At 64.2% G+C, this 55,823-nt stretch carries 57 protein-coding genes and 1 tRNA gene (2 of these 58 only partly in view); 35 read left to right on the top strand and 23 right to left on the bottom strand.

Annotation, left to right across the window (positions count from 1 at the left end):
• Positions 1–788, bottom strand: the 5' portion of a protein-coding gene (metX, locus tag ACSU1L_RS04285; RefSeq protein ID WP_438253581.1) for a homoserine O-acetyltransferase MetX. Its footprint begins 421 nt before the window's first position; only the first 788 of its 1,209 coding nucleotides appear in the window; its start codon is at positions 786–788; its stop codon lies beyond the left edge, outside the window.
• A gap of 160 nt (positions 789–948) precedes the next feature.
• On the bottom strand, positions 949–2,271 hold the full coding sequence (locus ACSU1L_RS04280; RefSeq protein ID WP_438253582.1) for a bifunctional o-acetylhomoserine/o-acetylserine sulfhydrylase: 1,323 nt from the start codon (positions 2,269–2,271) through the stop codon (positions 949–951).
• 137 nt (positions 2,272–2,408) lie between these two features.
• Between ACSU1L_RS04280 and ACSU1L_RS04275 the strand changes: the two genes are divergently transcribed.
• The 3 genes from ACSU1L_RS04275 to ACSU1L_RS04265 are packed head-to-tail and all read left to right on the top strand — an operon-like array spanning position 2,409 to position 4,512.
• Positions 2,409–3,197, top strand: coding sequence for an SDR family oxidoreductase (locus tag ACSU1L_RS04275; protein WP_438253583.1), 789 nt, complete (start codon positions 2,409–2,411; stop codon positions 3,195–3,197).
• Between the two features lie 6 nt (positions 3,198–3,203).
• Positions 3,204–3,896, top strand: coding sequence for a uracil-DNA glycosylase (locus tag ACSU1L_RS04270; RefSeq protein WP_439254825.1), 693 nt, complete (start codon positions 3,204–3,206; stop codon positions 3,894–3,896).
• Positions 3,897–3,900: 4 nt separating this feature from the next.
• A complete protein-coding gene (locus ACSU1L_RS04265; RefSeq protein WP_439254824.1) occupies positions 3,901–4,512 on the top strand; it encodes a GNAT family N-acetyltransferase in 612 nt (203 codons plus the stop codon).
• On the opposite strand, the gene ACSU1L_RS04260 is transcribed toward ACSU1L_RS04265, so the two are convergent.
• From ACSU1L_RS04260 to ACSU1L_RS04235, 6 genes are read right to left on the bottom strand one after another with little or no spacing between them, the layout of a single operon-like run.
• Positions 4,472–5,227: an ABC transporter ATP-binding protein gene (locus tag ACSU1L_RS04260; protein ID WP_439255042.1), complete on the bottom strand. Its 756-nt coding sequence runs from the start codon at positions 5,225–5,227 to the stop codon at positions 4,472–4,474. The genes ACSU1L_RS04265 and ACSU1L_RS04260 overlap by 41 nt on opposite strands.
• 53 nt (positions 5,228–5,280) lie before the next feature.
• Positions 5,281–6,072 (bottom strand): ABC transporter ATP-binding protein, encoded by a 792-nt coding sequence (locus ACSU1L_RS04255; protein WP_439254823.1) that lies wholly within the window; start codon positions 6,070–6,072, stop codon positions 5,281–5,283.
• Positions 6,069–6,938, bottom strand: a complete 870-nt coding sequence (locus ACSU1L_RS04250; RefSeq protein WP_439254822.1) for an ABC transporter permease — start codon at positions 6,936–6,938, stop codon at positions 6,069–6,071. Before ACSU1L_RS04250 ends, ACSU1L_RS04255 begins: the two co-directional genes overlap by 4 nt.
• The gene (locus ACSU1L_RS04245; RefSeq protein WP_438253588.1) at positions 6,935–7,885 is read right to left on the bottom strand and encodes an ABC transporter permease; all 951 of its coding nucleotides are present in this window, start codon (positions 7,883–7,885) and stop codon (positions 6,935–6,937) included. Before ACSU1L_RS04245 ends, ACSU1L_RS04250 begins: the two co-directional genes overlap by 4 nt.
• A gap of 4 nt (positions 7,886–7,889) precedes the next feature.
• Positions 7,890–9,407: an ABC transporter substrate-binding protein gene (locus ACSU1L_RS04240; protein ID WP_439254821.1), complete on the bottom strand. Its 1,518-nt coding sequence runs from the start codon at positions 9,405–9,407 to the stop codon at positions 7,890–7,892.
• A gap of 54 nt (positions 9,408–9,461) precedes the next feature.
• Entirely contained in the window at positions 9,462–10,385 is a 924-nt protein-coding gene (locus ACSU1L_RS04235; protein ID WP_439254820.1) for an alpha/beta fold hydrolase, read from the bottom strand.
• Between the two features lie 159 nt (positions 10,386–10,544).
• On the opposite strand from ACSU1L_RS04235, the gene ACSU1L_RS04230 reads away from it, so the two are divergent.
• The 3 genes from ACSU1L_RS04230 to ACSU1L_RS04220 are packed head-to-tail and all read left to right on the top strand — an operon-like array spanning position 10,545 to position 12,245.
• Positions 10,545–11,021: a carboxymuconolactone decarboxylase family protein gene (locus ACSU1L_RS04230; protein WP_438253591.1), complete on the top strand. Its 477-nt coding sequence runs from the start codon at positions 10,545–10,547 to the stop codon at positions 11,019–11,021.
• On the top strand, positions 11,018–11,740 hold the full coding sequence (locus ACSU1L_RS04225; protein ID WP_439254819.1) for a tyrosine-protein phosphatase: 723 nt from the start codon (positions 11,018–11,020) through the stop codon (positions 11,738–11,740). Before ACSU1L_RS04230 ends, ACSU1L_RS04225 begins: the two co-directional genes overlap by 4 nt.
• A 34-nt stretch (positions 11,741–11,774) precedes the next feature.
• A complete protein-coding gene (locus ACSU1L_RS04220) occupies positions 11,775–12,245 on the top strand; it encodes an SIP domain-containing protein (protein WP_439254818.1) in 471 nt (156 codons plus the stop codon).
• Here the strand turns inward: ACSU1L_RS04220 and ACSU1L_RS04215 are convergent.
• Genes ACSU1L_RS04215 through ACSU1L_RS04200 form a run of 4 tightly spaced genes read right to left on the bottom strand, consistent with a single transcriptional unit; the run spans position 12,203 to position 16,381 of the window.
• Positions 12,203–12,676 (bottom strand): Fe-S oxidoreductase, encoded by a 474-nt coding sequence (locus ACSU1L_RS04215; protein WP_439254817.1) that lies wholly within the window; start codon positions 12,674–12,676, stop codon positions 12,203–12,205. The two genes, ACSU1L_RS04220 and ACSU1L_RS04215, sit on opposite strands and share 43 nt — an antisense overlap.
• Positions 12,673–13,470, bottom strand: a complete 798-nt coding sequence (locus ACSU1L_RS04210; RefSeq protein WP_438253595.1) for an arginase family protein — start codon at positions 13,468–13,470, stop codon at positions 12,673–12,675. Before ACSU1L_RS04210 ends, ACSU1L_RS04215 begins: the two co-directional genes overlap by 4 nt.
• Positions 13,471–13,530: 60 nt before the next feature.
• Positions 13,531–14,265 (bottom strand): PspA/IM30 family protein, encoded by a 735-nt coding sequence (locus ACSU1L_RS04205; RefSeq protein WP_439254816.1) that lies wholly within the window; start codon positions 14,263–14,265, stop codon positions 13,531–13,533.
• Between the two features lie 58 nt (positions 14,266–14,323).
• Positions 14,324–16,381, bottom strand: a complete 2,058-nt coding sequence (locus tag ACSU1L_RS04200) for a TPM domain-containing protein (RefSeq protein ID WP_439254815.1) — start codon at positions 16,379–16,381, stop codon at positions 14,324–14,326.
• A gap of 122 nt (positions 16,382–16,503) precedes the next feature.
• Here ACSU1L_RS04200 and ACSU1L_RS04195 point away from each other — a divergent pair, with 122 nt between their 5' ends.
• From ACSU1L_RS04195 to ACSU1L_RS04185, 3 genes are read left to right on the top strand one after another with little or no spacing between them, the layout of a single operon-like run.
• Positions 16,504–17,337, top strand: coding sequence for a DUF3097 domain-containing protein (locus ACSU1L_RS04195; RefSeq protein ID WP_439254814.1), 834 nt, complete (start codon positions 16,504–16,506; stop codon positions 17,335–17,337).
• 16 nt (positions 17,338–17,353) lie between these two features.
• Positions 17,354–18,079, top strand: coding sequence for a tRNA (guanosine(46)-N7)-methyltransferase TrmB (trmB, locus tag ACSU1L_RS04190; RefSeq protein WP_439254813.1), 726 nt, complete (start codon positions 17,354–17,356; stop codon positions 18,077–18,079).
• The gene (locus tag ACSU1L_RS04185) at positions 18,076–18,903 is read left to right on the top strand and encodes a CPBP family intramembrane glutamic endopeptidase (RefSeq protein WP_439254812.1); all 828 of its coding nucleotides are present in this window, start codon (positions 18,076–18,078) and stop codon (positions 18,901–18,903) included. The genes trmB and ACSU1L_RS04185 overlap by 4 nt, the downstream gene beginning before the upstream one ends.
• A 64-nt stretch (positions 18,904–18,967) precedes the next feature.
• On the opposite strand, the gene ACSU1L_RS04180 is transcribed toward ACSU1L_RS04185, so the two are convergent.
• The gene (locus ACSU1L_RS04180) at positions 18,968–19,594 is read right to left on the bottom strand and encodes a TetR/AcrR family transcriptional regulator (protein WP_439254811.1); all 627 of its coding nucleotides are present in this window, start codon (positions 19,592–19,594) and stop codon (positions 18,968–18,970) included.
• A 43-nt stretch (positions 19,595–19,637) separates the two neighbouring features.
• Here ACSU1L_RS04180 and ACSU1L_RS04175 point away from each other — a divergent pair, with 43 nt between their 5' ends.
• Together ACSU1L_RS04175 and ACSU1L_RS04170 are read left to right on the top strand one after the other, a co-directional pair.
• Complete coding sequence (locus ACSU1L_RS04175) at positions 19,638–20,510, top strand: oxygenase MpaB family protein (protein ID WP_439254810.1); 873 nt, start codon at positions 19,638–19,640, stop codon at positions 20,508–20,510.
• Positions 20,507–22,372 (top strand): glycerophosphoryl diester phosphodiesterase membrane domain-containing protein, encoded by a 1,866-nt coding sequence (locus ACSU1L_RS04170; protein ID WP_439254809.1) that lies wholly within the window; start codon positions 20,507–20,509, stop codon positions 22,370–22,372. Before ACSU1L_RS04175 ends, ACSU1L_RS04170 begins: the two co-directional genes overlap by 4 nt.
• On the opposite strand, the gene ACSU1L_RS04165 is transcribed toward ACSU1L_RS04170, so the two are convergent.
• The 7 genes from ACSU1L_RS04165 to ACSU1L_RS04135 all read right to left on the bottom strand — a co-directional run bounded on the left by ACSU1L_RS04165 (position 22,362) and on the right by ACSU1L_RS04135 (position 28,182).
• Positions 22,362–22,988: a GyrI-like domain-containing protein gene (locus tag ACSU1L_RS04165; protein WP_439254808.1), complete on the bottom strand. Its 627-nt coding sequence runs from the start codon at positions 22,986–22,988 to the stop codon at positions 22,362–22,364. The genes ACSU1L_RS04170 and ACSU1L_RS04165 overlap by 11 nt on opposite strands.
• A gap of 10 nt (positions 22,989–22,998) precedes the next feature.
• Entirely contained in the window at positions 22,999–24,423 is a 1,425-nt protein-coding gene (gene thrC, locus ACSU1L_RS04160; protein WP_439254807.1) for a threonine synthase, read from the bottom strand.
• A gap of 91 nt (positions 24,424–24,514) precedes the next feature.
• Positions 24,515–25,240, bottom strand: coding sequence for an amino acid ABC transporter ATP-binding protein (locus tag ACSU1L_RS04155; RefSeq protein ID WP_438253606.1), 726 nt, complete (start codon positions 25,238–25,240; stop codon positions 24,515–24,517).
• Between the two features lie 2 nt (positions 25,241–25,242).
• A complete protein-coding gene (locus ACSU1L_RS04150) occupies positions 25,243–25,908 on the bottom strand; it encodes an amino acid ABC transporter permease (protein WP_438253607.1) in 666 nt (221 codons plus the stop codon).
• Positions 25,909–25,977: 69 nt separating this feature from the next.
• Positions 25,978–26,829 (bottom strand): transporter substrate-binding domain-containing protein, encoded by an 852-nt coding sequence (locus tag ACSU1L_RS04145; RefSeq protein ID WP_439254806.1) that lies wholly within the window; start codon positions 26,827–26,829, stop codon positions 25,978–25,980.
• A gap of 463 nt (positions 26,830–27,292) precedes the next feature.
• Positions 27,293–27,365, bottom strand: a tRNA-Arg gene (locus ACSU1L_RS04140).
• A gap of 16 nt (positions 27,366–27,381) precedes the next feature.
• A complete protein-coding gene (locus tag ACSU1L_RS04135; RefSeq protein ID WP_439254805.1) occupies positions 27,382–28,182 on the bottom strand; it encodes an SGNH/GDSL hydrolase family protein in 801 nt (266 codons plus the stop codon).
• Between the two features lie 82 nt (positions 28,183–28,264).
• Between ACSU1L_RS04135 and argS the strand changes: the two genes are divergently transcribed.
• Together argS and ACSU1L_RS04125 are read left to right on the top strand one after the other, a co-directional pair.
• A complete protein-coding gene (gene argS, locus ACSU1L_RS04130; RefSeq protein WP_439254804.1) occupies positions 28,265–29,929 on the top strand; it encodes an arginine--tRNA ligase in 1,665 nt (554 codons plus the stop codon).
• Entirely contained in the window at positions 29,929–30,684 is a 756-nt protein-coding gene (locus ACSU1L_RS04125) for a DUF2993 domain-containing protein (RefSeq protein ID WP_439254803.1), read from the top strand. Before argS ends, ACSU1L_RS04125 begins: the two co-directional genes overlap by 1 nt.
• On the opposite strand, the gene ACSU1L_RS04120 is transcribed toward ACSU1L_RS04125, so the two are convergent.
• A complete protein-coding gene (locus ACSU1L_RS04120) occupies positions 30,681–31,736 on the bottom strand; it encodes a YihY/virulence factor BrkB family protein (protein ID WP_439254802.1) in 1,056 nt (351 codons plus the stop codon). The genes ACSU1L_RS04125 and ACSU1L_RS04120 overlap by 4 nt on opposite strands.
• 137 nt (positions 31,737–31,873) lie before the next feature.
• Between ACSU1L_RS04120 and lysA the strand changes: the two genes are divergently transcribed.
• From lysA to ACSU1L_RS04090, 6 genes are all read left to right on the top strand, one after another.
• Complete coding sequence (gene lysA, locus ACSU1L_RS04115; RefSeq protein WP_439254801.1) at positions 31,874–33,280, top strand: diaminopimelate decarboxylase; 1,407 nt, start codon at positions 31,874–31,876, stop codon at positions 33,278–33,280.
• Entirely contained in the window at positions 33,277–34,623 is a 1,347-nt protein-coding gene (locus tag ACSU1L_RS04110; RefSeq protein ID WP_439254800.1) for a homoserine dehydrogenase, read from the top strand. Before lysA ends, ACSU1L_RS04110 begins: the two co-directional genes overlap by 4 nt.
• Positions 34,623–35,573 carry a homoserine kinase gene (gene thrB, locus ACSU1L_RS04105; RefSeq protein ID WP_438253615.1) on the top strand — a complete coding sequence of 317 codons (951 nt, stop codon included), beginning with the start codon at positions 34,623–34,625 and terminating at the stop codon, positions 35,571–35,573. The genes ACSU1L_RS04110 and thrB overlap by 1 nt, the downstream gene beginning before the upstream one ends.
• Before the next feature lie 166 nt (positions 35,574–35,739).
• A complete protein-coding gene (gene rho, locus ACSU1L_RS04100; RefSeq protein WP_439254799.1) occupies positions 35,740–37,926 on the top strand; it encodes a transcription termination factor Rho in 2,187 nt (728 codons plus the stop codon).
• A gap of 24 nt (positions 37,927–37,950) precedes the next feature.
• Positions 37,951–39,030, top strand: a complete 1,080-nt coding sequence (prfA, locus tag ACSU1L_RS04095) for a peptide chain release factor 1 (RefSeq protein ID WP_438253617.1) — start codon at positions 37,951–37,953, stop codon at positions 39,028–39,030.
• 33 nt (positions 39,031–39,063) lie between these two features.
• Positions 39,064–39,465: a hypothetical protein gene (locus ACSU1L_RS04090; protein WP_438253618.1), complete on the top strand. Its 402-nt coding sequence runs from the start codon at positions 39,064–39,066 to the stop codon at positions 39,463–39,465.
• A gap of 4 nt (positions 39,466–39,469) precedes the next feature.
• Here ACSU1L_RS04090 and epsC read toward each other — a convergent pair whose 3' ends face one another.
• Both epsC and cysK read right to left on the bottom strand, forming a co-directional pair.
• Positions 39,470–40,024 carry a serine O-acetyltransferase EpsC gene (epsC, locus tag ACSU1L_RS04085; RefSeq protein WP_438253712.1) on the bottom strand — a complete coding sequence of 185 codons (555 nt, stop codon included), beginning with the start codon at positions 40,022–40,024 and terminating at the stop codon, positions 39,470–39,472.
• A gap of 16 nt (positions 40,025–40,040) precedes the next feature.
• Positions 40,041–40,979, bottom strand: a complete 939-nt coding sequence (gene cysK, locus ACSU1L_RS04080) for a cysteine synthase A (protein WP_438253619.1) — start codon at positions 40,977–40,979, stop codon at positions 40,041–40,043.
• Between the two features lie 106 nt (positions 40,980–41,085).
• Between cysK and prmC the strand changes: the two genes are divergently transcribed.
• From prmC to ACSU1L_RS04000, 16 genes are all read left to right on the top strand, one after another.
• Positions 41,086–41,946 (top strand): peptide chain release factor N(5)-glutamine methyltransferase, encoded by an 861-nt coding sequence (gene prmC, locus ACSU1L_RS04075; protein ID WP_439254798.1) that lies wholly within the window; start codon positions 41,086–41,088, stop codon positions 41,944–41,946.
• Between the two features lie 46 nt (positions 41,947–41,992).
• The gene (locus ACSU1L_RS04070; RefSeq protein WP_439254797.1) at positions 41,993–42,694 is read left to right on the top strand and encodes an L-threonylcarbamoyladenylate synthase; all 702 of its coding nucleotides are present in this window, start codon (positions 41,993–41,995) and stop codon (positions 42,692–42,694) included.
• A complete protein-coding gene (locus tag ACSU1L_RS04065) occupies positions 42,691–43,842 on the top strand; it encodes an MraY family glycosyltransferase (protein WP_439254796.1) in 1,152 nt (383 codons plus the stop codon). The genes ACSU1L_RS04070 and ACSU1L_RS04065 overlap by 4 nt, the downstream gene beginning before the upstream one ends.
• Positions 43,842–44,300 (top strand): hypothetical protein, encoded by a 459-nt coding sequence (locus ACSU1L_RS04060; protein WP_438253623.1) that lies wholly within the window; start codon positions 43,842–43,844, stop codon positions 44,298–44,300. The genes ACSU1L_RS04065 and ACSU1L_RS04060 overlap by 1 nt, the downstream gene beginning before the upstream one ends.
• Positions 44,301–44,414: 114 nt before the next feature.
• Positions 44,415–45,260, top strand: a complete 846-nt coding sequence (gene atpB, locus ACSU1L_RS04055; protein WP_439254795.1) for a F0F1 ATP synthase subunit A — start codon at positions 44,415–44,417, stop codon at positions 45,258–45,260.
• A 43-nt stretch (positions 45,261–45,303) separates the two neighbouring features.
• Positions 45,304–45,543, top strand: a complete 240-nt coding sequence (gene atpE / locus ACSU1L_RS04050; protein ID WP_438253625.1) for an ATP synthase F0 subunit C — start codon at positions 45,304–45,306, stop codon at positions 45,541–45,543.
• 35 nt (positions 45,544–45,578) lie between these two features.
• Positions 45,579–46,130: a F0F1 ATP synthase subunit B gene (locus ACSU1L_RS04045; protein ID WP_438253626.1), complete on the top strand. Its 552-nt coding sequence runs from the start codon at positions 45,579–45,581 to the stop codon at positions 46,128–46,130.
• Entirely contained in the window at positions 46,130–46,918 is a 789-nt protein-coding gene (locus tag ACSU1L_RS04040; protein WP_439254794.1) for a F0F1 ATP synthase subunit delta, read from the top strand. The genes ACSU1L_RS04045 and ACSU1L_RS04040 overlap by 1 nt, the downstream gene beginning before the upstream one ends.
• A 52-nt stretch (positions 46,919–46,970) precedes the next feature.
• Positions 46,971–48,611 carry a F0F1 ATP synthase subunit alpha gene (gene atpA / locus ACSU1L_RS04035; RefSeq protein ID WP_438253628.1) on the top strand — a complete coding sequence of 547 codons (1,641 nt, stop codon included), beginning with the start codon at positions 46,971–46,973 and terminating at the stop codon, positions 48,609–48,611.
• A 20-nt stretch (positions 48,612–48,631) separates the two neighbouring features.
• Positions 48,632–49,534, top strand: a complete 903-nt coding sequence (locus tag ACSU1L_RS04030; protein ID WP_438253629.1) for a F0F1 ATP synthase subunit gamma — start codon at positions 48,632–48,634, stop codon at positions 49,532–49,534.
• A gap of 21 nt (positions 49,535–49,555) precedes the next feature.
• Positions 49,556–51,010 (top strand): F0F1 ATP synthase subunit beta, encoded by a 1,455-nt coding sequence (gene atpD / locus ACSU1L_RS04025; protein WP_438253630.1) that lies wholly within the window; start codon positions 49,556–49,558, stop codon positions 51,008–51,010.
• Positions 51,011–51,012: 2 nt separating this feature from the next.
• Positions 51,013–51,288 carry a F0F1 ATP synthase subunit epsilon gene (locus ACSU1L_RS04020; RefSeq protein ID WP_438253631.1) on the top strand — a complete coding sequence of 92 codons (276 nt, stop codon included), beginning with the start codon at positions 51,013–51,015 and terminating at the stop codon, positions 51,286–51,288.
• A gap of 93 nt (positions 51,289–51,381) precedes the next feature.
• Complete coding sequence (locus tag ACSU1L_RS04015) at positions 51,382–52,128, top strand: YaaA family protein (RefSeq protein ID WP_439254793.1); 747 nt, start codon at positions 51,382–51,384, stop codon at positions 52,126–52,128.
• A gap of 95 nt (positions 52,129–52,223) precedes the next feature.
• Positions 52,224–53,015 (top strand): DUF5684 domain-containing protein, encoded by a 792-nt coding sequence (locus ACSU1L_RS04010; protein ID WP_439254792.1) that lies wholly within the window; start codon positions 52,224–52,226, stop codon positions 53,013–53,015.
• A 195-nt stretch (positions 53,016–53,210) separates the two neighbouring features.
• Entirely contained in the window at positions 53,211–54,056 is an 846-nt protein-coding gene (locus ACSU1L_RS04005) for a PP2C family protein-serine/threonine phosphatase (protein WP_439254791.1), read from the top strand.
• Between the two features lie 69 nt (positions 54,057–54,125).
• Positions 54,126–55,823 carry the 5' portion of an FtsK/SpoIIIE domain-containing protein gene (locus tag ACSU1L_RS04000; protein ID WP_439254790.1) on the top strand. The gene runs 1,107 nt beyond the window's last position, so the window shows 1,698 of its 2,805 coding nt (coding positions 1–1,698); it begins with the start codon at positions 54,126–54,128; the stop codon falls past the right edge of the window.

The raw sequence follows: 55,823 nt of genomic DNA, 5'->3' as shown, positions 1-55,823 counted from the left end.
CGATAGTTCAGTAGCGCCATCCGGCGGGCCAACGCGAGACCGCGGTGCGGGCCGTCCCCGTCGCTGAGATCGTAGTACTCGCCGCCCTGGAATCGAGGATCGATGCGGATCGCCTCGATCTGCACAGAGTTCAGAGCGATCTGGTCGGCCGTGGTCGTCGGGGGAGAAGACAGCACCGCGAGACGCTCAACGCGCTCGGGATGTGTGACAGCCCATTCCAGTGCGTGCATGCCGCCCATCGAACCGCCGATCACGGCCGCCCAGCTGTCGATTCCCAGCTGATCCGCCAGCAGCACTTGAGCTTCGACCTGATCACGGATCGTGAGGTAGGGAAAGCGCGAGGCCCACTCATAACCGTTCGGGGCGACGCTTGCGGGGCCGGTGGAACCCTGGCATCCGCCGAGCATGTTCGGCGCGATGACGCACCAGCGATCGGTGTCTAGCGGCGCACCGGGTCCGACGATGTCTTCCCACCAGCCGGCCGTCGGATGCCCGGCGCCGGCTTCACCGCGCAGGTGGCTGTCACCGGTGAGCGCATGCAGCACAAGAATGGCGTTGGTGCGAGTGTCGTTCAGCTCGCCCCACGACTCATAGGCCACGCGGATGCTGGGCAACTCCTGCCCGCTCTCGGTGCGGAATGGTCCGAATGCCACGAACTTGCGGTCTCCGACCGGGTCGCCGTCGCGCCACGCTCCGGTGACAGGGGGTCGCGCTCGCAGCAGACGAGCATCCGCCGCCGTCACCCGTGCCGAGGGCACGGTGTCTTCGGAGGTGCTCTGCCAGTCCATGCCTCCATTGTCGCCTGCTCAGGGGGCATCCGGGCGCACGTTACGCGTCTGGTCCGCCCCGGCGTGTGCCATCTGCTCGGTGAAGAGGAAGAACCCGGGTCAGCGGTTGCACCGACCCGGGTTCTTCTTCCAGTACCGCTCAGCGCGGGCTGTGGACGCCTTAGGCGCGAGCAGCCTCCGACACACGACGCGCGGCAGCGAGTGCCTGGTCGAGGTCAGCCTTGAGGTCGTCGATGTTCTCGAGTCCTACCGACAGGCGCACCAGGCCCGGCGTGACGCCGGCAGTGAGCTGCTGCTCAGGCGAGAGCTGCGAGTGCGTGGTGGATGCCGGGTGGATGACGAGTGAGCGCACGTCGCCGATGTTAGCGAGGTGGCTGAACAGCGACAGGCTGTTGACGAACTCACGACCTGCCTCGACGCCGCCCTTGAGCTCGAACGACAGCACAGCGCCGACGCCCTTGGGGAGGTACTCGTTGGCCTTGGCGTACCACGGCGACGCGGGCAGGCCCGAGTAGTTCACCGAGGCGATGTCCTCGCGGCTGTCGAGCCACTCGGCGATCTCCTGCGCGTTCTGCACGTGGCGCTCGATGCGCAGTGAGAGAGTCTCGATGCCCTGGATGAGGTTCCACGCGCTCTGCGGGGAGATGGCCGATCCGAGGTCACGAAGCAGCTGCACGCGAGCCTTGATGATGTACGCGAGCGAGTCACCGACGGCGGTGGTGTAGCTGGCGCCGTGGTACGAGGGGTCTGGCTCGCTCAAGCCCGGGAACTTCTCAACGTTCTTAGACCATTCGAAGGTGCCGCCATCGATGATGGCGCCGCCGATGGTGGTGCCATGGCCGCCGAGGAACTTCGTCACCGAGTGGACGACGATGTCAGCGCCATGCTCGAACGGACGCAGCAGGTACGGCGTCGCGATCGTGTTGTCGACGATCAGCGGGACGCCGTCCGCGTGAGCGATATCTGCGATGGTGCGGATGTCGAGCACATTGATGCGCGGGTTTCCGATGGTCTCCGCGAACAGCAGCTTGGTGTTCGGGCGGATGGCCTGTCGCCACTCTTCGGCGTCGTCCTGGTTCTCGACGAACGTGACGTCGATGCCGAGCTTGGCGAGGGTGTACTTGAAAAGGTTGTACGTGCCGCCGTAGATCGAGCTGGAAGAGACGATGTGATCGCCGGCCTGCGCGATGTTCAGCACAGCGAACGTCGATGCCGCCTGGCCGCTGGAGAGGACGAGAGCACCGGTGCCGCCTTCGAGGGCGGCGAGGCGCTGCTCGAGCACGTCCTGGGTGGGGTTCTGAATGCGCGTGTAGATGTTGCCGAACTCAGCGAGCGCGAACAGATTCGCAGCGTGGTCCGCATTGTCGAAGACGTACGACGTGGTCTGGTAGATCGGTGTGGCACGTGCCTTCGTGACCGGGTCGGGTGCGGCGCCCGAGTGGATCTGCTTGGTCTCGAAACGCCAGGTTTCAGCTGCGGACATGAGGTTCTCCCTGGATCGGATAGAGGTCAGGACGGCGGATGCCGCTTCATGAAGAGTACGTAACGCCGTGCTGCGCAACAACGCGCCGGAAATGTTACGTAACATGCGCCGCGGCGGAAAAGCCGTACGGTTGATGCATGGTGATCAGGCGTGCAGTCGTGACAGGTGCAAGTTCAGGGATCGGCGAGGCGACCGTGCGAGAGCTCCGCTCCCGTGGTTGGGACGTCATTGGCGTCGCCAGACGCCAGGATCGCTTGCAGCAACTGGTCGAGGAGACCGGGGCTTCGGCGATCGCGTGCGATCTGACCGACGCGGATGCGGTGGCCGACCTCATCGCCGAGTTGGATGCTTCCGGGCCCGTGCACGCGCTCGTACAGGTTGCTGGCGGCGCCCGCGGAACCGATCGCGTCGAAGACGGCAACAGCGATGACTGGCAGTGGATGTTCGACGTCAACGTGCTCGCGACCCAGCGGCTGGTGGCCGGGATGCTGCCGCTGTTGCGGCGTGCTGCGGTATCCGACGGTCATGGCGACCTGATCTTCGTCACCTCCACAGCAGCACAGACGGCGTACCCCGGCGGATCCGGCTACAACGCAGCGAAAGCCGCGCAGTCGATGATCGTCAAGGTGCTGCGTCAGGAACTCAACGGCGAGCCGTTGCGCGTCGTCGAGGTTGCCCCGGGCATGGTGCACACCGAAGAGTTCACCCTCAACCGCCTGCGCGGAGATCGACTCGGCGCGGAGTCGGTGTACTCCGGTGTGGATGCTCCGCTCACTGCCCACGACGTCGCCGACGTCATCGGCTACGCCCTCGACGCTCCGGGCCACGTGAACCTCGATCTGATCACGATGCGTCCGGTCGCGCAGTCCGCACAGCACCTGCTCGCCCGTGGAACATTGCGCGTGCGCACCGAATCCGAGGACTGACCGCGGGTGTTGCACCGCTCGCTGATCGATCCCGGCTGGGCCGCGGCTCTCGCCCCGGAGGCGGATGCGATCGCCGCGATGGAGCAACGACTGCAGTCCGAGCCCTACCTTCCTGCGCCCGAGCACATTCTGCGAGCGTTCCAGCGGCCGCTGGACGATGTGCGCGTGCTCATCGTCGGGCAGGATCCATACCCGACCCCAGGGCATCCCATCGGGCTCTCCTTCGCCGCCGATCGCCATGTGCGTCCGCTGCCGCGGAGCCTGGTGAACATCTATCGTGAGCTGCACGATGATCTCGGCATCCAGCCGGCGGTGCATGGTGACCTGAGTGCCTGGAGCGACCAGGGTGTGCTGCTGCTGAACCGTGTGCTCACGGTTCGCCCGGGAGAGCCGGGCTCTCATCGCGGTTGGGGCTGGGAGGAGATCACCGAGCTGGCAATTCGGGCACTGGTGGCCCGCGGCCGGCCGCTGGTTGCGATCCTGTGGGGCAAAGATGCTGCGCGGCTCGAGCCGATGCTGGGTGAGACGCCGATCATCGAGTCCGCGCATCCTTCACCGCTGTCAGCGCGAAGAGGATTCTTCGGCTCGAGACCGTTCTCCCGCGCCAACGATCTTCTGCAGCAGCAGGGGGCGGCTCCGGTCGATTGGAATGTCGCGAGTGCCGATGATTCCGGTGACCTGCAACCAGCACTATTCTGACGGAATGCAGTTCGAACCCGGTGACCGGCGTCGACGTTTACCGCGGCATCTGCAGGCGATGCCACCCGAGGCGGAGACGTTCGCGTACACGATCCGCGCCGTCAGGATCAGCGATCTGCCGGACATTCGGGCCATCTACAACCACTACGTCGAAAACTCCGTGGTGACCTTCGATGAGAAGCCCACCACACACCGGTTCTGGCGTGAGAAGTTCTCGATGCTCCAGCGGCTCAAACTGCCGTTCATCGTTGCGGTCACGGCGACGAATCAGGTGATCGGCTACGCGCTTGTGCAGCCGTGGGCGGCGAAATCCGCGTATCGGTACACGGTGGAGAGTTCCATTTATCTGGGGCCGGCCGCGGGGGGAAAAGGGTTGGGCACGGCGCTGCTGGAACAGCTGATCGACGCGTGCGAGCAGATCCGACTGCGCGAGATCGTGGCGGTGATCAGCGACAGCGGAGCGGATGCATCGATCCGATTGCACAGGAAGCTCGGTTTTATCGAGTCGGGCCGCATGAGCGGCCTCGGGTTCAAATTCGGTCGCTCGTTGGGGACGGTCTACCTGCAGAAGTCGCTCACGCCGAAGCAGAGTCGCCGCGGGCGGCTGCGGGAATGACCGGGATCGCCGCGAGCAGTCTCTGGGTATAGGCCTGCTGCGGATTCAGCAGGACGTCGGTTGTCGTGCCGCGCTCCACGATGCGCCCGTCCTTCATCACGGCGACCGTGTCGCAGAGGTTCTGCACCATACCGATATCGTGCGAGACGACGATGAGGGTCAACTCCTCGGTGCGCAGGAGCTGCTCGAACAGCTCCAGCACCTGGGCGCGCACGGTGACGTCCAGGGCAGACATCGGCTCATCGCCGACGAGGATGCGGGGACGGTGGACGATGGCTCGTGCGATGGCGACCCGCTGTCGCTGACCACCGGAGAACTCGTGCGGGTAGCGGTCAGCCATCTCGGGCTCGAGTCCGACCTGCGTGAGAACTTCACGAACGCGGGAGCGTCGATCGCCGGCAATGCCCAGTGCCCACAGCGGCTCAGCGATGATCTGCCCGGCGTTCATCCGGGGATCCAACGATGCGTAGGGGTCTTGGAAGACGAGTCCGCTCTGACGACGCAGCCAGTGCAACGAACGGGCGGAGCCGCTGGCATCCACGCTCTTGCCGTCGATGGTGACCGAGCCGCTCGTCGGGCGATCGAGTCCCAGCAGAAGCCGCACCAGCGTCGACTTTCCAGAACCGGACTCGCCGATGAGGCCGATGGATTCACCCGCCTCGATGTTTAGATCTGTGGGATGCAACGCTGTCTGCGTCTGCGCGCGTTCGAACATCGCCTTCTTGGGCACGGGGAAGTCGCGACTGAGGCCTCGGGTTTCGATCAGGCTCACGCTTCACCACCGTTCGGGCGCCACAGCGTGGCGGTGGCATCGCGCAGCAGCCCCTGCGTAATCGGAGAGGTGGGGGCGGTCAGCAGCGTGGAAACCGGTGCGTGCTCGATCACCTTCCCGTCCTCCAGGACCACCCCGTGGGTGGCGACCTGCGCGAGCACGGCGAGGTCGTGAGTGATGAACATCAGCGACATGCCCTGCTCCTCGACCAGCGAGAGCAGCAATTGCAGGATCTCGGCCTGAATAGTGACATCCAGAGCGGTGGTCGGCTCATCGGCGATGAGCAGCTGCGGTCGGCATGCGAGCGACATGGCGATCGCGACGCGTTGCCGTTGGCCTCCGGAGAGCTGGTGCGGGTATTTGTCTATCGTGGATCGGGGGTCGGGCAGACGCACCCGCGTCGCCTCTTCGACAGCCCGCTCACGCGCTTCGCGCCTGCTGACCCGGGTGTGGATTCGGACCGATTCGGCGATCTGCCTGCCGACGGTGCGGATCGGGTTCAGCGCCGTCTGGGGCTCCTGGAACACGATGCCGATATCGTCACCGCGCAGACGGGCGAGGTGCTTGTCGGGCATCCCGATGAGCTCCGTGCCATTCCAGCGGATGCTGCCGCTGGCTGTTGCACCATCGGGGAGCAGACCCATGATCGCGAGAGCGGTGACGGACTTTCCGGAGCCGGACTCACCGATCAGACCGAGCCGCGCGCCATCGGGCACCTCGAATGAGATGCCGTCGATGACGCGTCTGCCGTCGATGACGACGACGAGATCCTCGACGATGAGACTCATGCGACCACCGCCGGAGTATGTAGTTCGGCCGACCGGTGCCGCAGCGTCGGATCGGTCGCCTCGCGCAGCGCATCGCCCAGAAGATTCAATGCCAGCACCGTGATCGTGATGGCCAGGCCCGGCCAGACCACCGAGAGCGGGTGGATGATGATGTACCGCTGCAGATCCGCCAGCAGAATGCCCCAGGACGGTTCGACGACGGACGCACCGAAACCGAGGTAGGACAGCCCCGCCTCAGCGAGCACGGCGACCGCCATAGACCAGGACAGCTGGACGATGAACACCGGTGCAACGTTGGGCAGCAGGTGACGGAGCAGATTCTGACCGGCCGACAGCCCCGATGCTCTTCCGGCCAGCACGAAATCGCTCTTCTGGACCCGTCGCAGCTCTGGACGGGTGACGCGTGCGATGTTGACGCCGAAGCCGATGCCCACCGCCCAGATCACCACCCACAGTGATCCGCCCCACACCGAGGAGATCATCATGGCGATGATCAGTACGGGAAAGGCGATGAGGATGTCGACGAGAACGGCGACGGTCTCTCTCATCCAGCGGAAGGTCAGAGCTCCCAGAGTCGCCAGCAGGATACCGATGAGGGTTGCGATGACTCCGGCGCCGATGCTCACGAAAACGGTTGTGCGGGCACCAACCATGATGAGGCTGAGGATGTCGCGGCCCGTGTTATCGGTGCCCAGCAGGTGCGGCCAACTGGGGGCAGCCCACCGGTTGCGGACGTTCGCGTCGAGGGGATTGAACGGCGTCCAAAATATCGATACCAGCGCGATCAGGGCGATCGCCCCTGCGGTGATGAGCCCGAAACGTCCCGTTGCGCTGCTCCACAGCGAGCGCAGCCAGCGCGGCATCATGCGGCCTCCCGCTGTCTGGGGTCGACGAAATGATGGATGAGATCGACGATGAAGCCGATGATGAGAACAAACCCGGTGAGTACCAGCAGCTCACTTTGCACTTTGACTAGATCACGTGTTCCGACATCGGCTACCAGCATCCGGCCGATTCCCGGCAGGGTGAAAAGCTGTTCGATCACAACCGAGCCGACGATGATCCCGGCAACCTGCAGTCCCAGGACGGTCACAATCGACAGGCCCACAGCAGGGATGCCGTGCCGGATCAGCGCCTGATTGCGCGTGAGTCCTTTGGCCGCGGCTGTACGGACGAAGTCCTGACCGCGCGCCTGCAGACTGGCGCTGCGCACGAAGCGCAGCAGCATCGCCCCCTCGACTATGCCGATCGTGAGCGCAGGCAGCAGCAGCGCCCGGATCGCCTGCCATGGCTCGGACCATCCGCTGCGGGGGAAGCCCTGCGCCGGCAGCACTCCGAGCCAGACGGCGAAGACCACGATGAGCATCATCCCCGCCCAGATGACCGGGACTGCTGCGAGGGATTGCGCGGCCACGCTGATGGCCGTGCCTCCCGCTCGTCCGCGCAGTACTGCCGAGAGGACGCCGAACGGAATCGCGATGAGTAATGCGATCACCAGCGACATGATGCCCAGCGGGACGGTCACCTGCGCCTTCTCGACGAGTTCCTCGCCGACGGAGGCCCCACTGAGCTGAGACGTGCCCAGATCACCGGTGAGTACTCCGCCGATCCAATCGCCGTACTGCACTGGCAGGGGGTGGTTGAGCCCCAGCGACTCCCGCAGCGCCTCCACAGTGGCAGGCGATGCCTGCGTGCCCGCGATCAACTGTGCGACGTCGCCGGGGAACACCCGCAGAGTCAGGAAGATGAGCACGCTCGACACGAGGAGTCCGGCGATGAGCAGGACCCCTCGTGTGAGCGTGTAGCGCAGCACCGGGCTATTCGGTGACGACGGTGACACCCGCGAGGTTGATTCGCGAGTTGATGGAGTCTTGCGGGAATCCGGATACGGTCGGGCGGACGGCAGTGATGGTCTCGCCGGTGTACAGCCAGTCTGCAGCGTGGTCCTCTGAGACGAGGCGTGCGGCTTCGGCCAGCAGCTCGGCCGAGGCATCCTCATCGATCTCGGCAAGGGCCTCGGCGTAGAGCCGCTGAACCTCGGGGTTGTCGTAACCGAAGTAGTACGTCGGGTCAGCGAAGTTGCCGAAGTCGCGGGGCTCGACGTGCAGCACGAAACTGAGGTCGTAGTCGTGGTTGGTGTAGACATCCTCGAGCCAGGTGGGGAATTCGACCGGGTCGACTTCGAGCGTGACTCCGACCTTGGAGAAGTCAGACACGAGCACCTGCGGAACAGTGGTGCCGTAGAAGGACGGAATGGTCAACGTCAGATCGAGCGTTTCATGTCCGGCCTCGGCGAGCAGCTCTTTTGCGCGCTCCGGGTCGTAGGGTGCGACGTCGGACAGGTCTTCGTAACCGGGATCGAGTTCGGGAATCGGCCCGTACTGGGCGGTGCCGGCGCCGACCGCCTCGATAAGGCCCTCGTGATCGACGGCAAGGCGCAGTGCTTCGCGAACACGGATGTCATCCAAGGGAGCCTTGGCGTTGTTGAAGGCGAGGGTGGCCTTGTCGGTGGTGCGTCCCCGCGTCAGCAGGAACTCACCGGAGGATTCGAGTTCGGGTGCGAGGTTGGGATCGACGGCGGTGAGAACATCCAAGCTGCCGTCGAGCGCGGCATTGACGCCTGCCGTGAAGTCCGGGATGTACTCGAAGACGACCTCGGCGACGCCTGCCGGCTCGCCCCAGTACTCGTCGTATCGGGCGAAGGTGATCGCACTGCCCTTACTCCACTTCTGCAGTGTGAAGGGGCCGGTGCCGTTCTCCGCAGTCTGCATATCGGTGGTGTCCCCGGACTGGAATACGAGCCCCGCGGGACCGGTGAGTGCGAACAGGAAGTTCTGGTTCGGTTGCGTCAGCGTGATGACGACCGTGCTCGCATCAGGTGCCGTGACCGAGGCAACACCAGCGAAATCAGCGAAGCCCTGCATCGTTTCGTCGGCACGAACGGCCTCGAAGGAGGCCACGACATCTGCCGATGTGAGCGCGGTTCCGCTGTGGAAGGTGAGCCCCTCATTGAGCGTGAAGGTGTAGGTGAGTCCGTCGGGGGAGACCTCGTAGTCGGAGGCCAGGCGCGGTTCGATCGTGTTGTCCTGCGTGCGCGTGACCAAGCCTTCATAGACGTTGTCGATGAGGACCTGTTCGATCGCCGCTCCGCTGGTGTGGCGGATATCGAGGTTCGTCGGCTCCAGGACGAGCCCGACGGTGAGCGTTGCGCTGGCATCCGGGACGCCGGTGGCGGTCTCGACCGGATCGGGTCCAGACCCGGCGCAGGCACTCAGGATGACGGTGGTGGCAGCGATGACCGAAATGACGGCTGCGCGTTTGGTGCGTCGGAACATGAAGGGCGAGATCCTCTCGGTGCGGCAGGTGCTGTGTGCCGATTCGGGTAGAGCCTAGAGCGTGGTGCGGTCAGCCAGTTCACGAATGGCATCGGCGAGTTCTGCCGGGGCGGTTTCTTGCACGTTGTGGGTGGCGTCCATGGCAATGACCCGCGCTGCCGGCACCCGGCGTGCGAACTCCTCACCGTCCGGCGCGGTGACGAAACCGGCGATCGCGCGCACGAGAGTGATGGGGGCTTGCACGGCGGCGAGGTCCTCCCACCCGGTCGGCGTGAGCACGGCGGGGGATACCGCGTCATCCGCAGAAGCGGCGATCGCCTGTGCGGCCAGATGAGCGAAGTGATGCTTCCACTCGATCCGGCCGTCCGGACGGACCCGGGTGTTCAGAAAGACACCGCGTTCGGTTTCGGCGCGTGTTCCGCCGAACCCCAGGGACATGGCGCGGTCAACAAGTTCGTCGCGGCTGGCGAAGTCGGTGGGTCCCTCGTAGAACTTGCGCAGTACGGTGGGGCCGGCCGAGGTATCGATTCCGGGGGTGATGTCGACGATCATCAGCTCGCGGACGAGATCCGGTCGGGCAGCGGCAACAGCCGCCGCGGTCAGACCGCCCAGCGACTGGCCCACGAGGACCTGGGGCTGGGTGGTCCATGCATCCAGGGCGGCGGCGATATCAGCGGCCAGTGTTCGGGCCGAGTAATCTGCATCGGTCCGCCAGCTGGAATCGCCGTGCCCGGTTAGATCAATGGCAAGCACCGGATGCTGGATGTGCAGTGTGGTCGTGTCCCAGGTATGAGCGTTGAGACCTGCGCCATGCAAGAGCGTGATGACGGGAGAACCTTCGCCGAACTTGAGGGCGCTGATCACGCGACCGTCGGCCAGAGCGAGGGTGAGCCGCGTCACTGACGGAGCCGTCACACCGAGAGCTTCGGCCTGGTGCGGAAGATAGCTGAACTCGTTGGTTTCTGTCGCCACGCCCATATTCTGACCCCCAAACCCGTGCAGTAAGAAATGCCGGAGCAGAATGCTCAGTAACAACGCAGGTCTACCGAGTGATATGCATTCTTCAAAAGAAGTTTGCTTGACATGATGCATTTCAACGCAGAACGGGATGCTGGTATCCCGTCCTATCATGGAGACATGAGTGAGACGCGCGTGCACCTGTCAAAAACCGAGCCGGCCGCTTATCGGGCACTGGACGCATTTTCGCAGACAGTCGGTGAGATCTGCGAGGCGAACGGAATCGATGACCGGCTGAAAGAGCTCGTGATGATCCACAGTTCGCAGCGCAACGGGTGCGCGTACTGCACGCGAGTGCATGTCGACCGCGCTGCCGAGGCGGGAATCGACCCGGACACCCTCGCGCAGCTGCCGGCGTGGCGCGAGAGCGGCGTGTTCTCCGATCGTGAGCGTGCAGCGCTCGAGCTGGCGGAAGCGTTCACCCACATTCATGACGGGGGCATCCCCGACGATGTCTACAACCGCGTCGGCAGTGTCTTCACCGAAAAGGAGTACGCGGCTCTGAGCTGGGCCTGCGTTTCCATTAACGCATTCAACCGGGTGGTGATCGCCGGCCGCTACCCGGTGCCGGCACGGGGGAAGCAGGCATCGGCGTGACGATCCTCGAAGTCGACGGCGTCTTCAACGTTCGCGATGTCGGCGGGATGCCCGCTGAGAGCGGACGCATCCGTACGGGCACGCTGCTGAGGTCGGGCAACCTCGTCCAAGCAACGGCGGTCGGTATCGCGGAGTTGGAGCGCCGGGTCACGCACATCGTCGACCTCCGTGATGGCCAAGAGGTCGCCACTGCGCCGTCGCCACCACTGTCGATGACCACAACCCACCTGCCGCTCTTTCTCGGGTCGGTGACGTCATTCTTCGAGGAGGACCTCAGCCTGGGGCAGATGTACCGCCAACTTGTCGAGGAGAGCGCTGCACGAATCGTGGATGCGATCCGGGTAATTGCGCAGAATGAATCGACCCTGGTGCACTGCACGGTCGGCAAGGATCGCACCGGTGTCACCGTCGCACTCGCTCTTGCGGCGGTCGGGGCGGACCGCGAAGCCGTTATCGCGGACTATGCGCTCACAGCGTCGCAACTGCCTGAGGAGCGCAACCGTCGAATCGTCACGTTCCTGCAGACGCAGCATCCGGAGGCACAGCATGCGCTCGCACTGGCGACGCTGTCCCCGGCTGAGGAGATGCGGGCGCTCTTGGATGAGGTGGATGCGCGGTGGGGATCGGCGGCCGAGTATCTGCTGGCGAATGGGATGGCGCAGACCGATCTCATCGCGTTGCAGAAGACGCTCGTCGAAGAAGTCGCGCTACCAAGGTAAGGCAACCCTTCATCCGGTGTATGATGGAGGAATCATGACGGCATCCTCCATCGTTCGCAGCGGGCGCGCCCAGCGCCGGGCCGCACGGCTGAGCTCGCACCACCTGGTGACCGCAGACGAAAACTCGCTGCTGGACCTCGAGGTCTTCCTCAGCACTCTGCCGCTGTGCGCCTCCGGACGCGTCTTCATCGAAGTTCCGCACGCCGACGATATTGGATTCATCGAGGCTCCGGCCCGCATGACGGTGACTTGGCTGGCCCGCTCGTCGCGAACAGGTGCCCCGGGGACCGGTCGCACGTGCGCACCCGGCGCAGCGGTTGCGCGTGCTGCTACGGCATGGGCAGACGAGATGCTCTGCGACGACGAGCGTCCCACTCAGGTGACGTTGCTCGGCGGGTACCTCGGCACCGCTGACATCGTGGACCACCTCACCGGCACTCTTGCTGTTTCGGCCGCGCAGATTCAGGCTCCGGAGCGCTTCGGGCTGCTACCCGCCGCCCGCTGAGCACGGCGCACGTAGTTGCCGTCTTCCAGTCCTGCCTCGATCTCGAAGCGGTTGCGCAACGGGTCACGGCCGGCTAGCAGGTACAGCAACGGCATCAAGAAGCCATAGCGAAGCCATTGCGCCTTGTGGACGGCTTCATGGCGCAGCACAGCGTCGCTGGGATTGGCATCTCCGGTCAGGAAACAACCACCGACGCATACGCCGCCACGGTTGAACGTCCACTGCGGCATGCCGCGGAAGACCCACAGGCCCGCTCGACGCTCGACGGGTCCCGTGCTCCACAGCGTTCCCCAGGTCCAGCCAACGGCCGTGCCCCAGGCGTAGCCGATCCGGCTGATCGGCGAACGCAGCAGGAAGGACGGGATGCGGCGATCAAAGCGTCGTCCACGCGCAAGCGCAGCTTCAGCCGCGGGGCGCCAATCAGCGCTCACGCGATCGCACCGATGAGCCGCAGAATAGTGCCGAGATCGTCGACGGCATCTACGGGCGATCGCGGCGCAAACCCTGCGATTGTCGCCCCGGCCAAATCAAAGCGTCCGCGTAGGGCGCGCAGCGCATCGGTGAGCGCCGCGGTGCCGGCGCCGAACGGTGTTGCCGTCGACACACCGGTGATTTCGGCAGGGTCGAGTACATCGACATCGATGTGCACCCAGACCCGCTTGGCTCCGGTGGCTGCCACGGCATCGGCCAGGGCATCCGCATTTTCGAGTTCTCGGACGCTCACCTGGGTGAGTCCGGCAAGCTGTGTCTCTTCTGCGTCGTCGAGTGCGCGGGCGCCGACGACGACGACGCGATCTTTCGCGATTGCGGGGGAGAGCGCGAGCTGCCCCTCGCCCTCACCGATGATGCTGCGCAGTGCCATGCCCGAGTACGCACCCGAGGGTGATGTGTCCGGGGCATGCAGGTCAGGATGTGCGTCGCACCAGACGACGGCGACGTCATCGTGATCGATCGCGCTCAGCGCGGCGGCAGTGACGCTGCAGTCTCCGCCGATGACGATCGTTTCCGGCGTCATCGCATCCGCGATGAGCGCACGAACGCGCAGCAGAGAGCTCAACCGATGCACTCCGGTTCCCAGCGAGTCACCAGCCTCGACCGGCACATCGAGAACCGTCGTGGCCGTGCGGGGCAGGTCACCGGCGATGGCTGATGCCCCGTCGATGAGGAGCATTGCCCGCGCAGACGGCGATCCCTGCCACTGCGGTACTACAAGAAAACGGGCCACGTCAATCTCCAAAGAATAAGACGGGTGCCCGGGATGCCGACATCCCAGGCACCCGGAGTCTCAGGACTCGAGCTGCGACTGCGAAGTGCCGGCCTTGAGCTCGGCCAGACGCGCCTCGACCTCGGTGAGCTCACCGAGGTCTTCCAGGCTCTCGAACTGGGCGTCGAGGCTGGACGCCGCCAGCTCGATCTTGCCCTGGGCGAGGGCCTCCTGGCGACGAACCTTGTCTTCGAAACGACCCAGTTCGCTGGTGGGGTCAAGCACGTTGATGGACGAGACGGCATCCTGCACCTTGGTCTGTGCTTCGGCGACCTTGGCCCGAGCCAGCAGTTCGCTGCGCTTGTTCTTCAGCTCGCCGAGCTTGTCCTTCATCCCGTTCAGGCCGCTCTTGAGCTTGTCGACGACCTCGGTCTGCGCGGAGATCGTCGGCTCGACACCGGTGGCCTCACGCTCGGCGCTGATCTGACGCTGCAGCGCGATCTTCGCCAGGCTGTCGAACTTGTCAGCATCCGCCGATTCGCCGGCACCGCGCAGCTCATCTGCCTTACGGCTCGCGGCGAGCGCCTTGTTTCCCCAGTTCCTCGCGGACTGCACATCTTCCTCGTGGTCGCGCTCGAGCAGACGCAGATTGCCGATGGTCTCGGCGATGGCGGCCTCAGCGTCGGCGACGTTGTTCGTGTAGTCGCGGACGAGCTGGTCGATCATCTTCTGCGGGTCTTCCGCGGAATCGATGAGCGAGTTGATGTTGGCCTTCATGAGGGTCGAGATGCGGCCGAAGATGGACTGCTTGGTCATGGTGTTTCCTTTCGGTTGGAATGTCGAAGTCAGGTCAAGTCAAGGACGAAGCACGTTATTAGAAGCGGCCCCCGCCGGAGCGCCCGCTGCGGCCGCCGCTGCTGCGACTGCCGCCGCCGCTCCGACTGCCACCGCCGAAGCCCGAGCTGCGGAATCCACTGCTGCTGCTGGAGCGCCAACTGCTCCGACCAGACGAGGATCGGCCGCCACCGCCGCCACCGGAGAGCAGACCACCGATGATGCCGCCGAGGATATCGCCGCCGATTCCTGAACTGGAAGAGTGGGATGATCCGCCGAAGAATCCACCGCCGAAGCCGCTGTCGTACTGACTATGGCTGTAACTGTTGATATCGGACTGAGCCGTGGACTGCGCCTGCCGAGCGAGGGAGAGCGCACGCTGTGCCTCGCTCAGCGCCGCCTGCGGGTCGCTGTGTTCGAGCGTGTGGGCATGCGTGAGGGAAGCCTCAGCCTGGGAGAGGCGAGTTCGGGCGGTGGATCCCACGGTGCCGCGACGCGTCTGGATGAAGTCCCGGGTGCCGCGCACCTGGGAATCGGCCTGGGTCAGCGTCTGCTGAAGCATCAACTGAGCACGGCGAGTGCGTTCAACGCTTTCACGGCCCTGGGCGATAGCGGCATCGATCTGCGCGTTCGCTGCGGTCAGAGCGTCAAGAACACGCTGGGGGTTGCGTGCGGGACCGGCAAGATCTGCCTCAGCCTGTTGCAACTGGGTAGTCGTCGCAGTCATGGCCGCAGAGATCGCGCCCGAAGCGTCGGGCAGCTGTTGAGCGGCAGCGAGGTCGCTCTTCAGCTCGATGATCAGCGCTGTGGACTGCCGCTCGCTTTCGGCGAGCTCTGTACCGAGTGCAGCTATAGCGTTCGCCAACTGCGCGGCCTGGGCCGCCGCCTGCTCTGCCGTGCGAATGGCAAAAGCGGCCTCGCCGTTGCTGCCCGCAGCAAGAGCCGATGTTGCGGCTTCGATCGAGTGGTCTGCCAGATCTGCGCGCTCTCGCGCCTCGGCCGGATTATCTGAGATCGCGCCGAGCGCTTCGGGGGCGTAGGCAGCGGCAAGCGCAGCCAGCGCAGCGGAGGCGCCGGTCACGAGCGGTTCAACCTGTGCTCGTTCGGCGCAAACTCGCTCGAGTTCTTGCGGCGCATTCTGCTCGAGCTTGCGCAGCGCGTCGAAAGCTTCGGTGTTGTCATCGAGGACGTCATCGATCTCATCGCACAGCTGGATGATGCGAATATGCCAGGCACGACGCTCGTGGATGGTGTCTTCGATCTCGTCATCGAGCTTCTGTTTGAGATCGAACGCCTGAGACATCTTCTGCTGGGCGGATTCGATCGCGCCGCTGAATGCTGCCGTTGCTCCCTCGCCGTACTGGGCGACAGCGAAGCCCAGCTCTTCTCGGCTGGAGGTGATCGCGTCGTCTGCCTGCACGAGCGCGGATCCGGCTTCAGTCTCGACCTGCTCATCGGTCATGGTGGAGAAGGGATCGTTCGGGTCCGGCTTTTCGGGCATGGCCCCACGCCGCCGGATCTCCGCATTCTTCCTGGCACGCCGAATGAGCGCGACAACGAGCCAGGCCACGAGGGCGAGAGCGACGATCCCGGCGAAGATCAGCACGCCTCGCAGCATGCCTGCGCCACCGTCGCCCTGAATCTCATCGGCGGCGAGGATGATCGCGCCGTCCCAATCCTTTGCCGCGAGCAGGGGTTGGATCGCGTCTTCGATGTTGCTGAGCTTGCCCTCGCTGAGCGGCCCACCCTGTGCGGCTGAGATGTAAAAGGCGCGGCCCTCGACTGCGACGGCGAGCAGGTACTGCTCGGGGCCCAGATTGTTGCGGTCAGCCACGGTGTCAGCCCATACGACGTAGTCGGACGGAGAGGTGAACTCGTCCACGAGGACCACGAAGAGGTCGGCGGTGGAGTTCTCGGTGAGCTCCTGCAAACGCTCCTCGGTTGCCTGCTTCTCGCCCGCGCTGAGCACACCAGCGCTGTCGGTCACGTACCCGGGGTCGAGTGGCAGCGGATCGGTGGCATGGGCTGCGGGGGCGGTCAATGCACCCAAGAGCATCGCGGACGTGATTACGGCCGTAGTCCGCCACCTCGTCTTCATCGTGTTCCCTCCGGGTGGCAGCCGTGCGTCATGCCACGAGTCTATGCAAACAGTCAGACACGCGACAGCATCAACCGGCGGATCGCCGTTCGCCATCAGCGCAGACACATACGCTGGAGGGCATGGAAGACATGTACGGCTCTGATGTGCTGGCGGCGGGATGGCGAGAGCGCGGCGCCAAGAAGGTTCCGGACGTCGCAGCCGAACGCGACCTGGTCGTCGAGGTCGCCATCGACGGATACTGCGGCGCGGTGACGCGGGTGCAGAGCGGACACGTTGAGCTGGAGGATTATCGGGGGCGCAAGCGGCTCTTTCCCCTCGGCGGAGGATTCCTCATCGACGGCGAGCCGGTTCGGCTCACCCCTCCCGCACCCGTGAAACAGGCGATCAAGCGCACAGCCTCCGGATCGTTCGTTGCCGACGACCAGCGTGCGCGTGTTGCGCTGCCCAGCCGCATCCTCGTCGAGGGCAAGCACGACGCCGAGTTGGTTGAGAAGGTATGGGGCGCGGATCTGCGTGCGGAGGGCGTGGTTGTCGAGTTTCTGCAGGGTGCTGATCTTCTCGACGAGCTGCTCGCGAGCGAGCCGCCCAGTGCGACTCGTCGCTACGGGGTTCTGCTGGATCATCTCGTGCCCGGATCGAAGGAGTCGCGCCTTGCGGATGCTGTCCGGCGCGGCCCGCACGGTGCGCATGTGCGCATCGTCGGGCATCCCTTCATCGATGTCTGGCAGTGTGTGACGCCGAAGACGCTAGGCATCGCGCGTTGGCCGGAGATTCCACGCGGCACCGACTGGAAGACCGGGATCTGCCGAGCATTCGGCTGGCCGTACCAGGAGCAGGGCGACACCGGACGCGCCTGGCAGCACATCCTGAGCAAGGTGACCTCCTATCGCGATCTCGAACCCGCGCTGCTCGGTCGGGTCGAGGAACTGATCGACTTCGTGACGGTGCCCTGACAGTTAAGCTGGAGGTATGTCTGAACCGCGCACTTTCCGTGATGAACCGGTCTCTTTCGTACGGCGGAGCGGACGGATGTCTGAGGCTCAAGACCGCGCGTTCGATGAGCTTGCACCGCAATATCTGATCGAGGTTCCGCGCGGTGATGCATCAACGAGTGTGCATCCGGAAGCACGGATGGACCCCACCGCCGTGTACGGCCGGCAGGCACCGCTGATCGTCGAGATCGGCTCGGGCCAGGGACATGCGATCATCTCGGCCGCGTCGTCTCGGCCCGGTGATGACTTTCTCGCCGTTGAGGTCTTCCGGGCCGGTCTTGCCCGCACGATGCTCGATGCGGACAAGGCCGATGTACGCAATCTGCGCCTGATCGAGGCCAACGCTCCCGAGGTGCTCGCATCGTTCTTACCGGTGGGCGCTGCTGCGGAGGTGTGGATCTTCTTCCCCGACCCGTGGCACAAAAAGCGTCACACCAAAAGGCGCCTGGTTCGGCCCGGGTTCGGAGAGGGCGCGGCTCGTGCTCTTGCCGACGGCGCGCTGCTGCGGCTGGCGACGGACTGGGAAGAGTACGCGCTGCAGATGCGTGCGGTTCTGGACGCCGACCCACTGTTCGAGCGGGCCTTCGAGGGGGAGTGGGCTGAGCGCTTCGAAGGACGCGTCATGACCGCCTTCGAGCGCAAAGGACTAGGCAAGGGACGAGACATCCGCGACCTGGTCTACCGCAGACGGCCTCGTCCGTGAACGGCTCTGTGCGTGTCTCGGCGCCGAGCATTACTGCCGCGACTCTGGTGTGCCTGGCAGCTCCGGCGTTCTTCGTCGCGGAGTGGAGCCTGCTGGGGTGGATCCTGCTCGCCCTGGGCATCGGCGTGAGTTGGCTGAGCGAACGGCGAATGAGCACAGCATCCGGCCCATCGCTGACGCGCGATCTGTCGCTGATCGCCCTGGGCCTGCTCATCGTCAGTGTCATCCCGCTGGCGGCCGAACTCGACAACCTGGCCATGCTGCGCTTCACGCTCGCCCTCGGCGGTGCGGTAGTCGTGCCGTACCTGGTCTCGCGGTTCGTGTACCGCGACCGAGCCATCAGTTTCCCCTGGCGCACCGGCAAACGCTGGGGAAGGCTGCAGTGGGGGTGGCTGATCGCCGTGCTGGTGCTCGGTTGGCTGATCCTGCCGTTCTACTTCATCACCAGCGGCGTCTACCAGAACTGGCCGGTCGTCGACTCGCCTGAGCTGATCGCGCGCCTGTTCGTCGGAGTGGGGGCGGTCGGCATCTGGGATGAGCTGTTCTTCATCTGCACGGTGTTCGCGCTGCTGCGTCGGCACTTTCCCAACGCGCTGGCGAATGTGCTGCAGACGATTGTGTTCGTCTCGTTCCTGTGGGAACTCGGCTACCGCGAGTGGGGGCCGCTGCTGACGATCCCCTTCGCCCTGCTGCAGGGATACATCTTCCTGCGGACGCATTCGCTTGCATACGTCGTGACCGTGCACCTGCTGTTCGATGCTGTGGTGTTCGCGGTGCTGGTGCACGCGCACAATCCGGGGATGCTGCCGATCTTCCTGGTCTGAGCCTGGTGTGCACGCCGCAATGCTCGCGGCAGTGCTGGTGCTTGTGCTGTCGAACGTGCCCGCCTCAGCGCGCGGTCAGACGACGGATATCGGCGATCGCCTTCTCGAAGGCGGGGATCGAGAGCGTCACATCGGTGGGTCCGGAGGCTTCGCTGACGACGGCCATGAAAGCGCCCATGACCATAGAGACGGTCAGTGTCGCCTCACGCGCCGCTGTGTCGTCTGGGATGACGCGCCGCGAGGGCAAGGAGAGCAACCAGTGCTCCGCAACGGCGGTCAACTGGGTGCTGATCGGGCCGAACTGTGCGAACAGCGTGGCTTGCGTGTCCGGCTGCTCGGCGAGCAGTCGCGCACGCCCTGCCGCCACAACAGGGTTCACCTGCGCGTGCGGAAGGGAAGCGAGGACAACCATGAACAAGGCGGTCGTGTTCCTCGCACTGGTGTCCGCCATCAGCAGATCGAGAGCCTGATCGTGCGGAAGTAGATTGAGGGGACGGCCGAAGATGGCCGCCTCGCGAGATGCCGCGTAGTTGAAAAATGTGCTGCGTGAGACGTCGGCTCGTTCGCAGATATCGGGCACGGTGATTGCAGCGTGACCGCGCTCAAGCGCGAGGGAGATGGCAGCTTCTTCGATCGCGTTTTCTGTCTCGCGCTTCTTGCGTTCACGGCGTCCCGGTTCCTGTGCCATCATGAACCAAGTCTAACTTTGGACTGAGTGCAAGAGTAGGAGCTCCATGAGTGTTCAGGATCCCGCGGCCGTCGCAGATGTCGGAACCGCGCATGACGGATATTTCGCTCCCGACAGCATCTCCTGGCGAGTCTTCGCCGACCCAGTATCGAAACTGGGCGGCATGGCAGCGTTGCTGCTGCAGGCGCTCAACCCGCACATGATGCGCGTCTTCTACAACGCGACCGAGTCGCACAGTGATTCGGCGGGCCGTGATGAGCGCACTGGCCGATACTTCGAAACTGTAATCTTCGGCGACCGCGCACACGCGGATGCCGCGTCGGCCTCGGTGCGAAGAATGCACGTGCATGCCACGTGGACGGACGCCGTCACGGGTGAAGTCCTGCGCGCCGACAAGCCGGAGTGGTTGGCCTGGACGCACAACACCTTCGTATACGCGCTGTTGCGCGCATCGCAGGAGTTCGGCGTCGAGATCACCCCTGCCGAAGCTGACCAGTTCATCGTCGAGCAGCACGTGGCCGCGCGCCTGATCGGTATCGAAGACGAAGCGCTGCTGCCCTCGAACGCACAAGAACTGCAGGAGTACATCGACGGCCAGACGCACTGGCTCGCGCTCGGGATCGAGGCTGCGGAAGTGACTCGAAACCTCCGCAAACCAGCGCTCCGCGGCAATCCGCTGAAGGTGTGGACCGGGGTGATCGTGCAGGACGGCGTGTTGCATCTGCTTCCCGATTGGGCACGGTTGCTGTACGGAATCGAGGGGCGCCCGATGAATCTGCGCAAAGCAGCGCGCACCACCAAGCACCTCATGGCCGGGGCACGGAAATCAAAAACGTATAAGCAGCTTGTCGACGAAGCATCCTCTCGCGTGCAGGATCACCCGTACCGCAAAGTGCGCACTCGCGTCGCAGCGCAATGACCGACCACACGGTGCAAGCGGAGGCGAGCGAGAAGACTGTTTCGCAGGGCGCCTATCGGAACCTTCTCGGTGCTGCATGGCAGGTTGTGCGCCGCGGCGGCTGGCGTCTGGCCTCGGTGTATCTGGTCGGCCAGCTGATCGTTGCGGTGATCGCCGCACCAGTGCTGCATTGGCTGTTCGCTGAGGCGTTGCGCGCGGCGGGGCTCAGCGGCGTCGAGATTGCTGCCCTCCCGCGACTTATCGAGGCCCCGTTGTCCGCCGGCCTCATTCTCATCGTGGTCATTGTCGGCTTCCTGGTGCTGTCACTGCAGTTCCTCGTACTCGTCGTCGCGGTGCAACGCGTACAGGCGGGAGAGCGCCTCCTCAGTCGCGATGCGCTGACGCACGTGGCTTCGCTCGCACGGAAGCTCCTGCGGCCTAGCTCACTTGCGCTGTTGCCCTACCTGTTTCTGCTGCTTCCGCTGGGCGGGATCGGCTTCCTCTCCGTGCTCTCGCAGGCGATCACGATTCCGTCCTTCATCTCCGGTGAGCTCGTAAAGACGACCGCGGGCATGATCGGTTACCTCGTTTTTCTCCTCGTGCTCCTCACGCTGAATGTGCGGTTCGCCCTGGCCGTTCCGCTGTTCGCAATGACCGACGCCACGGGCGGGCGCGCCCAGCGCCGCAGCTGGCGACTCATGCGCGGCCACGGCATCACACTCACACTGCTTGTTGCCACGGTACTCATCGCCGGCGCGCTGGCAGGTGCGGTGCTCGTCGCCGTCGGGCTTGCGCCTGTCGCGCTTACAGATGTGTTTGCGCCGTCCGCATCTCCTGCCGTCGCCGCGGTGATGCTTGCCCTCACACAGGCATGCGCATTGACCATCATCGGTATGGGCGGCGTCATGATTGTGTCCATCGTGGTGACGCTAACCCGCATCGTCGTGCCGGATGCCTCTCGAGTGTCAGATGCCGAGGCCGCAGCCGTCGCTGATTCCGAGAAGGAGCAACCTCAGCCGCGAAGAGCACTGATCGCGGTTCTGTGCGCGGCAGCGTTGATCGCCGGATTGAGCGTTGTGAACCTGCCGCTTATGAATGCACTGTCGCGGGCGCCGGATACCCTTGTGATCGCACACCGTGGTTACACCGCCGAGGCAGTGGAGAACACGCTGTCGTCGCTGGAAGCCGCGCGTGAGGTAGGCGCTGACTTCGTGGAGATGGACGTCATGGAGACCGCGGATCGGCAGTTCGTGGTCATGCATGATGCGAACCTCAGCCGGCTCGCAGATCACGACAGTGCGGTCAGCGAGCTCACCCTGGATGAGTTGAGCGCGCTCACTGTTCACGACACACAGGGCAACAGCGACCGCATTCCGTCCCTCGAGGAGTACGTGCTCGTGGCCAAAGACATCGAACAGCCTTTGCTGATCGAGATTAAACTCCACGGCGCCGAGACACCGGATCTGGTGCCGCGGCTGGTGCAAGAGCTTGAGTCACTGGGGGTGCTCGAGGACAACATCTACCACTCGCTCGACGGCCCGACGGTCGAAGAACTCAAGCGGGTGCGGCCGAACCTCACCGTAGGGCTCACGATGGCGCTGGCTGGCATGGGAGTGCCGCAGACCTCAGCGGATTTCCTCGTAATGGAGGAGTGGTCGTTCACCGATGAGATGCGTGATGCCGCGCATGCGGCGGGTCTTGGCGCGATGGCATGGACAGTGAACGATGAGCAGCGCATCCGCGATCTGATGCGCGATGACATCGATGGGGTCATCACCGATGTGGCCGCCGAAGCGCTCGATGCTCGCACGCAGATGCAACAGTCGACAGGGCTCGCAGACGTGTTCTTCGATGCGATCATGCGTTACGTCGTTATCTTCTGAGTCGTCGGACCGGCTGACGCAGCAACGTACGGCGTTTGGCAGGATCGCCTCTGCGCGGGTCGCTGAAGTAGATCTCGTGGTGCTTGCCGGTCAGGCTCAGCCTGTTCAGCGGGATGAACGAATCGTGCATCTCAGCGAGTACCGGTGCCTCATCGTCGAAGGCACCCACGTGCAGCGTCTGAACGCACAGACCCTCGCTGAACGAGCCGAATCGCACCTCATCGAACCGCCTGCCGGGGTTTTTCGCTGTGACTCTGGCGACAGCATCCGCGAAGTGTTCGTGGTCGATCCAATCGGGCTGCATGATCATCATCGTCCAGTCCCATTGCGACTTATCGCGTGAGGACGTGAACGCGGCATGATCGTCCGCCCACCACAGCCCCTCCAACGGCATGACCGTGTAGTCGCGGCCGAGGGTGTTCTTGCTGGTGAACTTCAGCGTATACGCGATCGGAAACAGCGCCTCGACGGCGCTGGCGAACTCAGGGGAGGTGTTCGGGTCGCCGTGACCGTCGATCATCAGGTAACGCAGGGACGGCACCTCGACGATGTCGAAGCGGCCCCTGCGTGCCGAATACGCCCCGATCTGCTTCTTGAAGTCGACCTTGGCGTTCATGCGCGGCAGTTTAGCTCAGCGCGTGCTCGGAGATGAAGGCCCGGAGCTGCTGCTCGTCATCGGGCATCTCGATCACACGCTGCGGTGCATCCAGCAGCGCCTGAGTATCGGCATCCGGCTCGTCCGTGGTGCCCAGAGCCTCAGCGATGAGATCGGCGAACTTCGCCGGCTTCGCCGTTTCGAGGACGAGCATGGGGACGCCATCCTCGACGTGGTCACGCGCGACCTTTGCGCCATCGGCGGTGTGCGGGTCGAGGATGACACTGCTGTTCGCGGAGAAGTCACGGATCGTTGAGAGTCGATCGGCGTGCGTACTGGTGCCGCTGACCAGACCAAACTCGTCCGTGAACCGGCTGAGTTCGCCGGACAGGTCGATCTCGTCGCGTTCTTCGAGTTCGTGCCAGGCCGCCGCGGTGCGCTCCGGGTCGCGACCCAGCAGATCGAAGACGAAACGCTCAAGGTTCGAAGCGCGCGAGACGTCCATCGACGGGCTCGACGTCGCCAGCGTGTTCTCGGCGCTGCGCGGCCGGTAGTGCCCGGTGCGGAAGAACTCGTCGAGCACGTTGTTCTCGTTCGACGCGAGTACGAGCTTGCGGATCGGGATCCCCATGCTCTTCGCATAGTGACCGGAGAGGATATTGCCGAAGTTGCCGGATGGAACTGCGAAGGAGACAGCGAAATCTGCTCGCTCGCTCTCCGAGAGACCGTCAGTGACACGCAGCCACGCCCACACGTAGTAGGCGATCTGCGCCGAGATACGACCGAAGTTGATCGAGTTCACCGCGCCGAGACTGTGGGCGCGCTTGAAATCAAGGTCTGTCGAGAGGCGCTTGACCAGATTCTGACAGTCGTCGAAGACGCCTTCCACAGCGATGTTGTGCACGTTCTCGTCCTGCAGCGAGTACATCTGCGCGCGCTGGAATGCGCTCATCCGGCCCTGCGGGGAAAGCATGAAGATCGACACGCGCTCGCGTCCGCGCAGGGCATGCTCCGCTGCGGATCCGGTATCGCCCGAGGTTGCCCCGAGGATGTTCAGCACGCGGTCGTTCTTCTCGAGCACGTACTCGAGTGCCTCGCCGAGGAACTGCATCGCCATGTCCTTGAACGCGAGAGTCGGGCCCTCGGACAGCCCGACCAGAGTCATGCCCTCGCCGATCTCGGTCAACGGGACGATCTCGTCAACGGCGAACTTACCGCCGCCGTAGGCCGCATCGCACAGCCGGGCGAGGTCTTCTCGGGGGATGTCGGTGGCGAACAACCCGATAACCTCGGTGGCCAGCTGCGGATAGGTCAGCAGGCGCAGCCGTTCGAGGTCGTCACCGGTGAGCTGCGGAAGGCGCTCGGGGACGGCGAGGCCGCCGTTGGGGGCGAGACCCTCGAGCAGGACATCGCAGAACTGTCCGAGTGAGCCGCCGCGTGTGGAGATGAACTGCAAGTCTCAAACCTCGATTGTGCTGGGGGACGGAGTCGCTTCCATCGTAGAGCGTGGAGCAGAGGTCGTTACGATCAGGCAGCAGCCGAATGGCTCACAGCACCTTGTCGAGGAACTCCTTCGTGCGCGCCTCGCGGGGAGAGTCGAAGATGGCGCTGGGGATTCCCTCCTCCACGACCACTCCGCCGTCCATGAAGACGACGCGATCGCCCACCTCTCGAGCGAAGCCCATCTCGTGCGTGACAACGACCATTGTCATGCCCTCATCCGCCAGGGTCTTCATCACAGCGAGCACATCTCCGACGAGTTCCGGATCGAGCGCCGAGGTCGGCTCGTCGAACAGCAGGATCTTCGGTTCCATCGCAAGCGCGCGAGCGATGGCGACACGCTGCTGCTGTCCGCCGGATAGCTGTGCAGGGTAGGCGTTCTCCTTCTCCGAGAGTCCGACCTTCGTCAGCAGCGCACGACCGCGCTCGAGCGCCGCCTGCTTGTCGAGACCGCGAACCTTCATGGGCGCGAGCATGATGTTCTCGATCACGGACTTGTGCGGGAACAGGTTGAACTGTTGGAAGACCATGCCGATCTCGGTGCGAACGCCGTCGATATTGATCTTCTTGTCTGTGACGTCATTGCCATCAACGATGACGGTGCCGCTGGTGATCTCCTCCAGACGATTGAGGCAGCGAAGCAGCGTGCTCTTGCCGGAACCGGACGGGCCGATGACGCAGACGACCTCGGACTCATCGACTGTGCAATTGATGCCAGAGAGCACTTCGTTGTCACCGAATGACTTATGGAGATCTTTGATTTCAATGATCATGATCAGCGGTCCAATCGTTTTTCAACAATGCTGAGCACCTTCGACAGCGTGAGTGTGATGACGAGATAGAAAGCGGCGACCGTGGTGTAGATCTCGACCGCGTTGAAGTGGCTGGCCGCGATCATACGGCCCTGGAAGATGAGTTCGGGTACGAGTATCACTGAGAGCAATGACGTGTCTTTGATGCTGATGATGAACTGGTTACCCAGCGGCGGGATCATTCGTCGGAAGGCCTGTGGCCAGATCACGTGGAGCATGGTCACGTGCTTGCCCATGCCGAGCGAGCGGCCAGCCTCCATCTGTCCCTTGTCGACTGACTGGACAGCACCTCGAACGATCTCGGCGATATACGCACCGGAGTTCAAAGCGATCACGATGATGCCGGCGACGAGGGAGGGGAAGGTGTAATTGATGATGAGCGGGAGCGCGAAGTAGATCCAGATGGCCTGGACCAGCACAGGGGTGCCGCGGATCAGCTCGACGTAGACGGTGGCCAGCCAGTAGAGCGGTTTGATCTGGCTGATGCGTCCCAGGCCGACGAATGCGCCGATGACGAAGCCGATGCCGATGCCGATCACCGAGACCAGCAACGTGTAATAAAGACCGACCCCGAGCGCCGGGAGGAATTCGATCACTCCGGCCCAGTTGAAGTTTGCGAGTGCGTGCATGTCGAGTGTGCCTCTCATGGAAGAGGCGGGTGCATGATTGCACCCGCCTCAACGAATAGTGCGTGGATACTACTTGGCGTCCACGCCCATGGCGGCAAGATCCTCGAGCCAGGTGGGCTCCTCGCCGAACCACTCCTGGTAGATCTCGGCGTAGCGTCCGTCGTCGATGATGTTGGCGAGCGCCTGGTTCATGGCCTCGACGAGTGCCTCGTTCTCCTTCGACACGGCGATGCCGTACTCCTGAGCTTCGTACAGGTCACCGACGGCCTTCAGCTTTCCTTCGCCGGTGGTCTTGATGTAGTACTCGACGTTGGGAGCGTCATACAGCAGGGCATCTGCGGTGCCGCCCTCGACTGCGAGGTACATCTGGTCGAGCTGCTCGAACGGAAGAGCCTTCGCGTCGGGCACGTTCTCAGCCAGGTAATCCAGCGGTGCTGAACCCAGTCGAGACGCGACGGTCTTGCCCTCGAGGTCTTCCATGCTGGTGATGTCGGTGTTGTCGACGGGGACGCCGATACGGGTACCGGACTTGTAGTACGGGCTGGTGAAGTCCACAGCGCCCTTGCGTTCTTCGGTGATCGTAATACCGGCGATGGCGATGTCGAATGCGCCGGTCTGTAGGCCGGGGATGATGCCGTCGAAGTTCGTGACTTCGAGGTTCACGTCGAAGCCGACCTCATCGGCGATCGCGTTGACGATGTCCATGTCGAACCCGACGTGCTCACCATCCTGGTCGAACTCGAACGGAACGAAGGAGCTGTCCGTGGCGACCGTATAGGTGTCCTTGAGGTCGCTGCCGCCTGCGCCTTCGCCGTCGCTTTCGGGGGCGTCACCACCTGCGCAGCCGACCATTGCTACCGAGAGCGTGATGGCTGCCAACGTGCCGATTCCGGCGGTGAATGAACGCTTTGTAAACTGCATTGTTTGCCCTTCCGAAGCTGAGCCCCCGAGTAGGGGATCCCGATCCACGCTATGGAGCGGTCAAGAGGCGTGTCAACACGTCCGGGTGGATATGGGCCGATTCCGTTGTGAATCCCGCCGTGCTGCGCTTCGGCGCTCGCAGCCCGGTCGGACCTGGGCCGCGCCCATCGCGCGGAACGTGTCCACGGGATGATTTCCGAGGATCGATACCGCCGCTCGCGCGCGCACGGGCGCGAGGAAAAGACCTGGCTGCAGGTGATAAAGAAGGTGGTCGCGTCCTCGATCTCGCACCCGGGTTCATCGAGCGGATGCGGTCGGGCACAAATCGTCCGTATCGGTCGCGTGGGGACGCCCCAGCACGGACGGAGTCGTCGTCACCTAACGGCTAACATCACGTTCTGGTACCAAGTGCTGCGGACAGCACAGAAGGGCCGTCCAATGGACGGCCCTTCTGCAGAATGTGTGCCCCCGACAGGAGTTGAACCTGCGACCTACGGTACCGGAAACCGGCGCTCTATCCACTGAGCTACGGAGGCGTACCGATCGAGAATATCACCGACTGGGTGCGGACTCTGCAACGCCGGCCTCAGTTGTGGGCGCGGCAGCCAGATCTGTCAGCGCGGCGGCGACCTTTTCCGCGAGATAGCGGTGCCCTGCGGTGGACGGATGCCGGTTGCCGAGGTCGATATCGATGACATCGCGGTAATTGAAGAATGTGATCCATTCCGCGTGGATGGGGGAGACATACCACCAGCCGCGCGCGCTCGCGAGGGCGGCCAGATCCTGCTCGATTCGCACGGTGCCGTCTTCAGCAGGAAGGATGTGCGGTGCGGGCCCCAGCACGACGATCGCGGCACCCGGATACTTCGCAGCCAACGCGTCCCACGCCGCGTTCACCGCATCGCGGTAACCGGCAGCGCCCTGCGCACGGTCGTTTATAGAACCCTGAATGATCACCAGGTCGGGATCGAGCGCAGGATCCAGCCCCGCGATACGCTCCCCGAATGCCGGCCCGTCGACCCCAGGTTTGAGATAGCCGCTGCCGCGCACACCGTCGACGGTGGTGGTGCCGCCGATGAGGTCGGCCAGTACGTACGCGTAACCGAGGCTCGGATCGCTGGCGGCCGAGCCGTATGTCCACGAGTCGCCGAAGACGAGAACATGCGGATGCTCCGGCAGAGCCAAAGGCTCCGGAACGATTGCAGCCGGCCTGTCGGCGGCGAGCACCGGCGTCGCCGTGGGAGCTGCGATCCAGGGGCGCCAGACGCCTAAGGACACCGCGCACAGTGCCACGACGAGCACGGCGATCAGCGTCGTTGCTCGTGCGCTTCGGCGCGTCTGTGCCCTGGCCATGGCATGAGGGTAGGCGATCGGATGCTGATCGCCAATTCAGCGCGGAAAAATGCGTCTGCGTGCGCCGTAGACTTGACAGGCTATGAACCCTGACACTCTTGCCGAAGCCATTCTCGCTGTCGTCACACCGATCGCGGCAGCCCTGCGCCCCGACGAGACGCTCGACCTCGACGTCTCCGACATCGTCCTGGAGCGTCCGCGCAACCGCGATCACGGCGACTGGGCCTCAAACCTGGCGATGCGTCTGGCGAAGAAACTCGGTACGAACCCGCGTGAGCTCGCACAGCAGATCGCCGATGAGGTCGCCCGCGTCGATGGCGTTGCCAGCGCCGAGGTCGCCGGCCCCGGCTTCATCAACTTCCGCCTCGATGCGGCCGCGGCTGGCGTGCTTGCGAAGACCATCGTCGAGGCCGGAAGCGACTACGGCACCAACACCTCGCAGCAGGGTGTGAGCGTGAACGTCGAGTTCGTCTCTGCGAACCCGACCGGCCCACTGCACATCGCGCACACGCGCTGGGCGGCTCTGGGCGACTCGATCGTGCGGTTGCTGCTGGCCAGTGGCGCCAATGCCGTCCGCGAGTACTACATCAACGATGCCGGTGCGCAGATGCAGCGGTTCGCGGCATCCGTCGTGGCTGCAGCCAACGGGCAGCCGACCCCCGAGGGCGGCTACCCGGGGGAGTACATCGCGTCGCTGTCGGCGCGGGTGCTGGAGGCGCGCCCTGATCTGCTTGAGCTGCCGGAGGCAGAACAGCTGAAGGTGGCCGAAGATCTCGCCTACGAGTATCAGCTCGCCGAGATCAAGAGCTCGCTCGACCGCTTCAATGTGCCTTTCGATGTGTGGTTCTCGGAGCGCTCGCTGCACGAGAAGGACGCGTCCGGGTCCAGCCTCATCGATCAGGCAGTGGATCGCCTCCGTGAGCAGGGGCACGTCTTCGACGAGGACGGCGCCGTCTGGGTGCGCACCACTGATTTCGGCGACGACAAGGATCGGGTCATCCGCCGCTCCAACGGCGAGTACACCTACTTCGCCGCCGACGCCGCCTACTACCTGAACAAGGGTGACCGCGGATTCGAGAACAAGATCTATCTGCTCGGCGCCGATCACCACGGGTACGTGCATCGGCTGAAGGCCATCGCAGGCGCCGCCGGTCAGGACCCGGAGAAGAACGTCGAGGTGCTGATCGGGCAGATGGTGTCGATCAATGGCGCCCGCCTGTCCAAGCGTGCCGGGAACATCATCGAGATGGACGACCTGCTGGACTGGCTCGGCACCGATGCGCTGCGCTATTCGCTGGAGCGCTCACCCGCAGACTCGCCGCTGGACCTTGACCCGGAGCTGCTACAGAAGCGCACCAACGACAACCCGGTGTTCTACGTGCAGTACGCGCACGCGCGCACTCACAATGTGGGCCGCAACGCCGCAGACTCGGGCGTTGACCGCTCGGAGTTCGCTCCGCAGACGCTGACGCACGAGACGGAGTCCGCTCTGCTCGGCGCCCTTCAGGAGTTCCCGCGCATCGTCGCGTTCTCCGCTGAGGTGCGCGAACCGCACCGGGTTGCGCGCTATCTCGAAGAGCTCGCGGGTCTTTACCACCGCTGGTACGACAACTGCCGCGTCACGCCTCTCGGTGACAGCCCGATCGAGAGCGTGCACCGCACCCGTCTGTGGTTGAACGACGCCACCGGTCAGGTTCTGCGCAATGGCCTCGGTCTGCTCGGCGTTTCCGCTCCGGAACGCATGTGATGTCTGACGACGTTGTGCGGCGCGGGCGATGGCCCTGGGTGCTGCTCATCGTCGTCGCAATACTCGCGGTGCTCATCGTCGTCGCGGAGTTCGTCGCGCGCAGCATCCTGCCCGGCATTGTGCGCGGCATCGTGATCGAGCAGCTCGAGCTGCCCGCCGATCAGGAGCTCGACGTGGATGCCTCCGGCATACTGCTGCCGCAGCTGATCAGCGGGCGCCTCGATGAGCTGCACCTGCAAACGGACGCTGTGACCATCGGCGGTGTCACGGGAGCCGCTGCTGTCACGGCCGTCGGAGTTCCGCTTCACGGCGGAGACCTCGACGGGGCCGCTGGCACCGTGCGCATCGACCAGGACGAGTTCGTCGCTTTGGCGGCAGCATCCGACCTGCCGATCGATGAGATCGCATTCGCTGCACCGAATGTCACAGCAACGAGCAGTTTCACGGTGATCGGTGTGCCGGTTCCGGTTGCCCTGACCGTTGAGCCGGGGGCGGATGCCGGAGAACTTCTGCTCACACCCGTCGAGCTGCGAGTCGCCGGGGTCACTCTGAACGCCGCCGAGATCGCCGAGCGATTCGGAGACGCGGCGGCGGGGCTGACACAGCCGCACCGGATCTGCATCGCGGATCAGCTTCCTGCTGGCATCACCGTCACCGGTCTCACGATCCAACACTCCACAGCTGTCATCGACGTCGACGTGGATGGTGCGATCATCACCGACGCGGCACTGCAGCACAACGGGGTGTGCAGCTAAGAACCCCGCTGCTCCTCAGCTGCGGCCTCTTCCGCAGCGCGCAACGCTCTGGTCGTCATAATCACATCGTGTTGAGCGAGCTGTACGCGTCGCTGTGCGAAGGTGCGCGCTGCCGCCCGCGCTGACACGCGGTCGTGTTCTTCTTCGGCGCCGGTGACGATGTAGGCGCACGCGACCAGAATCACCTGGGTGCTGAGGTTGAGCCAGATCAGCAGCGCCAACAGTGAGGCGAAAGAGGCCAGCAGCGGATTCGACGTTGCACCTCCCACGAACAGGCTGGAGAGCTCCTGCAGCACTAGCAGTCCCAAGCCGCCCAGCATCGCACCGGACCAGACCGCACGCGTCGACGCGCGCTGACCGGACAGTAAACGAAAGACGCCGTAGATGAGCAGCGCATCCAGTGCGAACACGACTAGGAGGGAGACGATGCGGATGCCCCACACCGCCCCGGTGGCATCCGATGGCACGCCGAGCAGATCCGTCACGAATCCGATCCCGATGCGTGCGAGGAAGGTGACGGCGGCCGCCGCGACGAACGAAACCGCGATACCGACAGCCAATGCGAGGTTGCGCACGATGACCCACACCCAGAACGTGTCATCCATCACGGAGCCGGCAATCGTGCGAACGGCGATGCGCAGGGAGCCGATCGCACCGAGCGCTGCACCGATCAGTGCGATCAGCGAGATGATGCCGGCGATCGAGAGACCGGTGGGAGCCTCGATCGTTGCGGGATCCTCAACGACGCCGCCTTCGCCGATGAGTCCGGGGATGGCCGAACTGATGGCGTCGGTGATCGCCTTCCACGCGGCAGTGTTGCCCTCCAGCCACAATGACGCGATGGAGAAACCCAGCAGCAGTCCCGCGAAGACGCTGAACAGCGCCCGGTACGTGACACTGTCGGCAAGAGCGGGGCCGCGCCTGTCGGAGTACAGCAACGCCGCCCGCACGAGCTTGCGGGCCAGCGCCCAGGCGATGGCGGACCTCACGAACGCTGCCACGCCGCCAGCCTTGTCGCTGTGCTCGGATTCCGTTGTGTGCGTGTTGGGCATGCCTTCACCGTAATGAATGATCGTGTGTGTCGAGGAGGGACTTGCGGATGCATGTCGGCGCGCGCCGTTGCTCTAGAATCGGGGCAACCTCGATTGGCGTGATCTGGCCCGAGGATTCCCTCCACGATTGGTGCTCTGTGCTGTCTCACGCAGAATCGCTCGCCCCGGAATGGCTTGTAGAGCCAGAGGACGCCAACTCTTTGGCGCCACTGGTTTGGCCCAAATCAGCAGCCCGCGACGACAGCGGTGCACTGACGATCGCGGGGATGACAACGACAGAATTGGCGCGGACGTACGGCACCCCTCTGCTCGTACTCGACGAGTTGGAAGTCCGCAGCCGCGCACGCGCATTCTTCACGTCATTCTCCGAATCTGCCGCCGCACACGGCACGAGTGCGCGGGTCTATTACGCCGGCAAAGCTTTCCTGTCCACAGCGGTCGCACGCTGGGTGACCGAGGAGGGCCTCAACGTCGACGTCTGCACGCGCGGGGAGTTGGAGATCGCCCTCGCAGCCGGCGTGGAGCCTGCACGTATCGGGTTCCACGGCAACAACAAGTCGCTCGCCGAGATCGAACGGGCCGTAGAGGTCGGCGTCGGGTCGATCATCATCGACAGTGCGATCGAGATCGAGCGGGTCGCGGCGGCCGCCGCGCAGCGCGGCGCTGTGCAGCGCGTGCTGGTGCGAGTGAACAGCGGCGTGCACGCTGAGACGCATGACTTCCTCGCGACCGCCCACGAGGACCAGAAATTCGGCATGCCGTTGACGGACGCCGAAACCGCAGTCGCACGCATCCGCGCTCTTCCGAGCCTGGAATTTCTGGGACTGCACTGCCACATCGGCTCGCAGATATTCGGCGTCGCCGGATTCAGAGAATCAGCATCGCGCGTGCTGGAACTGCACGCGAAGCTCCTCGCCAGCGGCGATGCCCCGCTGCTGAACCTCGGCGGTGGTTTTGGAATCGCCTATACGGGTGCCGATGATCCCACACCGATTGAGCAGCTCGCCGCAGAGATCGTCGAAACGGTCGCCGAGGGATGTGCGGCACGCGGCATTCCGATGCCGCAGCTCGCTTTTGAACCAGGGCGAGCGATCATCGGCACTGCCGGCGTCACCCTTTACGAAGTGGGCACGACCAAGAACGTGCGACTGGAGCGCGGGAGCCGGCTGTATGTCAGCGTCGACGGCGGAATGAGCGACAACGCGCGACCGGCTCTGTATGGCGCGCAATATTCGGCTCGCGTCGCTTCGCGTCTCAGCGCGGCGGATGCCGTGTTGGCCCGTGTCGTCGGCAAGCACTGCGAATCCGGTGACATCGTCGTCGACCACGAGTATCTCCCCGGCGACATCGCCCCAGGAGACCTACTGGCCGTTCCGGCGACCGGCGCCTACTGCGCTTCGCTGTCCAATAACTACAATCACGTCCCTCGTCCCGCGGTCGTCGCGGTCGCAGACGGCACTTCCCGCGTCATCGTGCGCGGCGAGAGCCTGGAAGATCTTCTCGCGCGGGACACCGGGATCAGCACGAATGAAGGAGCACGATGACCGACCTTGCACACAGCGATGCGGCTCAGGGGAACAACACAGCGGAGTATCGAAAGCTTCGGGTGGCGTTGCTCGGCGCCGGTGCCGTCGGCTCCCAGGTCGCCGACCTGCTGCTGCGTCACGGAGCCGAACTGGCGGACCGTGCCGGTGCATCTCTGGAGCTCGCCGGTATCGCGGTACGCGATGTCGATGCTCCGCGTGATGTGGACCTCCCGAAGGAGCTGTTCACCACGGATGCCGAGAGCCTGATCGTCGGAAGCGACATTGTGATCGAGCTGATGGGTGGTATCGAGCCTGCCCGCACCAACATTCTGACCGCGCTGAACTCCGGTGCCGATGTTGTCACGGCCAACAAGGCTCTGCTGGCAACGCACGGCACTGAGTTGTTCGAAGCGGCCGACCAGGTGGGCGCTTCGGTGCACTACGAGGCCGCCGCCGCCGGTGCGATCCCGATCATCCGTCCGCTGCGCGATTCGCTGGCCGGAGACCGGGTTGTGCGTTTGATGGGAATCGTCAACGGCACCACGAACTACATCCTCGACCGGATGGACTCCGAGGGAGCCGACTTCGACGAGGTGCTCGCTGACGCACAGCGGCTCGGCTACGCGGAGTCAGATCCGACCGCAGATGTCGAGGGCTTCGACGCCGCGCAGAAGGCGGCGATTCTGGCATCCCTCGCGTTCCACACCACGGTTCCTCTGGAAGCGGTGCACCGTGAGGGCATCACCCAGGTCACGCCCTCGATGATTGAAGAGGCACGTGCTGCCGGATTCGTCATCAAGCTGCTCGCGGTGTGCGAACGCATCACCACTGATGCCACCGAGTCGATCTCGGTCCGTGTGTACCCGGCACTGGTCTCGCGCACGCATCCACTCGCCACGGTGCACGGGGCGAACAACGCCGTGTTCGTGGAAGCAGAAGCGGCCGGCTCGCTGATGTTCTACGGCGCCGGTGCCGGCGGCGTGCAGACCGCGTCCGCTGTGCTCGGTGACGTCGTCTCCGCTGCGCGCCGTCATATCGCCGGAGGTGTCGGCGTGGGGGAGTCCACGCGGGCGAACCTGCCGACGGTGCCGATCGGTCATGTCATCACCCGGTACCAGATCACCCTCGAAGTGTCCGACCAGCAGGGCGTGCTCGCCACGATTGCCGGCATCCTCAGCGAGGGCGGTGTCTCGGTCGCCACACTCGTGCAGACGATCGAGTCAGAATCTGACCCCACCGCCCGCCTGATCATCGGTACGCACCGCGCGCCCGAGCAGGCTCTGAGTGACGCTGTTGCGGCGCTGGCGGCCAGTTCGGTCGTTGACCGAGTCGTGTCCGTACTGCGCGTGGAAGGCGAGTGATGGCGGTTTCGGACCCCGAGCTTGTCGAGGGGCGCACCGTCCAGGTGCAGGTGCCGGCCACGAGCGCAAATCTCGGACCGGGCTTCGACACGCTCGGACTCGCACTCAGCGTTTACGACGAACTCACGGTGTCCGCGCTGTCGGACGACCGGATCGAGATCGAAGTCACCGGCTCCGGGGCATCCGAGATTCCGCGAGACGAATCGAACCTCATCGTTCGCTCGATGGCGCATGTCTACCGGGATGCTGGACGCGATATGCCCGGCGTGCGCATCGTCGCACACAACGGTGTGCCGCACGGGCGCGGACTCGGGTCATCCGGCGCAGCGGTCACGGCCGGCGTGCTGGCAGCTAAGGGGCTTCTTGCTGGCGAGGTCGACTTCACCGACGCCGACCTGCTCCGCTTGGCGACTGAGCTGGAAGGGCACCCCGATAACGTCGCACCGGCTCTGTTCGGAGGTCTGACGATCGCCTGGACAGGAGAGCGCGGCCCGCAGCACAAGAAGTTGCTGGTGCACCGTGGCGTTGCGCCACTCGTCCTGGTGCCGGAGCGGACCATGTCGACGAGCCTTGCTCGTTCGCTGCAGCCTCCGCATGTGTCGCGTGAGGATGCCGTGTTCAATGTTTCTCGCTCCGCGCTGTTGATCGCAGCTCTCACGCAGAGCCCGGAGCTGCTCCTGGACGCGACGGCGGATCGACTGCACCAGGACTACCGGGCAGAGGCGATGCCGGAGACGCACAAGCTCGTCATGGCGCTGCGTGCGGCTGGATTCGCCGCCGTCGTCTCCGGGGCAGGACCCAGCGTTCTCGTTCTCGCCGATGGGCCAGGCAACCGCCAGTTCGCAGTGGAGCTGGCCGAATCCATCGCCGACACCCCGTGGGATGCTCTCATGCTGGCCGTCGACGTGCGTGGTGGTACAGTAAGGGAACGAGCGGAGGGCTCCACGTAATTTCGTGAATCTGGCCCCCATCGCAATTCTGCGAGATCCGCACGCAACCCCCAGAACTGCTTCAATGTTCTGGCTGGTGGGCGCCGAGCGTCTACCCGTGCGATCGCGCGCAGCACCCGTTGTGCGCGAGACATGCTCATTTCCCACGACATATGAGGGAGTACTCGTGGAGAATTTCTCCGAGACCCAGAACGACCAGGCAACACCCGTCGCCGAGACCGTAACCGCCGAGACAACAGCTCCGCCGCGCAAGCGCGCGCCGCGCCGGGCGACGACCGCCACGGCGGCAGCGAAGACCAAGCAGGAAGCCGAAGCGGCCTCCGCTGAGGCGGCATCCGCGCCAGCTGAATCTGCGCCGGCAGCGGCTGCGCCGGCTGAAGCTGCTCCGGCTGCTGAAGCTGCTGCGGCCGAGGCTGCGCCGAAGGCGAAGACCCCGCGTCGCAGCCGTGCCAAGAAGACTGAAGAGGCACCTGCTGCGGCCGCTGCTGCGTCGGACGACGCAGCAGTTGCACCCGCAGCAGCTGAATCGGTCGACGCACCAGCTGAGGCACCGAAGGCTCCGGCCCGCGGCCGTCGCAAGAAGGCAGATGCTGCCAGCGACGCAACTGCCGAGTCCAGCACGAACGACAAGGCTGACGCGGGCGACGCGACAGCGAGTGAGTCGAACGATACCGGTGCCGATGCGAGCACCGAATCAGCCCCGGCTGCCAAGAGCGGCCGTGGTCGCAGGACTGCCAAGGGCGCGAGCGCTGACAAGTCGAACGCTGACAAGGCTGACGCTGACAAGTCGGGCGCTGATAAGGCTGACGCGGACAAGGCTGACGCAGACAAGTCCGGCGCAGACAAGTCCGGTGCAGACGCGAAGTCCGCTGACAACGTGTCATCCGAGAAGGCCGGCTCCGGCGAGAAGTCGGTGCAGTCCGACTCGGCTGAGAATTCCGACAAGTCGGACTCCGCCGACAACAACTCCGATTCGAATGACGGCGAAGAGGGCTCCGGCCGTGGCCGTGGTCGCAACCGCAACCGCAACCGTGGTCGCAGCCAGAACGGCGGCAGCGACAACCAGCAGCAGAGCTCCGACGACGACAACGCCAACAGCAACAGTCGGGGGCGTCAGCGCAACAAGCGCCGCACCAACGGGACCTCCGACGAGTTCGAGACCGAGGTCGGCGAGGACGACGTACTGATCCCGATCGCCGGTATCCTCGACGTTCTCGACAACTACGCTTTCGTCCGCACCACCGGCTATCTCGCCGGCGCCAGCGACGTCTACGTTTCGCTCGGCCAGGTGAAGAAGTACAACCTGCGCAAGGGCGACGCGATCGTCGGTGCGATCAAGCAGCCTCGTGAGAACGAGCAGCAGGGTCGTCAGAAGTACAACGCACTGGTGAAGGTCGACTCGATCAATGGCCTGTCCGTCGACGACGCGGCCACCCGCGTGGAGTTCGGCAAGCTCACCCCCCTCTACCCCCAGGAGCGCCTGCGTCTGGAGACGGCTCCTGAGAAGCTGACCCAGCGCATCATCGACCTGGTCGCCCCGATCGGCAAGGGTCAGCGCGGCCTGATCGTCGCGCCGCCCAAGGCCGGTAAGACGATCGTCCTGCAGCAGATCGCCAATGCCATCTCGCAGAACAACCCTGAGGTCCACCTCATGGTCGTCCTCGTGGACGAGCGCCCTGAAGAGGTCACCGATATGGAGCGCACTGTGAAGGGCGAGGTCATCGCCTCGACCTTCGACCGCCCCGCCGAGGACCACGTAACGGTTGCTGAACTCGCCATCGAGCGCGCCAAGCGTCTCGTCGAGCTGGGTCGCGACGTCGTCGTTCTGCTCGACTCGATCACCCGCCTGGGTCGCGCGTACAACATCGCAACTCCCACCTCGGGCCGCGTGCTCTCCGGTGGCGTCGACGCCGCAGCGCTCTACCCGCCGAAGCGCTTCTTCGGTGCTGCTCGCAACATCGAGAACGGCGGATCGCTTACGATCCTTGCCACTGCGCTCGTCGAGACCGGCTCCAAGATGGACGAGGTCATCTTCGAAGAGTTCAAGGGCACCGGCAACAGCGAACTGCGCCTGTCGCGCCAGCTGGCAGACAAGCGCATTTTCCCGGCCGTCGACATCAATGCATCGTCTACGCGTCGCGAAGAGATGCTGCTCTCGGCCGACGAGGTCAAGATCACCTGGAAGCTGCGTCGCGCGCTTGCGGGCCTTGATCAGCAGCAGGCATTGGAAGTCGTGCTCGGCAAGCTCAAGGAGACGCAGTCGAACGTCGAGTTCCTCGTGCAGATGCAGAAGTCGATGCCTGCTCCGGTGGCCGGTGGCTCCAGCCACAGCCATGAGAACAACATCCGCTGATCGCGAACTGAGCGGAGCAGAGGCGTGTTCGATTCGGTTCAAGCACTGATCGAGGAGCACCGCCGGGTGCAGGAGGAACTCTCCGACCCGGCGGTGCACGCCGACGCCGCCCGCGCGAAACGGGTCAACCGGAGATACGCCGAGCTGAGCAAGATCGTCGCAGCGCACGACGCGTGGGTCGCGGCATCCGCTGATCTCGAGGCTGCGCGCGAGTTCGCCAAGGAGGACGAGGCATTCGCCGAGGAAGTGCCGGTTCTGGAAGAAGGGCTGGCGCAATCGCAGGAGAAGCTTCGCCGTCTGCTGATCCCACGCGATCCGGACGACGCACGCGACGTGATCCTGGAGATCAAGGGCGGTGAGGGCGGCGCCGAAAGCGCCCTCTTCGCCGGCGACCTATTGCGCATGTACATCCAGTACGCCGCCCACAAGGGGTGGAAGACCGAGCTGCTCGAGCACAACGAGTCCGACCTCGGCGGCTACAAGGATGTGCAGATCGCGATCAAGGGATCGTCTACGGATCCTTCCCAGGGCGTCTGGGCTCATCTGAAGTACGAGGGTGGGGTGCATCGTGTGCAGCGAGTGCCCGCCACCGAATCACAGGGGCGCATTCACACCTCGACGACCGGCGTGCTGGTCTTTCCTGAGGTTGATGAGCCGGAAGAGGTCGCGATCAGCCAGAACGACCTCAAGATCGACGTGTACCGGTCCTCGGGCCCGGGTGGTCAGTCGGTGAACACGACCGACTCCGCAGTGCGAATCACCCATCTGCCGACCGGCATCGTCGTCTCGATGCAGAACGAGAAATCTCAGCTGCAGAACCGCGAGGCCGGTATGCGCGTGCTGCGTGCTCGTATTCTCGCCAAACGGCAAGAGGAATTGGATGCCGCGGCATCTGATGCACGCAAGTCGCAGATCCGCGGGATGGATCGCTCGGAGCGCATCCGCACCTACAACTTCCCGGAGAACCGGATCGCCGATCACCGGACGGGCTTCAAGGCATACAACCTTGATCAGGTGATGGACGGGGCTCTTGACCCGATCATCGAGAGCGCGATTCACGCTGACGAGGAAGCGCGCCTCGCGGCCATCGGCTCCGAATCCTGACTCGTACCGCGCCGGCAGCACTATGATCAGGTCGTGATCACATTTCTGCTGCGCACACTGATGTTCCTCATCTCTGCGGGCATCGGGCTCATCGTCGCCGATTTCGCGCTCGAGGGCTTTGAGATCGAGTGGAATAAGTGGTGGGGATTCGTTGTGTGCATCGTGATCTTCACGATCCTGCAGAGCGTGCTGAGTCCGTGGATCAGTAAACTCGCCGACCGCTACGCTCCCGTGCTGCTGGGCGGGATCGGCATCATCTCGACGCTCGTCGCACTGATTGTGGTTGTTCTGCTGCCGATCGGCGGCCTGCGCATCAATGGAATCGTGTCGTGGATTCTGGGCGCCGTCATCGTCTGGGTGGTCACCGCGTTGGGATCGGTATTGCTGCCGCTGATTTTCCTCAAGCGCAAAGTAGTCCAGCGCCCCGGGCGCTGACCGCTCAAATCGAGTAGTCGGCGGCGATCCGCAGAGAACTGAAATCGTCGCGACCACCGCGTCTGCGAGCACGCGCCGGGACACCGACGAGGATGCTGTCCTGTGGGGCATCCTTGGTCACTACGGCATTCGCACCGACCACGGTGTTGCGTCCGACAGTGATCGGGCCGAGGATCTTCGCGCCAGCGCCCACGACCACACCGTTCGCGAGCGTCGGATGCCGTTTGCCGGTGTCATCCTGCGTACGGCCGCCCAGCGTCACCCCGTGATACAGCATCACGTCATCGCCGATCTCGGCAGTCTCGCCGATCACGACTCCTGAGCCGTGGTCGATGAAGAAGCGTCGCCCAATCTTCGCGCCGGGATGAATCTCAATCCCGGTCATCCAGCGCGCGAACTGCGAGTTTGCACGCGCCAGGAAGCGCAGCCGCCGACGCCACAGGCGGTGCGAGACCCGATGCGCCCAAACGGCGTGGAGACCGGGATAGAGCAGGCCGATCTCTACGCCGGATCGTGCAGCAGGGTCGCGAAGGCGCGCAGCGGCGACGTCCTCGCGCATTCGACCGATCACGTGCTCAACTCTCGCGCAGGTCCTCGAACAGTGCCGTGGAGATGTAACGCTCGCCGGTGTCGGGCATGATCGCAACGATGGTCTTGCCAGCGTTCTCCGGTCGCGCGGCAACCTGCAGCGCGGCCGACAGTGCGGCACCGGAGGACATTCCGACTAGCAGACCCTCCTTGGACGCCAGCTCTCGGGCCAGTCGCAGCGATTCGTCGAACTCGACGGCGATGACCTCATCGAGAACGTCGCGATCGAGGACATCAGGGACGAAGTTCGGGCCGATGCCCTGAATCTTGTGCGGCCCCGGGTGCCCCTCGGTGAGAACGGGGGAGTCCTTGGGTTCGACGGCGACCACGATGACGTTGGGATTGGCCTTCTTGAGCGCCTGGCCGGTTCCGGTGACAGTGCCGCCGGTGCCGATTCCAGCGACCAGAATGTCGACGTTGCCGTCCGTGTCGCGAAGAATCTCCTGCGCGGTGGTTTCGCGGTGGATCTGCGGGTTCGCCGCGTTCTCGAACTGGCGGATCCACACAGCCCCGGGAGTCTCGGCGACGATGCGCTTGGTCTCCTCGATCGCTCCACTCATTCCCGTCGTCGGGTCGGTGAGCACGATCTCCGCGCCGAAGGCCTTCAGCAGCACACGACGCTCTTTCGACATGGATGCCGGCATAGTGAGGATGACACGATAGCCGCGGGCCGCTCCCACCATGGCCAGTGCGATGCCGGTGTTGCCGCTGGTGGATTCGACGATGGTGCCACCGGGCTTGAGCTCGCCCGATGCCTCGGCGGCGTTGACCATCGCGATGCCGATGCGGTCTTTGACACTCCCGGCCGGATTGTAGGACTCGAGTTTGACGAGGACTGTGGCGCCGAGGCCCTCGGTCAGGTGGTTCAGGCGGACCAGTGGCGTGTTGCCGAAGGCCGTCGTGATGTCTGAATGGATGCCGCTCATGATGTGGCCCTTCGTCCGAGAAACGGTGCGTGACAAAGCCTATGCGAGTCGATGCAGCTGTGGGGCAATGTGACGCAGCTGCACGGGTGAGCCGTACGCTGGAAGGATGCCCGAACCATCCGTCGCCGCCGTTGTACGCTCCGCCGCTGAGGAGCTGGCACGCGCAGGCGTCCCTGACCCGCTCGTGGATGCGGAGCTGCTCGCAGCGCACGTGCTCGGACTCCGCCGCGGCGAAGTGCAGGCGGCGATCATCCGCGGCGACACCATGAGCGAGCGCAATATTTCGGACCTCGAACCCCTGGTCTCGCGGCGCGTTGGACGAGAGCCGCTGCAGCACCTCACCGGGATCGCACCATTTCGCCACCTCGAACTGGCCGTCGGACCCGGAGTGTTCGTGCCGCGGCCGGAGACAGAGACAGTCGCCCAGTTCGCGATCGACGCTCTGCTGAATGCTCCGGATCCCGAGCCCATCGGCGTCGACCTGTGCACAGGAAGCGGCGCGATTGCTCTGGCCATGGCCACCGAGGTCGCTCATTCCAGGATCTTCGCTGTGGAGCTCTCCCCGGATGCACATGCCTGGGCCGCTCGAAATACCGCCGGAGCGGATAACCTCACGCTCGTCCAGGGCGATCTGGCCGATACGCTGCCCGAACTCGATGGGACGGCTGCGGTGGTGATCTCCAACCCGCCATACGTTCCGGATGATGCGATTCCTCGTGATCCTGAGGTGCGATTGTTCGACCCCGCGCTGGCGCTTTATGGCGGGCCCGACGGATTGGACATCGTGCGTGTGCTCAGCACGCGGGCGCTGCGCCTGCTTCGACCCGGTGGGCTCCTGGTGATCGAACACGGCGAACTGCAGGGGGAGCAGATTCGCGATCTGCTTGCCGCCGACTCCTGGCGGGCACCGACGACGCACCGTGATCTCACCCAGCGTGATCGTGCCACGACGGCGCTTCGCCCCTGACACCGAGAACGGCCCGTCCGGCCGGTGCACGTAGACTGTTGGGGTCATGTCCTCTGTCTTCGATTGCCACGATGAGGCGCAGCTACTTGCCGGAATGCGCCATGCTCGTCAGGCGATCGCGCGCGGCGAGCTCATCGTCCTGCCCACCGACACCGTCTACGGCCTCGCGGCCGATGCTTTCACGCCCGCGGCCGTGCAACGACTGCTCGATGCGAAGGGGCGTGGACGCAATCAGCCGCCGCCGGTTCTTGTCGCCAGTCAATCGGCTCTCGCCGCGCTGGTGGAGGAGATTCCCGAGCCCGTGCAGCGACTCGTCGACGAATTCTGGCCGGGCGGACTGACCATCATCCTGCCCGCCCAGCCATCACTGTCCTGGGACCTTGGCGACACACTCGGCACGGTCGCCGTACGGATGCCGGATCTGCATCTGGCCCTGGAGCTGTTGGCAGAGACCGGCCCGCTGGCAGTGTCGAGTGCGAATCTGACGGGTAAAGATGCCGCAGTGTCAGCGGTCGACGCCGAGCGGATGCTGAAGGACAGCGTCGCGGTATACCTCGATGGCGGCTTCAGCCAGAGCGGCGTCGCCTCGACGATCATCGATGCGACCTCTCTTGTACGCCGTGGCGCCGATGACGATTCCGAGCCGCGCGTGCGTGTCCTGCGCGAGGGGGCGATCTCGCGGCAGCGTCTGGAAGCAGTGCTGGGCGAGCTGCTGGAACCGGAACCCTCGCCGGACGGCGCGGCGTGAAGCAGTACCTCTTCACCATCATCCTGACCGCGACCATCACGCTCGTGATGTCGTGGGTCGTCTGGCAGCTCAGCCTGCGCTTCAAGCTCTACCCGGGCATCCGGGAACGGGACGTGCACACCACGCCGACGCCGCGGTTGGGCGGCGTGGCGATGTTCCTCGGAATCGCTGCTGCGATCGGCGTCTCCTCGGCCAACCCGTTCTTCAGCATCATGTGGGTGCCGCCGCAGACGATGTGGGCAGTGCTGGGGGCAACACTGCTGATCGCCGTCATCGGCGTGATCGATGACCTGTGGGACCTGGATTGGATGATCAAACTCGGCGCGCAGTTCCTGGCGGCGGGGATCATCACCGTGGTGGGTGGGCTGCAGATCCTGGCGCTGCCGCTGGGCGACATGATCATCTTCTCGAGCTGGTTGAGCATCGCCGTGACGATGTTCGCCATTGTGATCGTCATGAACGCCGTCAACTTCATCGACGGCCTGGACGGACTGGTCGCGGGCGTCTGTCTCATCGCGAACAGTGTCTTCTTCGCATACTCGTACATCCTCACGCGCGATACCGGTGCCAGCAGCTACTTCAACCTGGCATCCTTTCTCGCAGCAGTCGCCATCGGCGCGTGCCTCGGCTTCCTGCCGTTGAACTGGAGCCCGGCGAAGCTGTTCATGGGCGACTCCGGCGCCCTCGTGATGGGCCTGTTGATGTCGACAGCTGCTATCTCGCTGACCGGGCAGATGTCTTCGGCGGCGATGGACCCGGAAGAATTCGGCCGCTCGCAGCTGCTCGGTGCATTCATCCCGATTCTGCTCCCGCTGGTGGTCGTCATGCTGCCACTGCTCGATTTCGGACTGGCCGTGTTCCGACGGATGCGCGCGGGCAAATCCCCGTTCTCGCCGGACCGCAAGCACCTGCACCACCGGATGCTCGATCTCGGGCACCGCGACCGCGATGCCGTGCTCATCTTTTATGCCTGGACGGCGGTCATCTCGCTCGCCGTGCTCTTGATGTACGTCGGAACGCGGGAGGACTGGCCCGGTCAATATCTGCTCGGCGTGGCGTTCGGCGTGATCGGCATCGCAGCCTGCCTGATTGTCACCCTGCTTCCCTCGCATCCCGAAACGCGAAAAGCTCAACCGGAGAACAACTGATGAACAACGTCACCGTCTCAAGTACACCCGTCCTTCGTGCCGCCCTCATCTGGGGGATGAGCATCGGCGGGGCCGCGCTGCTGATTGCCGCTGTTGTCGGCTTCCTGGTGGCTGGGGGACCGGGGCTGTGGAGCGGCGTGGTCGGTGCGCTCGTGGGTGTGATCTTCCCTGCGTTGACGGCAGCGAGCATTCTGTTCGCGAACCGTTGGTATGGAAAGCCGGCGTTCCTGCAGGCTTTCTTCGGAATCGTCATGGGTGCGTGGCTGCTCAAGTTCGTGCTCGTGGTCGTACTCCTGCTCGTGCTGTCGCAGCTGGCGTGGGTCGTACCGCTGGTCTTCTACATATCGCTGGTCGCCACAGCGGTTGCCTCACTGGCCGTTGACCTGGTGGTGATGCGCAAGATTCGCATCCCCGCGGCATCCGATGTGGTGCTGCCGGAAGTGGATCCGGAAGCATGATGCGGCCCGGCGTACTGAAGCACTCGGAGTTTTTGATAGAGTGTTTGAGTCACCTTGTGGAAGTTGTCTGGCGGTGAAACCCAGGCCCTGCAGGGACCTTTTTCTCACCTCCCGATGCGTTGGGTCCATCCCACGCGAGAAGCAGGAGTCGATCCGTTGACTTACGCGAGTGCGGTCTTGCTGGCCGCCGACGATAACCAGTTCCACCCGCCGTCGATTGGTGATTTTTTCCCTCCCGCCCTCTTCTTTGAGGGAACGGCGTTCGAGTTCACCCGGATCAACCTCGCGCAGGTCATCGCAACTGTGGTGCTGGTGCTCGTGCTCCTCATCGGAACACGACGTCTGAAGGTTGTTCCTGGTCGTTTCCAGAGTGTGATCGAGCTCTTCTTCGGATTCGTCCGCGAGCAGGTCGCCTACCAGGTCCTCGGCGAGAAGGACGGCAAGCGCTTCCTTCCGATTCTCACGACGATGTTCTTCGGCATCCTGTTCATGAACCTCACCGGCATCATCCCCGGCATCAACATCGCCGGAACCTCCGTCGCCGGAGTTCCTCTGATGCTGGCGCTGGTCGCCTATGTGGTGTTCATCTACGCAGGAATCCGCAAGCACGGTGGACTGCGTTTCTTGAAGAACTCGCTCGTACCGAGCGGCGTTCCCGTCTACCTTGTGCCGATCATCGCCCTCGTGGAATTGATCTCCACCTTCATCGCGCGACCGGTCTCGCTGTTCCTGCGACTGCTGTTGAACATGATCGTCGGGCACATGATGCTCGTGCTGTTCTTCTCGGCCACGCACTTCTTCCTGCTGAGCATGAACTGGCTCACGCCGTTCGCTATCGGAACCTTCGGACTGAGTTTCGCATTCACTCTGTTCGAGACCTTCGTCTACGTTCTCCAGGCATACGTCTTCACAATCCTGACTGCGGTCTACATCCAGCTCGCAGTCGCAGAAGAGCACTGACGAGCATCCAATCGGATGCTCGCCCTACGAAAGGAAATAACCAGTGGACGCTACGACAGTTCTCGCGCAGATCACGGGTAACATCGCAACCGTCGGTTACGGTCTGGCAGCGATCGGCCCGGCTATCGGCCTCGGCATCATGATCGGCAAGACCATCGAAGCCACCGCGCGTCAGCCTGAGCTTGCTGGACGACTGCAGACCACGATGTTCATCGGTGTCGCATTCATCGAGATCCTCGCGCTCATCGGCATCGCCACGCCGTTCATCTTCGCCGCAATCTGACCCCGCCGCTCGCGACTCGAGAATAAGGAGACAGGATGCTGAACGCTCTTGTCACTCTCGCGGCCGATGGCGAAGTCGGTAACCCGCTGCTCCCAGCGAGTTACGACATCATCTGGTCGCTTGTGTGTTTCATCATCATCTTCGTCGTGGTCTGGCGGGTGGCTCTTCCCCGGCTGGCGACGGTGCTCGACGCGCGCTCCGCGGCCATCGAAGGCAACATCGCGAAGGCAGACGAAGCTCAGAAGGAGGCGGAGGCGGCTCTCGAGGAGTACACGCGTCAGCTTGCTGAGGCGCGTACCGAAGCCGGCGAGATCCGTGAGGCCGCCCGTGAGGACGGCAAGAAGATCGTCGCCGAGGCCAAAGAGACCGCGACTACTGAGGCAGCACGTGTGTCGGCTCTCGCCCACGCACAGATCCAGGCCGAGCGTGAGACCACACTCGTCCAGCTGCGCTCTGAGGTCGGAACCCTCGCGATCGACCTTGCCGGTGGCGTGGTCGGGGAGACTCTCTCCGACGATGCTCGGGCATCCGCTGTTGTCGACCGTTTCCTCGCAGACCTCGAGGCAGCAGACAAGGCGGCCAAGTAATGGGCAGCGCGACCACTCAGGCACTCGAAGCTTCGACTGCGGCCCTCGCTCAGGCGAAGGGCATCACCCTCGACACGGCCGGTGAGTTGTTCACCGTGGCGCGTCTGGTGGGGGAGTCGGGGCAGCTGAGCGGCGCGCTTGCCGATCCGGCTGCTCCAGCAGGTTTGCGGGAGCAGATGGTGGCATCTGTCTTCAGCACCGCGTCAGAGGCGACCCGTCAGGTGCTTGCCGTTGCCGTGGGACAGCGCTGGTCTGATGCGGATGGGCTTATCGCCGGCATCGAGGAACTCGCGATCCGTGCTGCGGTCATCGCTGAGCCTCAGGCAGACGTGGAGGGGGAGCTGTTCTCCTTCCTTCGTGTCATCGCCGCCAATCCGGAACTCGAGCTTGCGCTCGGCGGACGGATGGGCGACAACGGCGCCAAGCGGGTTCTGGTCGACAAGCTCATTGCGGGCAAGGCCTCTACGGCGACCACGCTGATCGCCTCGTCGCTGGTTCTCCAGCCTCGCGGCCGAAGGATACGTCAGCTTCTGAACCGGGCGATGAAGATCGTTTCGGCGCAGGGCGGACGCATCGTCGCCACGGTGCACACGGCAACAGCGATGACTGCTGCGCAGCGGACGCGTCTCGGCGAGGCGCTGTCGCAGCGCTACGACGGACAGATCTCGATCAACCAGGTCATCGACCCCACAGTTGTGGGCGGACTGCGTGTGCAGGTCGCCGACGACGTCATCGACGGCAGCATCTCCGCGCGGCTCGCCGAACTTCGACAGAAGCTCGCGGGCTAATACGACTTCGCGCGGGGAACCGCGCAGACTCTCTCAATACAAAGGGAAGACAATGGCAGAACTATCGATCAGCCCCGACGTCATCCGTGACGCGCTGAAGGACTTCGCCGCTGCGTACGAGCCCACCGGCCCGGCAGCAACCGAAGTCGGCACCGTCGTGGACGCCGCTGACGGCATCGCCCACATCGAGGGCCTGCCCGGCGTCATGGCGAACGAGCTCCTCACGTTCGCCAACGGCACGCAGGGCCTCGCACTGAACCTCGACGAGCACCAGATCGGAACGGTCGTCATGGGCGACTTCTCCGGTATCGAAGCTGGCCAGGAAGTTCGCCGCACCGGCGAAGTCCTCTCGGTCGCCGTCGGTGATGGCTACCTCGGCCGCGTCGTTGACCCGCTGGGCAACCCCATCGACGGTCTCGGAGAGATCGCATCTGAGGGACGCCGCGAGCTGGAGCTGCAGGCGCCTGGCGTCATGCAGCGAAAGAGCGTGCACGAGCCGATGCAGACAGGTATCAAGGCAATCGACGCCATGATCCCGGTCGGCCGCGGACAGCGCCAGCTCATCATCGGTGACCGTCAGACCGGTAAGACGGCCCTGGCGATCGACACGATCATCAACCAGAAGGACAACTGGGCGTCTGGCGACACCAACAAGCAGGTTCGCTGCATCTACGTCGCCATCGGCCAGAAGGGCTCGACGATCGCCTCCGTCAAGGGTGCGCTCGAAGATGCTGGCGCTATGGAGTACACGACGATCGTCGCAGCTCCCGCGTCGGACCCGGCAGGCTTCAAGTACATTGCGCCCTACACGGGATCTGCAATCGGACAGCACTGGATGTATGGCGGCAAGCACGTCCTCATCATCTTCGATGACCTGTCGAAGCAGGCTGAGGCCTACCGTGCCGTTTCCCTGCTGCTGCGTCGTCCGCCGGGCCGCGAGGCTTACCCGGGTGACGTCTTCTACCTGCACTCGCGTCTGCTCGAGCGTTGCGCGAAGCTCTCCGATGAGCTCGGGGCGGGTTCCATGACGGGTCTTCCCATCATCGAGACCAAGGCCAACGACGTCTCCGCATACATTCCGACCAACGTGATCTCCATCACTGACGGCCAGATCTTCCTGCAGTCCGACCTCTTCAACGCTAACCAGCGTCCGGCGGTCGACGTGGGAATCTCGGTCTCGCGAGTCGGTGGTGACGCTCAGGTCAAGTCCATCAAGAAGGTTTCCGGAACGTTGAAGCTGGAGCTGGCGCAGTACCGCTCGCTCGAGGCTTTCGCGATGTTCGCAAGCGACCTGGACGCGACTTCTCGTCGTCAGCTCGACCGCGGTGCGCGCCTGACTGAGCTGCTCAAGCAGCCGCAGTACTCGCCGTACCCGGTGGAAGACCAGGTCGTCTCGATCTGGGCGGGCACCAATGGCAAGCTCGACACGATCGCGGTCGAAGACGTTCTGCGCTTCGAGCGCGAACTGTTGGATCACCTGCGTCGCAACACGAAGGTGCTCGACACTCTTCGTGAGACGAACGTTCTCGATGACGACACGGCTGCCGAACTGAACAAGCAGGTTGATTCGTTCATCCTGGAGTTCCGTGGCGGCAACGGTCAGGCTATCGACGCCGTCGGCCATGAAGAGCACTCCGCTGCTGATGTGGATGACATCAACCAGGAGAAAATCGTCAAGGGCCGTCGCGCGTAATCGCGTGAGGTACTGAAAACATGGGCGCTCAACTCAGGGTCTACAAGCAGAAGATCTCTTCTGCTCAGACGACCAAGAAGATTACGAAGGCGATGGAACTCATCGCGGCTTCGCGCATTCAGAAGGCGATGGCGCGCGTTCGCGCGTCGTCGCCCTTCGCGCGGGCGGTCACACAGGCTGTGTCTGCTGTCGCGACGTACTCCGACGTCGATCACCCACTCACACGCGAGCCGGAGACGATTCGTCGGTCAGCCGTCGTGGTCTTCTCATCAGACCGCGGCCTTGCCGGTGCCTTCAACTCCCAGATTCTGCGTGAGGCGATGGAGCTGGGCGAGCTCATCCGCTCGCAGGGCAGTGAACCGGTTTACTACCTCGTCGGGCGTAAGGCCGTCGGGTACTTCCAGTTCCGCGGCATCAAGTCCGCTGCAGAGTGGACCGGTGACACGGATACTCCGCAGTTCAAGACTGCTGAGGAGATCTCGGCGTCGCTGCTCGAGGCATTCCAGCGCGGCGGTGCTGACGGTGGGGTCGACGAGTTGCACCTCGTCTTCAACCGCTTCGTCAGCATGATGACGCAGAGCCCGGAAACGGTCCGTCTGCTCCCGCTGGAGATCGTGGAGAACGCTGAAACTCCCGAGCCCAGCGCCGCGCTGTACCCGCTCTACGATTTCGAGCCGGATGCAGAGACTGTGCTCGACGCGATTTTGCCGGTGTACGTCCAGAGTCGGGTCTTCAACGCCCTGCTGCAGTCGTCGGCCGCCAAGCAGGCCGCGACGCAGAAGGCAATGAAGTCGGCCAGCGACAACGCCGACAAGCTCATCACCGACTACACCCGTCTGCGCAACAACGCGCGTCAGGCGGAGATCACGCAGCAGATCGCGGAGATCGTCGGCGGCGCCGACGCCCTCGCATCGAGCAAATAGACCATCAGGAGAGAGACGAAAATGACCCCCACCGCTACGGCTGACCAGCCGGCGACCGCGGTCGCCGGACGCGTCGCACGCGTCAACGGTCCGGTTGTCGACATCGAGTTCCCGCACGACTCGATTCCGAACATCTACAACGCACTGAAGACCACGATCACGATCGGCGAACAGTCGACTGAGATCACGCTCGAGGTTGCACAGCACCTCGGTGACGACCTGATCCGTGCCATCGCCCTCAAGCCCACTGACGGCATCGTCCGTGGGCAGGAAGTGCGTGACACCGGCGAGGCCATCTCGGTTCCCGTCGGCGACGTCACCAAGGGCAAGGTCTTCAACGTGATCGGCGAGGTTCTCAACGCAGAGCCCGGCGAGCAGATCGAGATCACCGAGCGCTGGCCGATTCACCGCCAGGCGCCGAACTTCGACCAGCTCGAGTCGAAGACGCAGATGTTCGAGACCGGCATCAAGTCCATCGACCTTCTCACCCCGTATGTGCTGGGTGGAAAGATCGGCCTGTTCGGTGGTGCTGGTGTCGGCAAGACCGTCCTCATCCAGGAGATGATCCAGCGTGTTGCGCAGGATCACGGTGGTGTGTCGGTGTTCGCCGGTGTCGGTGAGCGCACCCGTGAGGGCAACGACCTCATCCACGAGATGGAAGAGGCCGGCGTCTTCGACAAGACCGCCCTTGTCTTCGGTCAGATGGACGAGCCGCCGGGAACCCGTCTGCGCGTCGCGCTGTCGGCTCTGACGATGGCGGAGTACTTCCGCGACGTGCAGAAGCAGGACGTGCTGTTGTTCATCGACAACATCTTCCGCTTCACGCAGGCCGGCTCCGAGGTCTCCACGCTGCTGGGCCGCATGCCTTCGGCCGTGGGCTACCAGCCGAACCTCGCCGACGAGATGGGCCTGCTCCAGGAGCGCATCACCTCGACGCGCGGTCACTCGATCACCTCGCTGCAGGCGATCTACGTTCCGGCCGATGACTACACCGACCCGGCTCCGGCGACCACCTTCGCGCACCTCGACGCGACGACCGAGCTGAGCCGTGAGATCGCGTCGAAGGGTCTGTACCCGGCCATCGACCCGCTCACCTCGACGTCGCGCATCATGGATCCCCGCTACTTGGGCGAGGACCACTACCGCGTTGCGACCACGGTCAAGCAGATCCTTCAGAAGAACAAGGAACTGCAGGAGATCATTGCGATCCTCGGTGTCGACGAGCTCTCCGAAGAGGACAAGATCGTCGTGTCGCGTGCACGTCGCATCCAGCAGTTCCTCTCGCAGAACACCTACATGGCGAAGAAGTTCACCGGTGTCGAGGGGTCGACGGTTCCGCTCAAGGAGACCATCGAGTCCTTCGATGCCATCGCAAAGGGTGACTTCGACCACGTCGCTGAGCAGGCATTCTTCAACGTCGGTGGTATCGGCGACGTCGAAGAGAAGTGGGCTCAGATCCAGAAGGAGAACGGCTGATCATGGCACTCGGCGCTAGCTCGCTGAAGGTCAGCCTCGTCTCCGCTGACGCGGAGGTCTGGACGGGAGAGGCTACGCTCGTCGTCGCCAAGACCGTTGAGGGTGAGATCGGCATCATGCCAGGACACGAACCGATTCTGGCCATCCTGGCCGAGGGCCAGGTTCGCATCACCGAGCTGAACGGCACGAAGGTGCTCGCCAACGCTCAGGATGGTTTCCTGTCGATGGATCGCAACCAGGTGACGATCGTCGCCGGTAACGCCGCCCTCATCGCCTGAACTGACTAATCACGGACGCGTCCGCTCTTCGACTCATACCGGTTCCCGGTCCCTGACACTGTCGAAGGGCGGGCGCTTTCGCGTCTGGACATCATGAAAATTCTGCTTCCCCCCTCCGAAACGAAGCGTGCCGGGGGCGACGGATCACCGCTATCGCTGCCCTCCCTCGCTCTCTCGGCGCTCACGGACCAGCGTGAAGCGTGTGTAGAAGCACTCGTCACGCTGGCTGCGGACCCGCTCGAGGCTCGCCGGGTGCTCAAGCTCAGCGAGCGCCAGCTCGGCGATATCGGGCACAACGCGGCCCTCCGCTCGGCACCCACTCTGCCCGCCATCGATCGCTACACCGGTGTACTGTACGACGCGGTGGACGCTGCCAGCCTGGACGCTGATGCCCGCGCATGGCTCGGACGTCATGTGCTGATTCACTCAGCACCGTTCGGACCGGTCGCAGCGCTCGACGCTATCCCCAGCTATCGACTGGCGGCAGGTACATCCCTGCCGGGTGTTCCACCATTGCGCAGGCTCTGGGCTGATGCGACCACCGCCGCGCTGGCCATGGCGGAGTCAGCGTTCATCCTCGACCTGCGCAGCGAGGCCTACGTCGCGCTCGGTCCGCTGCCGCAGCGTGCGGCATCCGCCTATGTCCGTGTGGTCACCGAACACGGCCGCGCTCTCAACCACTTCAATAAGAAGGCCAAGGGCGAACTCGTTCGAGCGCTGGCTGAGTCCCGTCCGTCGATACGCTCCGTGCAATCGCTCATCGCCTGGGGGGATGAGCGGGGCTTCCGTTTCCGGCCGAGCGACGATGGCATCGCGCTCGATCTTGTCGTCGACTCCTGAGCCGACATACGCCGATGATGCGTGCAGCGGCCCCGCGGGCACGCTATCGTGATTGACGCGACGTGGAATGCGTTGCTCATTCCTTGGAGGGACTAATGGACTCTTACTACTACGACACCACAGGGGCGGCCGCGGGCATCCTCGTCGTCACGGTGTTGCTCAGTCTGCTGTTCGCAGTCGCTGGCTACGTGTTGTCGTCGCTGTTCCTGATGAAGATCTTCGAGAAGGCTGGCGTCGAAGGTAAGTGGCGCGCCTGGGTTCCGGTCTACAACAGCATGATCTTCCTCAAGCTCGGCGACATGAGCCCCTGGCTGATCCTGTACGGCATCGGTGCATCTGCGGTGCTGGGCTGGATTCCGGTTATCGGACAGATCATTATTCTCGCTGCGGCCGTTCTGATGGTTCTGGCGGCTTACCGCGTTGGCCAGAAGCTGCAGAAGGAGGGCGCCTGGGTCGTTCTCTACATCTTCTTGTCGATCGTCTGGCTCGGAATCAACGCCTTCGACAAGTCGCGCTGGAACACGCAGATCCCTCCCGCTCCCTGGGCTGCTAACGCTTTCTTCGGCGACCGCACCCAGTGGGTTGCCGTCCCCGCGCAGTCGTCAGGTCAGGTTCCGCCCGCTTACGGTGCTGCTCCTGGATACGGTGCTGCTCCTGGCTACCAGCCGCCGGCCGCTCCTGGCTACCAGCAGCCCGCCGCTCCTGAATATCAGCCACCTGCAGCGCCGGGATATCAGCCGCCGCCCTCGGCTCCTCCCGCTGCTGCTCCCGGCATTCCTCCCGTGACGCCGCCGCCGGCTGACCCGCCGCAGCCTCCGACGACGCCGCCGGCACCCCCGATGCCGCCGGCACCGCCGGCGGATCCGACGCAGCCGCCGGCTCGATGAGCTAACCGCTTCAGAGCGTGAGACGCAGGACTCTCGACTTTGTTCGAGAGTCCTGCGTCTTGCGTGGCGGATACTCCGATAGCGTTAACCCATGGTCACGTCGCAGTCCCGAACAACGTACGCTTCGCAGTTCCAGTACGATGTGTGAGTATCCTGCGGCCACCCGACTCGCCGCGTTCACCCCGGAGGCTTTCTTTGTCTGAGACGACCACGCAGACGTATCGCGTTGGCGTTACCGATGATGACGATGTGATTCTGCACTGGGCCGCAATCACAGACACCGGCCACCGGCGTGACAATAATCAGGACGCGTACCTCGCCGAGTTCCCGCTGTTCGTCGTCGCTGATGGCATGGGCGGTCATGCCGGCGGCGAGATCGCCAGCCAGAGCACGATCGCGCGGCTGCAAGAGATTGTCGATGGCGGCACAGTCGCCACCGCAACAATCGAGAAGGCGCTTGAGCTCGCCGTCGCAGACATCGCCTCGCATCCGGACACCACTGACGAGGGCACGGGCACCACTCTGACCGGAGTGTTCTTCGATGCGGCAATGGATGAACCGCGATGGGTGTCGCTGAACATCGGCGACTCGCGGGTCTACCTGCTGCGTGATGAGCGACTTGTGCAGGTGACGACAGATCATTCTGTGGTTCAGGAGCTGATCAGTTCCGGGCGCCTCAGTCCAGAAGAGGCTGACGGGCACCCGTACAGCAACGTGATCACACGCGCAGTCGGTGCCAGTGAACTCACACCCCCGGACTACCTGGGCATCGAGGTGCTCGACGGCGATCGTTTTGTGATCTGCTCGGACGGACTGACGAAAGAGCTCACCGACTACGGCATTCAGCATTTCCTGCGCGAAGAATCAGATCCGGCAAAGGCTGTCGACGCGATGCTCGCAGCGGCTTTGGAAAATGGCGGGCGAGACAACGTCACGCTGATCATCGTCAAGGTCGAGCGTACGGGCGGCGCTGTTTCTGCGGATGATGCCGCAACAGCGAAGATCAACACGATCGATGAGTCTTCCTCCACACCGGAGTAGTTGAGAAAATAACCTCAGAAGGCTGTGGATAACGGCTTCTGCGCGGTTCGGGTGTCGTGCAATGGATGCATGGACCTCGAACCCATCATGCTGCCGACCGCGGCCGCAGAGCCTCGCAAACAGCCCATTCCGGTGTTGGCGGCTGTCGTGCCGATCGCCGCTGGCGTCGTGCTGTGGTTGATCACCGGTTCGATCTTCTCGCTGTGCTTCGCAGCCCTGGGGCCGCTGATGATTGGGGCATCGCTGCTGGACGGGTTGCGCACGAAGCGTCGTGATCGCCGCATCGCGGACGAAGACGCAGTTGCTGCCTGGCGGCGCGTCGAGCAGGACCTGGGACGTCGGCAGTTGAGGGAGCGGCGCGAACTTCGGCGAAATCACCCTGATGCGGCCGCGAGCATTCTGGACCCGCCCCTGCGTGATCTACAACCGATTGACGACACCACCGCGCTCGTCGTCGGCTCCGGCACGCGCCCCAGCGCATTGCGAGTCACCGGCGACGACAGCGAGCGTGCGCGAGCCTTTCGCGAGCGGGCGGCGAACCTCGAGGATGTTCCGGTGGTCGTCCCGATGCGGCGCGGTGTCTGCTTTCACGGACCGCTGCCTCTCGCCTCCGCCGCGGCGCGGGCTCTTCTGGTGCAGCTGTGCTTGCGCTTTTCCCCGTCGCAGCTCGCGCTGCTCGGCGACGGACTCGGGCCGCTGGGACTCGGGCGGTTTCCGCACGCCGGTCCACCCCGCCGTGGTGCCTGGCGGATCGCTGTGATGCTCGGCGACGGAGACTCCCCAGATGCAGCTGCGCACGTGTGGGTATGCGATTCTGACGCCGACGTGCCAGAGGGCATCACGACGGTGATCGACTGCACACGCCCCCAACGTGGGCGGCTGCGTACCACCGCGGGTATCGAAGAGATCGTGGTGGAATGCCTTTCGCTGGCGCAAGCTCAGGCTCTCGCGGTCGCGAGTCTGGATCGCGAGGGTGATGTTGCCCAGTTGCCCGACAGCGTGGCCTTGGCACAACTGCGGCCGCCGCCGCACGAGGATGCGCCGGGGCTCCGTGCCGCGGTCGGCCGCACCGAGAACGCTGACGTGTTCCTCGATCTCGTTGAGGACGGCCCGCATGCGATCGTCACAGGTATGACCGGCTCGGGAAAGAGCGAACTGCTGGTCACCTGGATCGCGGCGATGGCTGCCGCGCACGGTCCGGACACGCTGGCATTCGTTCTGGCGGATTTCAAGGGCGGTACGGCATTTGATCCGCTGCGAGCGCTGCCGCATGTGGCCGCGGTGATGACCGATCTTGATGAGGAGGGCGCCAGACGCGGTGTGGAGAGCCTGACCGCGGAACTCCGGCGCCGCGAGGCCGTCCTCGCAGAGCTCGGCGCTCGAAATGTCACCGAAGCCGGTGGCAGATTGGCGCGCCTGGTGATCGTGGTCGACGAGTTCGCGGCGCTGCTGCAGGAGCACCCGGATCTCGGCGCCGTCTTCACCGACATCGCGGCGCGCGGACGGGCTTTGGGGATGCATCTGATCCTTGGCACGCAGCGCGCGGCCGGTGTGATCAAAGACGCGCTGGCGGCGAACTGTCCGCTGCGCGTGAGCCTGAGAGTGACGGAAGCCGCGGACAGCCGGCTGGTGATCGGCTCCGACGACGCTGCCGACCTCCCCGGTGGCGCAGCATCCCGAGGCCTGGCTTTCATTCGGCGTCCGCAAGATTCGGATGCTTTCGCCGTGCGCATCGCGCTGACCGGGGCGGACGATCTGCGCGCCGCT

The sequence above is a fragment of the Microbacterium sp. A94 genome, assembly GCF_051842855.1.
Lineage (GTDB): Bacteria > Actinomycetota > Actinomycetes > Actinomycetales > Microbacteriaceae > Microbacterium.
The sequence above is the reverse complement of the archived record's forward strand: the minus strand, read 5'-3'. Positions and strand labels throughout refer to the sequence as shown.

Coding starts and splice junctions, on each gene's coding strand:
- ACSU1L_RS04040 (WP_439254794.1), top strand. CDS start 46,130: ATGGGCAGCGCGACCACTCAGGCACTCGAAGCTTCGACTGCGGCCCTC.
- ACSU1L_RS04255 (WP_439254823.1), bottom strand. CDS start 6,072: ATGAGTCTCATCGTCGAGGATCTCGTCGTCGTCATCGACGGCAGACGC.
- prmC (WP_439254798.1), top strand. CDS start 41,086: ATGCCCGAACCATCCGTCGCCGCCGTTGTACGCTCCGCCGCTGAGGAG.
- ACSU1L_RS04135 (WP_439254805.1), bottom strand. CDS start 28,182: ATGGCCAGGGCACAGACGCGCCGAAGCGCACGAGCAACGACGCTGATC.
- ACSU1L_RS04155 (WP_438253606.1), bottom strand. CDS start 25,240: ATGATCATTGAAATCAAAGATCTCCATAAGTCATTCGGTGACAACGAA.
- trmB (WP_439254813.1), top strand. CDS start 17,354: ATGTCTGAACCGCGCACTTTCCGTGATGAACCGGTCTCTTTCGTACGG.
- ACSU1L_RS04010 (WP_439254792.1), top strand. CDS start 52,224: ATGGACTCTTACTACTACGACACCACAGGGGCGGCCGCGGGCATCCTC.
- ACSU1L_RS04220 (WP_439254818.1), top strand. CDS start 11,775: ATGACGGCATCCTCCATCGTTCGCAGCGGGCGCGCCCAGCGCCGGGCC.
- ACSU1L_RS04280 (WP_438253582.1), bottom strand. CDS start 2,271: ATGTCCGCAGCTGAAACCTGGCGTTTCGAGACCAAGCAGATCCACTCG.
- argS (WP_439254804.1), top strand. CDS start 28,265: ATGAACCCTGACACTCTTGCCGAAGCCATTCTCGCTGTCGTCACACCG.
- thrB (WP_438253615.1), top strand. CDS start 34,623: ATGGCGGTTTCGGACCCCGAGCTTGTCGAGGGGCGCACCGTCCAGGTG.
- ACSU1L_RS04015 (WP_439254793.1), top strand. CDS start 51,382: ATGAAAATTCTGCTTCCCCCCTCCGAAACGAAGCGTGCCGGGGGCGAC.
- ACSU1L_RS04195 (WP_439254814.1), top strand. CDS start 16,504: ATGGAAGACATGTACGGCTCTGATGTGCTGGCGGCGGGATGGCGAGAG.
- ACSU1L_RS04070 (WP_439254797.1), top strand. CDS start 41,993: ATGTCCTCTGTCTTCGATTGCCACGATGAGGCGCAGCTACTTGCCGGA.
- ACSU1L_RS04030 (WP_438253629.1), top strand. CDS start 48,632: ATGGGCGCTCAACTCAGGGTCTACAAGCAGAAGATCTCTTCTGCTCAG.
- ACSU1L_RS04265 (WP_439254824.1), top strand. CDS start 3,901: ATGCAGTTCGAACCCGGTGACCGGCGTCGACGTTTACCGCGGCATCTG.
- ACSU1L_RS04235 (WP_439254820.1), bottom strand. CDS start 10,385: ATGGGCGTGGCGACAGAAACCAACGAGTTCAGCTATCTTCCGCACCAG.
- epsC (WP_438253712.1), bottom strand. CDS start 40,024: ATGCGCGAGGACGTCGCCGCTGCGCGCCTTCGCGACCCTGCTGCACGA.
- ACSU1L_RS04120 (WP_439254802.1), bottom strand. CDS start 31,736: ATGCCCAACACGCACACAACGGAATCCGAGCACAGCGACAAGGCTGGC.
- ACSU1L_RS04110 (WP_439254800.1), top strand. CDS start 33,277: ATGACCGACCTTGCACACAGCGATGCGGCTCAGGGGAACAACACAGCG.
- ACSU1L_RS04045 (WP_438253626.1), top strand. CDS start 45,579: ATGCTGAACGCTCTTGTCACTCTCGCGGCCGATGGCGAAGTCGGTAAC.
- ACSU1L_RS04250 (WP_439254822.1), bottom strand. CDS start 6,938: ATGATGCCGCGCTGGCTGCGCTCGCTGTGGAGCAGCGCAACGGGACGT.
- ACSU1L_RS04275 (WP_438253583.1), top strand. CDS start 2,409: ATGGTGATCAGGCGTGCAGTCGTGACAGGTGCAAGTTCAGGGATCGGC.
- ACSU1L_RS04020 (WP_438253631.1), top strand. CDS start 51,013: ATGGCACTCGGCGCTAGCTCGCTGAAGGTCAGCCTCGTCTCCGCTGAC.
- ACSU1L_RS04200 (WP_439254815.1), bottom strand. CDS start 16,381: ATGAAGACGAGGTGGCGGACTACGGCCGTAATCACGTCCGCGATGCTC.
- ACSU1L_RS04170 (WP_439254809.1), top strand. CDS start 20,507: ATGACCGACCACACGGTGCAAGCGGAGGCGAGCGAGAAGACTGTTTCG.
- ACSU1L_RS04060 (WP_438253623.1), top strand. CDS start 43,842: ATGAACAACGTCACCGTCTCAAGTACACCCGTCCTTCGTGCCGCCCTC.
- ACSU1L_RS04165 (WP_439254808.1), bottom strand. CDS start 22,988: ATGAACGCCAAGGTCGACTTCAAGAAGCAGATCGGGGCGTATTCGGCA.
- ACSU1L_RS04145 (WP_439254806.1), bottom strand. CDS start 26,829: ATGCAGTTTACAAAGCGTTCATTCACCGCCGGAATCGGCACGTTGGCA.
- ACSU1L_RS04150 (WP_438253607.1), bottom strand. CDS start 25,908: ATGCACGCACTCGCAAACTTCAACTGGGCCGGAGTGATCGAATTCCTC.
- ACSU1L_RS04230 (WP_438253591.1), top strand. CDS start 10,545: ATGAGTGAGACGCGCGTGCACCTGTCAAAAACCGAGCCGGCCGCTTAT.
- ACSU1L_RS04125 (WP_439254803.1), top strand. CDS start 29,929: ATGTCTGACGACGTTGTGCGGCGCGGGCGATGGCCCTGGGTGCTGCTC.
- ACSU1L_RS04205 (WP_439254816.1), bottom strand. CDS start 14,265: ATGACCAAGCAGTCCATCTTCGGCCGCATCTCGACCCTCATGAAGGCC.
- atpB (WP_439254795.1), top strand. CDS start 44,415: ATGCGTTGGGTCCATCCCACGCGAGAAGCAGGAGTCGATCCGTTGACT.
- ACSU1L_RS04180 (WP_439254811.1), bottom strand. CDS start 19,594: ATGATGGCACAGGAACCGGGACGCCGTGAACGCAAGAAGCGCGAGACA.
- ACSU1L_RS04175 (WP_439254810.1), top strand. CDS start 19,638: ATGAGTGTTCAGGATCCCGCGGCCGTCGCAGATGTCGGAACCGCGCAT.
- atpD (WP_438253630.1), top strand. CDS start 49,556: ATGACCCCCACCGCTACGGCTGACCAGCCGGCGACCGCGGTCGCCGGA.
- ACSU1L_RS04240 (WP_439254821.1), bottom strand. CDS start 9,407: ATGTTCCGACGCACCAAACGCGCAGCCGTCATTTCGGTCATCGCTGCC.
- ACSU1L_RS04260 (WP_439255042.1), bottom strand. CDS start 5,227: ATGTTCGAACGCGCGCAGACGCAGACAGCGTTGCATCCCACAGATCTA.
- cysK (WP_438253619.1), bottom strand. CDS start 40,979: ATGAGCGGCATCCATTCAGACATCACGACGGCCTTCGGCAACACGCCA.
- atpA (WP_438253628.1), top strand. CDS start 46,971: ATGGCAGAACTATCGATCAGCCCCGACGTCATCCGTGACGCGCTGAAG.